Here is a 52,622-nt window from a genome sequence, read left to right on the forward strand (position 1 = left end):
TAAGTTCCGTTTTTACGTTCCAGCAGGTCCGCTCCGGAACGGTAGCGCACCGCCACCAGATCCGGGGAGAGCAGGGAGTAGCCGATGATTTTTCCGGAGGGCATGGCGGCGGCTATCTTGTGCGGCTGAAGTCTGAGCGGTTTTACGGAGATTCCGTCTATGGCGGCGGAAAAAATACCCTTGCCCTTGCCGGGAATGGTCCGGAACGTAATCCCGGCGATGGCTTCCTCCTTCATCGGGATGATGCGCTGCATGCCCGCTTCCCATTGCTTCATGTCCGGGGAGGTGAAGCAGGTGAATTCATTGCCGCGCCGCATGATGCGCACCCAGGTATGATCCTTGTTCAGGGTGAAGGTGGACTGGCGGCCCGTTCCGTAGTCGCTGAAGTCCGCGCTGCATCTGAGGCCACGGCCCACGGTCCGGAAGACGGCGATTTCATCATCGTAGTTGGTGGCTCCCGTATCCTTGCGCACCATGATGCCGGCCCAGCAGTCGTCCCCGGTATCCAGCTCCTTGTCGCTGATGGAACTGATGTGGGCCGTCAGCATGAAATCCCCCTTGATTTTTTTGCTGACCAGGTATTCTCCTTCTCCTGCAAAGCGGAAGGAATTTCCCGTGCCGCTGATGGAGTGGGGCAGCCCCGGTTCTCCGCGCAGCATGGCTTCCCAGCCTGGGGAGAGGCGGCTTTGGGAATGGACGGGGACGACGGGGGTATCCACCGTATGGGAGCCGTTGTAAAAAACGCGGGCCCACAGTTTGTTTTCTCCGTCAAAGAGCATCAGGGGAGCCGTGAAGGGAGAGGCGGCCGAGGCGGCGACCAGCTTGGCGCCGTTGTAGTATTCCACCTTGTTCACGCGGCCTGAGGAGATGGCTGTTTTCAGCACGCGTTCCGGGCCCTTGCCGCCCACTTCCAGCCGGGCTTCCGGGATGTCCGCCCGTTTGGGACGCATGAGGCTGGCGAGCGGTATTTCCTCCATGGGACGGTTGCCGTACTGCCAGCCCACCCAGGCCACGGTGAATTCATGTTCCGGCTTTTTCTTGAAGTAGGTCAGCTTGATGGGCGTGACGCCTTTTTCCAGGAAGACGGAGGCGCGCTTTTCCGACGTGCTGTGCAGTCCGTCGTTGTCAATGATGGTCTTTCCTCCGAGGTCCAGACGGCTTCCATCGCAGGTTTGGAGGGCGAAGGTATAGGCCCCCGTCTGGGGGACGAGCAGAAAGCCTTCGTATTCAAAAGCGAAGCGTCCCTCCCTGCCTCCGCGCAGGGCCGTGTCAAATCCGTGGGAGACGCCGGTCCTCAAGGGCTTGGAAAAATCCAGTTCCGCCAGTTTGGACCATCCGTCCTTGTTTTCCATGTATTTGTATTCCAGGCCGCTGGACAGCTCCTTTTTGCCGGGCAGCCCTTTCAGGGGGGCTTCCGTTCCGGTCTTGTCCAGGTTCAGGGTCTTTTGCTGGTCAAAGATGTCCGTGATGGTGAGTTTGACGAAGCATTGGGAGATCTCCCGGGGGAGCGAGACGGATTTGGTGCGCACATGCGGGATTTGTTCCTCTACCGTGTAAACGGGGGTTCCGGAGTATTGCGGATTGTCAAAGACTTCTATTTTGTAACCGAACTGCGGGGATGACGTTTCCGCCAGCGTCCAGTCCACGATTACCTGGCTGCCGTCGTGCCGCGCCTTGCCTTCCGCCGCGATGGCATCCATGACGGGCTTGTCCGGCTGGTTCAATTTAAACGTATGCTTGCGTCCGGGTTCCAGGTTTCTGGGGAATTGCCTGTTCTCCATGTAGGACATGGTCAGAATGGAGTCATTTTCCGTCTGGTGAACCGTCCAGCCGCTGTATTTCATGCCTCCTTCCTTGGGGATGTTGATGGAAACGGTATCACATTTTTCCCAGGCGCCGTTGTGCCGGTAAAAGCCCTTGCCCCTCCACAGTTCACGCTGCTTGCGGCCTCCGTGCCCGAAGTCTTCCAGAAAGCCGCCGTTCCCCTTGAATCCGGTGGCCGCATAGGGAATGCGGAACGTGGCGATATGGTGCCACTGGTTATTGGCCTGGTCCTTCATCCACCAGCCGGCGTAGCATTCTTTTTTGGCTTCATCCGCGCCCCACGTACGCATGAACATGGTGTACCATTGTTTGGTTTTGATCCATGGAACGTCGCGTCCCCCCGCCTTTCCGGAAGCGCCTTCCCCCACGTACTGCTGGGCGTAGACATGAGGGTCCACGTACACGTTGCGCACCTGGCGGCCTTCGTAAACCGGAGCGGGCCAGAAGGACCACACCGTGGACGGACGGTAGGTTTCCAGGTTGGTGTTGTCATTGACGTTGGCCGCCACGCCTGCATAGAAGTAGCCGCCCTTGGGAAACATGTCCAGGTTCCAGCAGGAGAAGTAGGTGGATTCCGGCCAGTAAGGGTAAAGCAGGTCCACCATGATGATGTCGGATCCGGCTTTCACTTCGTCTCCATACCAGCTGGCGGAGACGGGAAGCGTTAAAAGGAGCCACAGGGAGAGAAGGAATCTGGTCATGACGGGAAAGAGAAGGGGCGTTTTAAATTTACAAGAACGTGGAACCGTTCCATCTATCATAAAATGAGAGGGCTGTGCTAGCCTCAAATGCAGAAAGGGCGTTCCGGTTTTGTCAGCGCGGAGAAGGATGGCGCGTCCATGGCGCATTCAACTCTTGCTCTTGTTTGTTTATGCGGAGTAAGTTTTGAAGCATGATCCCACAGGCGTGCATGAGTGCTTTTTTCCGGCAGGCTGCTGTGCTGGCATGCTGGGCGTGCCTGCTGTTTGTTATAGAAGCAAGCTGTGTCCGGGGAATGGAGGCGGAGGGGGCACCTACCATAAAGCCGCTTTCCTGCGTGCATGCTGCAGACGGCAGAGTGACAGTGCGGGGCGCCGCCATGGGAACGGTGTTTACGGTGCGCACCTATCCCGGGCAAGGCATGGGTGCGGCGGAGACGGAAAGGGCCTGCATGGAGGCGCTGGCCTGTGCTGTTCACTGGGAGAAGGTGATGTCCGCCATGGATGCGGAAAGTCGGCTGTCCCGGCTTAATGCTGCGGAAAGCGGAGTCTTTGTGCCTGTTTCTCCTGAATTGGAAAAGGTGCTGTCCCTGGCTTTGGAATATGCCCGGCTGACGAACGGCGCTTTTGACCCCACGCTGGGGCCCTGCATCCGCTTGTGGAAGAAGAGCCGCCGCAGTGGCGTGCTCCCGTCCCGCGAAGAACTGGAACATGCGTGCCGGGCGTCCGGATGGAAAAAGCTGACCGTCGGAAAGGGAGGAGTGGTGAAGACGGTCCCCGGGATGAGGGTGGACCTGGGAGGCATGGGCAAGGGATTTGCCGTGGACCGGATGGCGGAGCTTTTGAGGGGAAAAGGAATAGTTTCCTTCTTTATTGACAGTACCAGTGACGTTCTGGCCGGTGCTCCCCCGCCCGGGGAACAGGGATGGCGGCTGCGGGTGGATGAGGGGCATGGGAAGGGCGCAGCATTGCTGTTGAGCCATGCCGCTGTTTCCACTTCCGGGAATGCCCGCCAGATGGTGAAGATCAGCGGCGTGGAGTATTCCCACGTGCTTGATCCGACGATGGGGCTGGGAGTTACGGAAGGCAGGCAGGTGAGCGTTCAGGCCCCTTCCGCTGCGCTGGCCGATGCCCTGGCGACGGCGGGGTGCGTGATGCGTGAAGAGGATTTCCGCACCCTGGCGGCCAGATTGCCGGGAGTGTCCATTCCGGCTTTTTTCCGGGATTCCCCGTGTTCTGCGAAGGAGAAGAGGGATCAGAATGGTGGCCCGGAGCCGATTCCATGAAAGTTACGGTGAATTGGCTGCGTCTTTAAGTTATACCTCCATGGTCCGTTTATGAAATTGCACCGTTTTTTCCTGCCTGCCGTTCTTGCCGCCGCCGTGTCCGCCTCGTTTGGAGCGGAGTTCCCGAATCCTTATCCCGCTCCCGTGTCCGGGGTCCGTCTGACCCCGGAACCCTCTCCCGCTCCCTCCATCAACGGAGCCCGCGTCTTTGGGGCCACTCCGGGTTCCCGCATGCTTTTCCAGGTTCCCGTTTCCGGGGAGCGTCCCATGAAGATTCAGGCGGCAGGCCTGCCTGCAGGGCTGGAAATGAATGAGAACGGGTTGATTACCGGGAAGGCTCCGGCGGGGAAGGGAGAATACAAGGTAACGTTTCATGCATCCAACAGGCATGGAAAGGACTCCAAGGAATGGATTCTGAGAGTAGGGAAAGACTTGTGCCTGACTCCCCCCATGGGTTGGAGCAGCTGGTATTCCTACAGTGAAGCCGTGAGCCAGGAGAATGTGTTGAAGACGGCCCGGCTTTTTGTGGAACGGGGACTGGTCAATCATGGGTGGAGCTATATCAACATTGACGATTGCTGGCAGGGCGAGCGCGGCGGACGGAATTTTTCCATCCAGCCCAACGAGCGTTTCCCCGACATGAAAGCCATGTGCGATTCCCTTCATGCCATGGGCTTGAAAGCGGGGATTTATTCCTCTCCCTGGATGGGGACGTATGCCGGATTCATCGGGGGGAGCATCCCTAACGCCAGGGGGGATTATACGGGACTATCCATTCCGGAGAAGGAGCGGAGGCAGAAGTATCAAATTTTCGGGAGCTATCCTGGCGTGCACCGGCAGAAGGCGGACCGCATGGGGCCCGTCTGGATGTTTGACCGTGACGCCAGGCAATGGGCGGAATGGGGATTCGATTACGTAAAGGTGGACTGGAAACCCAATGACGTGCCGACGACGGAACGCATCCGCAAGGCTCTGGACGGTTCCGGACGGGATATCGTGCTCAGCCTGTCCAATGCCGCCCCGTATGAACATGCGGAAGAGCTGGGGAAGCTGGCCAATTTGTGGAGGACGACGGGGGATATCCAGGATCACTGGGGAAGCGTCAGCGGCATCGGTTTTTCCCAGGAACGCTGGCAGAAGCATATGCGCCCGGGCCACTGGAATGACCCGGACATGCTTCAGATCGGGAAGCTGGGCAAGCCCAACCAGGCCAATACCACTTTTGTGCAGACGCGGTTGTCCCCGGATGAACAGTATACCCAGGTAACCCTGTGGAGCCTGTTGTCCGCTCCCCTGATCGTTTCCTGCGACCTGGAGCATATGGATTCTTTCACGATGGGGCTGTTGACCAATGACGAGGTGATTGCCGTAGATCAGGACCCCGCCGCCTGTCCCGCCCGCAAGGCGTGGCACCAGGGGAATTTCCAGGTTTGGACGAAAAAGTTGTCAGACGGTTCCATTGCGGCGGGATTTTTCAATACCGGAGGAGAGAAGGGCATCCTCCGGGTGAACCTTGAAGATCTGGGGCTGCTGCCGGGCGCGTGTGAGGTAAGGGACCTTTGGAAGCGCGCCGACCAGGGGACGGTGAAAGGAGAGATTGCGGTGGAGCTCAACAGTCATGGAGCGGCCATGTTCCGGTTCTCCAAAAAGGAGAACGTGGAGGGGAAATAGATATGTTCCGCAATGGCATCACTTTTGCCGGCTGAAAGGGCTGTGAGTGCCGCCTTTTCTTTGCAAAGGAGAACCTGGATATCCGGATGACCAAACTGCTGGTACACTGTGATGTTAAATTGTGGCGTCATGTAGGAAATCAGACATGGACAGGGTTTGATGGCAGGATGAAAGCGCATTTTCTCCATGAGCAGGATCTACCAGGGCATGGGGATGGAGAATTTCCGTGCCAAAGGGGGGTGTTAGAAATGTTATAAGCCCGTTTTCAGGGAACTGGGTAAAGAAAGTTACGTCTCCTTATTCAGTATCCGTGAAGCATCTTCCGGAGGGAGAGAAGGCTCGGACGGTTCTGGATAGCTTTTTCCAATTTGCATCTGCCATGTTTGTGCAGTGGCTTTTCAGTTGTCGGTGGAGTGTAGAATGGCGAGGTTTTCAGTGGTTTGAATAAGGCCTTGCCGTGTTTTGATGTTAGGGTAGCTACGTAGTGTGTGGTTTAACCAAGCCATGCTGTTACAGAATATGCCGATGCCGTGCAGTAGCTGGACTTGAGGAAGTGACCATTTTACGCAGGTTGATAGAGTTTTACCTTGCGGCATCCTTTTGTTCCGATCCCGTTGGAGCTGTTATCTTTTCCATAAAAAAAACCGTTCCGGATGGACCGGAACGGTTTTTAAAAAGAGATTGACGTGACTTGCCTTAATCTCTCCTGACAGCTTCCTTAGGCGGCGATGCCGAAGTGTTGCTGGATGGAGGCGAAAATCTTGTCGCGGCGGGCGCGGGCTTTTTCGATGTCACGGGTCTTAAGGGAGAATCTCAGGCGTTCCGCCGTGGAGTCCGGCTTGTGAACCGTAACGTGGCACCACCAAACCCCCCTGTTGTTCCACAGGTGGTGGTTGGGGTTGTCATCATTAATTCTAAGAGCGATTTTGGTTTGGGCTTTCATCTGTGTGATCTTTTCCAGAAGTGGACGTTTTATTTACGTCCGGTGGTATATTAATATTTCAATAAAACCTTCAACTTGGAGGCGCCTCACTTAAGCAGATGATCCCTTGTCTTTTTGGACATCTCTTTCTGCCAGTTGCTCACCTCGTTGAAGCCTTAGAGTTCAAGTGGTGAAACAACGTTCAAAAAAAGAATCTTTTTTACAGGAGACCTACCTTTTTAAGAGTGTTGTAAGCACCGTTCTTGTTGATCGTACGCAAGGCCTTGGCGGAAATCTTCATTTTCACGAATTGACCGAGTTCGGGAACCCAGATGCGCTTTTCCTGAAGGTTGGGGAAAACGGTACGATTGACAGTCTTAGTGACGTGACGACCAATACCGCCCTTTTTCTTGGCAAGACCGGAGCGATGGATACGACGACCTTTGTGAGGCATGGTACCTCTGATGATGCAAATTCGGGACATGGCAATCGAAGTTATTTGTTAATGCGAGAGAGATAGTCTAGCGTATTTTCACCTAAGGTCAAGAACAACCGGATAAAAGACGTTAAATTCGGCTCTGGGCCGTATTCCGGTTTGGATCCCAAAGGGGAGAGATGGATGCTCCTGGCCGGACGGAGGAATTTCCGGAACAGTGAAGCGGAAATTGCTGGAATGCCTTTTCCGGACTGGTTGCTTGAGGAAACAGGATTCTCTTCTTTCAGATGAAGGAGGCGGCAAAAACAAGCGGAGCCGGAAAGGTGCGGAGCCAAGGCAGGAGGGACAAAATCATGGAAGGGCAAACGGAAATGCAGGCTTTCAATGGGTCGGGGGCGTGTTTTCGGCTTTGTCTTCCTTCTTCTTTTCCTCGTCGTTCTTCTGTTTTCCATCCCTGAGCACCAGGTCCAGAGGGTGCATGTAGCGGTCGTTGACATGGCTCACCGTTCCGGTGCGCAGCTTGCGTTCGTAACGCTTGCCGCGGTCCCCTTTGAAGAGGCATTCCGACTCGGGGACCCGTCCCACGGTCCGGTAGATCAGTTCGTCGATCTCCTCCTCTTCCCGGTAACCGGCCATTCGGATGTAGCGCTCCACCTCCCGTGGATTGCCGGGGAAGTAATGCAGGAGCTTTTTCATAACCAGATCCTCCATCCATTTGATCTGGTGGGGCAGGGTGGAGTTCCTGCTGCTTTTCATGATTTTCTTTTCGCTGAAGAATTGGAATTTGAGCCTGTCCGTCTCATTGTCGTCTTCCTTCCGAAATTGGTAGCGCATCTTCTTGATTTTTTCCTTCATACCGGGATCGTAGCTGTTCCGGACCGCTTTCAGCGCCCCGGCGCAATAAGAGGCGAACAGGTGCAGCAACTCCTTGCGGTGTTCCCGTTCGTAGCGGAGGTAGTCTTTGTCGGAACTTCCTTCAAAGCCGATGTTAAACAAGGCAAAGTGCTTCAGGTCATAATCTTTCGTGAGGAAGGGGAGGCTGGGGATAAGCGGATTGTCGTCAATCGTGCAGGGGGGGGCGGCGGCGATGTAGTAGAGCATCCAGAGCCTGTCCTGGTAGCGTTTCTCGGAAAAGGCGGGGTTCTCGTCCAGTGTCCGGCGGAAGGCGTCCATGTCTTCCCTGGCCTGCAGGTAGAATTCCGCCAGACGTCCTTCCTTCAGCAGCCTGGTCAGGCGGAAGGAGGCGGAAGAAGGATCTTTCAGGATGGAATTGTTCCAGGGAAGCGGCATGGCCTTGTCCAGCCGGACGGGGGAGCCTTTCGTGACGGCGAAATAGAACTGGGTGAATTTCCCTTCCCTGATGGACCGCTTCAGATGTTGGGAGTAGGCCTGGGGATCGGTCAGGATTTCCGGTCCCCAGGAAGGAGCGTCCGTGGTAGGCTCCGACTGGGCCGGAGCCGCCCAGGAGAAGGCGAGTGTGACAGCCAGCGCGGCGGCGGTGCAAATCATGTGGTTCATGTTCTTATTCCTTGGTGAATTTGTGTTTTCCTCCCGTCAGGCGGCTGACCTTGCAGCCAAGCTTGCTGACCGTGGTTTCCACGGAGTTGATGTCTTTCTTCTTGTGGTCGTCAAAAAGGAATTTCTGTTCATAGATGCCGATACGCGCCAGTCGTTCTTCAGCGCCTTTTCTTTCCAAGGCTGTGTAAAAGCCGCACACCCAGGTGAAGCCCACAGGGAGGCAGGGAAGGGCAGACTGAACCGTAGCCTTGTTTTTGCGAATGCCGATGAGGTCCGGGTGGCTGTTTTCTTCCGACAAAAATTTGGCGGTGACGGTAGGCATGTGCACCTCCACAAAGCCCGGCGGCAGCGGAGTGCTGTTGCTCTCAAAGGGGATGGTTCCGTGGTCCACCTCAATGGTGGCCAGCTTGTGGAAACTGACGTCGGTGGGGTGGTAGGTCAGCTTGAGGACGGCGGAGGCGCCTACAGGCTCCCAGTCTCCGTCTTTGGCGAATAGTGCGCCATCCTTTCCGTCCTGGATGGAGATGGGGCGGTTCTCATGTTCCGCCGTGATTTGTTTGGGGAGCACGGCGGTGAATTCCCGTTCGGCGATGACTTCCCCTCCTTGCAGGACCTGGACGTTGACGGTACCTTCCGTCTTGAGAGGGGTGTCGCCGAGTTCCTTCGCAGGGTCTTTCGGTTCCGAGGGTTCAAAGACCAAATCCGGCTTGATGGTCATGACCACGTCTGCGAGGAGGGTAGGATCGTCTTTTCGGGTTGAAATGGTTGCCCACTGGTCGCCCTTTCCCTCTTCGATTTTCCATTCGAGCGTGTCCGGATCACCGATCAGGGCCTTTTTCCCGGTCAGGGTGAGTTTAACTGTTTCCCCTGCGCCAAAGCGCGTCCTTTTCCGTTCTTCTGCGATGTCTTTGTCGGAGGGGGTGTTTCCCTGGGCATGGGCGATCAGGAGGGCTGCCGCAAATTCCGTAGGTTCCGATTCGATTTCCAGTTTGACTGTTTCTTCTTCCGCCATGCAGGGGTGATGGAAGCCGGCCAGCAAGCAGACAGCCAGGAAGCAGTTTTTCAGGGGAATGGCTTGATATTTCAGGTTCATGTGGCTGGAGAGAGCATTTGAATGAACAGAGATAAACAATCTCCAATAAAACAACATGAAATTCAATGTAAAAATGAATGGAGATGGAAAATAGGCAGAGAGCATTCGTGAGTAATTGTTAGATTGTTATGGTGACTTCAAACGCCATTTGTACCTCTCCCATTCCTTCCCCGTTTTTTCTGTGTTATGGTAAAAACATGGGACGGTATGGCTGCATAAAACGTATCCGGCGCTTGCACGGAGGGAGGCTCCGTGAGAGATTGAAAGCATGAGTGAAAATCATTATGCAGAGTTTTCCGAATGCAGCATGAAGCCCCAGGATGTGCTGGAGTACGTTTCCGGCCCCATGCCGGTTCCGGCGGAAGGAGAAGTACTGATCCGGATGAAGGCGGCTCCGATCAATCCGGCGGACATCAATTTTGTGCAGGGCGTGTACGGCGTGAAACCCGTGCTGCCGCATTCGCGTGCCGGCCTGGAAGGCTGCGGGGTGGTGGAAGAGTCCCGTGCGGAAGGGTTCCGTACGGGGGATGAGGTGATTCTGCTGCGTGGCGTGGGCTCCTGGAGCGAATACGTCACGGTTCCCGCCGTGAATGTGATGAAGCTTCCCGTGAAGGTGGATCCTGTGCAGGCCGCCATGCTGAAGGTAAATCCCCTGACCGCGCTGCGCATGCTGGAAGGGTTCGTTTCCCTGACACCCGGTGACTGGGTCGTGCAGAACGCCGCCAATTCCGGCGTGGGGAGGTGCATCATCCAACTGGCCCGGGAGATGGGCGTAAAGACGGTGAATTTTGTGAGAAGGCCGGAAGAACTAAGGGATGAACTGACGGCCCTGGGCGCCGACCTGGTGGTGGGAGAAAATGACGAGGATGTGGTGAAGAGCACGCTGGCCCGCCTGGACGGCAAGAGGCCCGTGCTGGCTTCCAATGCCGTGGGCGGGGAAAGCGCACTGCGCCTGATGGATATGCTGGCTCCCGGCGGAAGCATGGTGACGTACGGGGCCATGAGCAAAAAGAGCATCAAGGTGCCAAATGGGTTCCTGATTTTCAAGGGGATCAAGCTGGAAGGGCTATGGGTGACGCAGTGGCTCAAGAATGCCCCCGCTCCGGAGATTGAGGCGGCGTACGACAAGCTGGCCCGCCTGATGGCGGACGGCAAGCTGGTGCAGGCCGTGGATACCGTTTATCCGCTGGGCGACGTGCGCCAGGCTGTGGAGAAAGCCCAGGAAGAGTTCCGCAGCGGCAAGGTGGTGCTGAGCATGGACCGCATCTGATGCCGGGGAAAGAAGAGTGTTTATTTTCCCGGACTACGGAGCGCTGGAGGGATTTTTTCAGCGTTCCGTGGTTCGGATGGTATTGGCTTCTGGCCTGGATGATGGCGGCTTTAAGCCTTTATTCCGTATGGCAGGCTTGTGAGTTTTTCGTGGAAAAGGGCCGGTTTGCCCGGGAAGGCCTGTGCACGGAAGGAGTGGTGCGAAAAATGACGAAGAATACGGTGAGGTTCTGGCACCGTCCGCGGGCCTTGGGGTCGTCCGGATTTTCTCTGGACATATGGGCGCCGGAGGTGCGTTTTCTGACGCAGACCGGGGAGGGAGAAGTGGTATTCCAGTCACCTTCCTTCCTTTTCTGGCCAGCCTATTCCAAAGGAGATGGAGTGAAGGTTTACTACCAGCCCGGGCATCCGGAAGACGCCCGCGTGGCGGATGCGTTCATCTGGTGGCCTGAAACACGCAGGGCGTTGTGGTTGATAACGTTTCTACTGGCCGGAGGAACAGTCCTGTTGTTGAAGAGGGAAGTGCGGAGTTCCTTGGCCTAGAAGAGGCGGGAATGGGGCGGCGCTATGGTGCGCGTGCCGTTTTCCGTTTCAGCCCAGCGTGGAATCAAGCCACGCGTTGAGGATTTCCACGGCGGCCACCTGGTCAATGATGGGACGGAAGTTTTTCTCCTTTTTACCGGCGGCGTGCAGTTTTTCCTGAGCGATGACTGTTGTGAGGCATTCATCCATGAATACCAGGGGAAGGCCGGGAAGGGCGGCGGCCAGTTCCCTGCCGAAGGCGCGCACCTTGGCGGCGGCGGTTCCTTCCGTGCCGTCCATGCGGACGGGAATGCCCAGCACCAGGGTCCGGATTCCGCGCTCCTGGACGATCTGAACGATGCGGGTGACGCCATCCGTCTTGTGCCTGTGGATGGTCTCCACCGGGTGCGCCATGATGCCCACGGGATCCGTGGCGGCAATGCCGATGCGGGCCTCTCCGTAGTCAATGCCCAGGGCGGGATGCTGGCTGGTCATCTGAGTTCGTCCGGAAGCTGGTTGACGATTTTTTTGATTTCGTCCGCCTTGTTTTTATCTGCAATGAGGATGGCGTCCGCCGTTTCAACCACGATCAGGTTGTCCACGCCCAGCAGGGCCACGTGCTTGTCCCCCCGCTGGGAGAAGACGATGTTCCCGGAGGCGTCCTGGACGGTGATGTCCGTGTTGGTGGTGTTTTTGCTGTGGTTTTCCAGGTAGTTGGAGACGGAGATCCAGGAGCCTACGTCATCCCAGTCAAAGGTTGCTTCAAAGTTCAGCACCCTGTCCGCATGTTCCATTAGCGCGAAGTCGATGGAGATGGGCGTCAGTTCCGGGAATTCCTCCCGGATGGTTTCCTGCGGGTCCGGGGATTCCACGATGTGTTCCACAAAGGAGGCCAGTTCCGGGCAGTGCTTGTCAAGCTGTTCGCACACGGTGGAAATGCTCCAGACGAACATGCCGGCATTCCAGCAGAAGTTCCCCTGGTCCAGGTAGGCGGCGGCAGTGGCCGGATCCGGCTTTTCCCGGAATTGGATGACTTCACGGCAGGGGCTGCCCGGCGCGGAGTCAATTTTCTTTCCGTGTTCAATGTAGCCGTAGGAGGGGCAGGGCCACGTGGGTTTGATGCCTACGGTGACGAGCGCCTTTTCCTGCGCCGCCGTGTCCATGGCGGCTTTCATCAGGGTACGGAAGGCTACCTGGTCCTGAATAAGCTGGTCGGAAGGAATGACGAGCATGACCCCGTGCGGGTCCATCGCCTTGATGAGGCCGATGCCGAGGGCGATGGCGGGCGCCGTGTCCCGGCGCACGGGCTCGGAGATGATGTTGTCTGCAAGGAGGTCATGGGCCTGGCGGAGCACTTCCGCTTCCTGCAGCTGGTTGGTCAAGATGAAGATGTTCTGCCGGGGCACCAGGCCGTCCAGCCTGTCAATGGCCTGGCGGAGAAGGGTTCCTTCTCCGAACATGTTCAGGAGCTGCTTGGGGCGGTGGTCCCGGGAAAGGGGCCAGAAGCGGGTGCCGCTGCCGCCGGCCAGAATGAGAGCGTATTTGTTCATGGCAATTCCGTAAGAATGGAGTTTAACAGAAGGTCAAAGTGCGCCGAAGCGGCGTTTTCTGCGGGAATAGTCCAGCAGGGCAGCTTCCATGTCGCTGTCGCTGAAGTCCGGCCACAGCGTATCCGTTACGTAGAGTTCCGCATAACTGATCTGCCAGAGCAGGAAGTTGGAAATGCGCATTTCCCCGGAAGTGCGGATAAGCAGGTCCGGTTCCGGCATGCCGGCGGTATCCAGATGCTGGTTAAAGAGTTCCTCCGTGACGGCGTCCGGCTGAAGCTCCCCGCGGCAGGCCTTTTCCGCGATTTTCCTGGCGGCGGCGGTGATTTCCGCCCTGCTGCCGTAGGAAAGGGCCAGGACCAGGTTGAGCCTGGTATTTCCCTCTGTGGCCTTCATGCTGGATTGAAGCAGTTTCTGGGTGCGTTTGGGCAGGCGGGAAAGATCTCCTATGGCATGAAGGCGCACGCCCTTTTCCAGCATCTGGTTAAGGCGTTTTTTCAGGAATTCATGCAAAAGCAGCATGAGGGCATGGACTTCCGTCTTCGGGCGGTTCCAGTTTTCCGAGGAGAAGGCGTAAAGGGTCAGCCAGGGAATATCATGGTCAATGCAGAAATCCACACAGCGTTCCACGGTGTCCGCTCCCGCCCTGTGGCCAGCCTGGCGCGGCAGATGGCGGCCGTGCGCCCAGCGGCCGTTGCCGTCCATGATGCAGGCAATGTGAACCGGAAGTTTTTCCTTGGGAATAGTAAGCATAGGCAGGTACGGCTCCGCTACTCTAGTCCATGACCGGATCCAGTTCAACACGCAAGTTTTCCAGGATGTACTCCTGTCTTTCCCGGGTATTTTTACCCATGTAGAAGGACAGCAGGTCTTTCACCTTGTGGGAGTCTTCCAGGCGCACGCGGTCCAGGCGCATTCCTTCCCCGATGAAGGCCTTGAATTCCTGCGGAGAGATTTCCCCCAGGCCCTTGAACCGGGTTATTTCCGGATTTTTGCCCAGCAGGGAGATGGCCGCTTCCCGCTCTGCGTCCGAGTAGCAGTAGATAGTCTGCTGCTTGTTGCGCACGCGGAAGAGGGGCGTCTGGAGGATGAAGAGGTGGCCTTCCCGGATCAGTTCCGGGAAAAACTGGATGAAGAAGGTCATCAGCAGGATGCGGATGTGCATGCCGTCGTCATCGGCGTCCGTCGCAATGACTACTTTGTCGTATCGCAGGTCTTCCAGTCCGTTTTCAATGTTCAGGGCGTGCTGGAGGAAGTTGAATTCCTCATTTTCATAGACGACCTTGCGGCTCATGCCGAAGGAGTTCAGCGGCTTGCCGCGCAGGGAGAAGACCGCCTGGATTTCCGCGTCGCGCGCGGTGGTGATGGATCCTGAGGCGGAGATGCCTTCCGTGATGAACAGGGTGGTTTCTCCGGCGCGGGCGTGCTTGGAGTTGTAATGCACCCGGCAGTCCCGCAGGTTCTTGTTGTGGATTTTTGCCTTGCGGGCGTTTTCCTTCGCCAGTTTCTGGATGCCGGAGAGTTCCTTGCGGTCCCTCTCGGAGTCCTTGATCTTGGCTTCCAGCGCCTTGGCCGTTTCCGGATTCTTGTGCAGGTAGTTGTCCAGCTCCCTGGCGATGAAGTTGCCCACGAAGGTGCGGATGGTTTCCCCTTCCGGGCTGATGGTATTGGACCCCAGCTTGGTCTTGGTCTGGGATTCGAAGACGGGTTCCTTCACCTTGATGGAGATGGCGGCCACAAGAGAAGAGCGGATGTCCCCGGCCTCATAGTTCTTCTTGAAAAAGTCCCTCAGGGTTTTGACGATGGCTTCCCGGAAGGCCGCCTGGTGGGTGCCCCCCTGCGTGGTGTGCTGCCCGTTGACGAAGGAGTAGTGCTCCTCCCCGTACTGGCCGCCATGGGTGAAGGCCACCTCAATATCATGCCCTTCCAGATGGATGATGGGATAGAGAGGTTCTTCGCTCATCGCCTCCGTGAGCAGGTCCAGCAGGCCGTTTTTGGAGACGTAGCGGCGTCCGTTAAAGTGCAGGGCAAGCCCTTTGTTGAGGTAGGAGTAGTACCGGCACATCTTTTCGATGTATTCCGGCCGGAACTGCGTAGATACCGGGAAAATGTCCGGGTCCGCATGGAACGCCGTGCGCGTGCCGTTGGGCTCCTCCGTGCCTCCGTCTTTCCGGCCCTTGCGGATTTCCTCCCCGCGGCAGAATTGGTAGGAACGCGTCCCACCGTCGCGGTAGGCCTGGATTTCAAAAAAGTCGGAAAGGGCGTTGACCGCCTTGATGCCCACGCCGTTAAGGCCCACGGATTTCTTGAAGGCGTCGCTGTCGTACTTGGCTCCGGTGTTGATTTTTGCGGCGCAGTCCAGCAGTTTTCCCAGGGGAATGCCACGGCCGAAGTCGCGCACCTCGCACAGGCCGTCCGGAGTCACGTCAATGGTAATCTTTTTGCCGAAGCCCATGACGAATTCGTCAATGGAGTTGTCAATGACCTCCTTCAGCAGAACGTAAATGCCGTCATCCGGAGAAGTGCCGTCCCCCAATTTGCCGATGTACATCCCCGGACGCATGCGGATGTGTTCCCTCCAGTCCAGGGTTTTGATGCTGTTTTCGTCGTAGGCCATGTGCAACGGGGTCGCGCCTATTATAACGCCGCCCCGGGAATTTGCGAAGAAAAAATGCGTGTCCGGCTATTTGCGCCCAATGGGGGCTTGACCCGGAGGCCGTCCCTTGGTGGAATCCATGCCGTATGATCAGTTGCAAGGCTCCGTGCAAGGTGAACGCCTCCCTCCGCATTCTGGGGAAAAGGGAGGACGGCTTTCATGAAGTGGATACCGTGATGGTTCCCCTGGAATTGTGCGACTTGCTGGAGTTTTCCCCGGCGGATGGCCTGGAGATGAGCTGCGCCGCCCCGGGGGTGCCTCTGGATGAGAGCAACCTGGTCATGAAGGCGGGTCGGCTGATGGAGCGGGAGTTGGGGCGGCCCATGCGGTGGCATGTGCGCCTGGTCAAGAACGTGCCCCATGGCGCGGGGCTGGGTGGCGGCAGCAGTGACGCCGCGTGCATGCTTTCCACCTTGAATGATCTGGAACACGGTGGCTTGTCCCGGGAACGCCTGGCGGAGCTGGCCGGGGAGATCGGTTCCGACGTAGGCTTTTTCATTTACGGTGCGGCGTGCCGCTGCACCGGACGCGGGGAGAAGGTGGCCCCCCTGCCGGAATGGAGGGAATGGCGGCCCCGGATCGTTCTGCTGAAACCGTCGTTCGGCGTTTCCACGCCGGACGCCTACCGCCGCTGGGCCGGTTCAAGGGAGCTGCCGGGCATTCCGTACGGAGAGCAGCGTGTGGATGGGCATGTACTGGTCAATGATTTGGAAAGGCCCGTGTTTGAGAAGCATTTGTTCCTGGCGGAAATGAAGCGCTGGCTGCTGGAAAGGCCCGGCGTGCGCGGCGCCATGATGTCCGGTTCCGGTTCCACCATGTTTGCCGTGGTGGAAGACGAGGAAGCGGCCCGTGCGCTGATGGAGTCTGCCGCGCGGGAGCTGGACCCCACCCTGTGGATGTGGACCGGCCATGTAGTGTAGGAGGGAGCGCTGTAAAAACATGGTTGCGCAGAAGGCCTTGCCTTGACGGCGGGGGATGCATGCCGTTACACTCCATCCATGTTTAAGAGTTTGTTTGCAGGCGTGGCCCTGGCGGCTGCATGCACCGTCCAGGCCGGCGAATATGGAGCCAGTGCCGTCCAGGCCGCCCGGGAGCTTTCCGGAGCGGTGAAAACGGGCGACATGATGTGGATGATTGAAAAGATGTATGCGCCCATGAAGAAGCAGCTTATTTCTTCCTTCCCGGGCGGAGAGGCCGCCTTCATGAAGACCATGAAGGAAAAAATGCATGCCGCCGCCGCCGTGATGAAAGAGCGCGGCATGGTGGTGGAAACGTATGAAATCGGCAACCCCACGGCGGAACACCTGGTGAAAGCCGGGGATGAAGTGCTGGTGGTGCTTCCCACGCGGATGGTCATTTCCATGAAACGCCCGGACGGCGTGCCCGTGAAAATGGAAAATACCGGCATTCTGGTGCTGGTGAAGGATTTGAAGGAAAAGGGGCCCTGGACGTTTATCGACGCTTCCAAGATGAATGCGAACGGCCTGCGGTCCATGTTCTACGATCTGCCGGAAAAGGTGAACCTTCCGCCGGTTTCCTCCCGCCAGCTTCCCGTGGGCCAGTAGGGGATCCGTTCCCGTATGAGTGGCTCCGGGCCAGATGAAGGGGAAGGCCTTAGCGCCTTTGAGGCTTATGTCCAGCGGGCATTTGCCCCGGATGGCCTGTTTTCCCGCGCCAGGGATTTTGAATATCGGGCAGAACAACAGAGCATGGCCCTGGCCGTGGCGAGGGCGCTCCAGGTGGACGCCCCGCTGCTGGTGGAAGCCGGCACGGGCGTTGGGAAGTCCCTGGGCTATCTGCTGCCGGCCGTGAAGTTTGCGCTGGATTTTGACCGGAAGGCGGTTGTTTCCACGCATACGATCAACTTGCAGGAGCAGTTGTTCAATAAGGATATTCCGCTGCTGCGCGCCGCGCTGGGGATTGATTTTTCCGCCGCCCTGCTGAAAGGCAGGCAGAATTACCTGTGCCATACCCGGCTGCGCCGCGCGCTGGCCCAGATGGATTCTCTGTTTACGCAGGGAGAAGCCGCGGAGCTGAAGCGGATTCAGGACTGGGCGCTGAGAACGCAGGACGGCACCCTGAGCGACATGACGTTCCGGCCGTCCCCCAAGGTGTGGGCCATGGTGTGCAGTGAACCCCATGCGTGCAGCATGCGCCATTGCGGTCCCTCCTGCCCGTATCAGGTGGCCCGCAAGAGGGTGCTGGAAGCCAAGGTGGTGGTGTTGAACCATACCCTGTTTTTCGGCCTGATGGCCCAGGCGGAGGATTCCGAGGAGGCGGGGTTTGTTTTTCCCGGAGACTTCGTGGTGCTGGACGAGGCCCACATGATTGAGAACATCGCCGCACGGCAGCTGGGCGTGCAGCTTTCGGAATCCCATTTGAATTATGAACTGCTGCGGATGTTCAATCCGCGCACGCACAAGGGGCTGCTGAAACCGCTGAATAATCCCGCCCTGTTCCAGTGCGTGCAGGATGTGATTGACGCTTCCGGCCTGTTTTTCCAGAATGCCCGGGATGACCTGGGGTTTGCGGGTTCCGGAAAAATCGTCCGCATTCTTCAGCCGGAATGGTCTCAGGATATTCTTTCCCTGCCTCTGGCGGAGCTGATTGGGGAATTGAAAAGGGAAGGCGCGAAGCAGGAAGAGAACGTGGCCGTGAAGGATGAACTGGCGGACATGGCCGCCCGGATGGAAGAGGCGCAGACCTCCCTGAAGGTGCTGATGGACATGACGGAGGAGGATCATGTGTACTGGGCGGAACGGTCCGGACCGGAGGGAAGGAACATGAGCGTATGCTCCGCCCCGGTAGAGGTGGGCGATATCCTGCGGGAGCGCCTGTTTTCCGCCGGGCGTTCCGCCATTCTAACCTCCGCTACGCTGGGAACGGGGGATGCGGACATGGGTTACTTTGCGGGGCGCGTGGGTGCGGAAAGCGTCCGGAAGCTCCAGATAGGGAGTCCGTTCAATTACCGGGAGCAGATGCGGCTGATCGTGGCGCGCTCCATGCCGGAGCCGGACCAGCCGGAGTATGCGGAAGTCCTGCCGGAGTGGATCAAGAGATATCTGGCGGAATCCCGCGGAAGGGCCTTCGTGCTGTTCACCAGCTACCGGCTGATGGTGCAGGTGGCGGAGAAGGTGCGCCCGTTCTGCGAGGAACAGGGCTGGACGCTGTACGTGCAGGGGCAGGAAATGCAGCGGCACGCCATGCTGGAGGCGTTCAGGAAGGATGTGAACAGCGTACTCTTCGGGACGGATAGTTTCTGGACCGGAGTGGACGTGCCCGGCGAGGCCCTTTCCAACGTGATTGTGACGCGCCTGCCGTTTGAGGTGCCGGACCATCCTCTGGTGGAATCCCGTTTTGAGAGCATCAAGGCGCGCGGCGGAAATCCGTTTTACGAGTATTCCGTGCCCGTAGCCATTCTGAAGCTGCGGCAGGGGGTGGGCAGGCTGATCCGCACGAAGAGCGATTCAGGCATGGTGGTGATTCTGGACCCACGCGTAGCTACCAAAAGGTACGGGGCTCGGTTTATCAAGTCCCTGCCGGACGCGAGGCTGGAATTCGTGTAAGACGGGCGGATTAATTCAACTCCCAGTCTTGCCGCCCGAAAAAAATGCGGTAGATTTTCCTGTAGATCCTTTTCTTCCGGCACCTGTGCCAGAGAGCGGAGTGTTTGAAATTGAGGATGAAATCCAGGTCCTCCACCCAAGGCCCCGTGACGTTGTGGTCGCGGCAGAATTGAAGGAGGGAGGAATATTCGTTTCTCAGGCTTTGCGTAGAGAGTTTGATGGAGCGGATTTCCTGGGAGGACAGATCTATGGAGGGCATGCAGTCCTTGAGCAGGTGGTCGGCACGGCATGCCTTGAAGTTCAGGATGGTCCTCTTGCATTTCTCGCAATGTCCGCAATTTTTCCCTTCCAGTTGGATATTTTCCCAGCATACTCGCAGATGGGATGCCCCGAAGTGCCAGTTTTTGACAAAATCGGCTTTTTCCGTGCGGGAAAAGCCGTGACCTTCCGTATAAATCCTGAATTGTCTTTGGGAAAGAAGCGGATCCGTAACGGGCTGGCTTCCCCAGGGAATGGCCAGGGCGTTATAAGGTTCTGCACTGCCCACAACCAGATTGCGGTAGCCGGACGGTTCCAGAAATGAGGCCAGTCCTGCAATGACGGCAAGATGGTTCATTGAGCCCCAGGAGATGCCGTGTGAAATGAAGGTGTCTCTGTAATTGGTGCGAATGACGTGCAGTTTGTTTATGCCGAGGTCATTCAGCATGTGGAGGGAATTTTTCCGGGCTCCCTGAAAGGCTTGCTCGTCCGAAAGAGGGATGTCCACTCCTGCCGCCAACAGGGCGGCTCTGATGTTTTTGGTGTTGTGTCCCGCCGCCCCGGAAAGATGTCTGTAAGCAGCAAAAGCCGCATCCAGGCCTCCGGAAAAGCAGACGACTGCGGAATCATCTGTCGGAGCATTTCTGTCATCGATGATTTGTTCGGAAACAAGGGTGACGGGATGAAGGTCATCTGGGAACCATTTGATGAAAGCCTCCATGAAGTTTTCCAGATTCTGGAGCAAGGTGAGGCTTACCGGAGCATTGATTTGGAATTCTCCTCCGATATGCATCATTTCAAAAATCAGAAGACGTGTCCAGGCGTCCGCCTTGTTGGGAGCTTCTTCCCAGGCCCGGCAGTTTTCCTCTTCCAGCTCCACCCATACTTCACGGAAGTCGTGATTTGCCTGAAAGGAACAGGTCAGGCGAAACATCCCATTGGATTGAAGCTGTGCAACTTTGGAAATATCGAGATTTGAAGCCATTGGCTGTTATCGTATGAATTCAGAATTCGGGTTCAATATTAATTTTGAATTTATTTCAAATACTGTATTCAATCACATTTATCATGAAGAAGTTGGTGTTGTTGAACGGTGACTGCAACTCATGAATTTGAGAGGTGAATTTTCTGACGGGGTAACGATAGGCTGAAGGCTTACCGGGACAGATGTTCAGGGCGTGTTTTCCGTTCCCGCCCGGACTGCATCAGTCGGTAGCTGAGGGGTTGTTCCAGGCGCGCTTCCTCCAGCAGGGCGCAGTCGGCAAAAATGTCCGGCACAGGGGCGTCCGCCAGGATGGAACCGTCTTTCATGACGATGCAGCGGGTGCACAGGTCCATGACCATGTCCAGGTCATGGGTGGCGATGATTTTGGTGTGGGAGAATCGGCGAAGCAGGTTGATGAGCGTGCGCCGGGAGGCCGGGTCCAGATTGGCGCTGGGTTCGTCCAGAACCAGGATGTCCGGGCTCATGGAAAGAACGGTGGCGATGGAGACGGCGCGTTTTTCCCCTCCGGAAAGATGATGGGTCATTTTGTCCGCCAGCGCTTCCGCGTGAACGTCCCGCAGGGCCTGTTCCACGCGGCGGCTGATTTCCTTCGGAGGAAGGCCCATGTTGAGGGGGCCGAACGCCACGTCCTCCCGGACCGTGGGCATGAAAAGCTGGTCGTCCGCCTGCTGGAAGACCATGCCCACGCTTTCCCGGACGCGCGCGACGGTTTTGGGCGTCACGGGAATGTCCCCCACCCTGACCTGTCCGGAGGATGGTGTCAGCAGCCCGTTGAGGTGGAGCAGCAGGGTGGATTTCCCCGCCCCGTTGCCGCCGACGACGGCGACGGATTCCCCGTGGGTGATGCGCAGGGAGACGTGGTCCAGAGCCGGAGGGGAGTCCGGATAGCTGAAGCACAGGTCAATGGTTTCTACGAGATGGTGGCTCATGAGATGAGATTGCGGGCGCACTGGCCCGCCAGCATGGTGATGTTAAAGCAGCGGAACAGGATGACGAGGGTGCAGAAGAGGAGGCCGCCCGCCACGCCGCGTATGGTGATGACGCCGGGGGAGCTTACGAATTCGGGGTCTTCCCCGCCTCTGCACAGAACGGCCTGGTAAATGCGTTCCGCCCGCCCGAAGGTGCGTAGCAGAAGCTGTCCGGTCATGGCCCCCCAGGTGGAAAGGGGGACGGAACCGGAGCCTCCCCGCCGGGAGCGGAAGGCCATCAGCATGTTCTGGAATTCATCCAGCAGGATGAAGGCGTACCGGTAAAGGAAGGCCAGCAGCGTGATCAGGATGCGCGGCACGCCGAGCTGCCTCAAACCGCGGCAGAGCGGCGCGAAGCCCGTGGAGGCCAGTAGGGTGAAGGCTCCCAGGATGGTTAGCATGCACCGCAGGATGATGGAGATGAAGGAGATCATGCCCCGCGTAACGGGAATGCCGAACCATTCCCCCGCCGGAGTTCTGTCCACCAGAGGGTTGAAGATGCCGATCATGACGGCGACGGGGAGCAGCCACAAGGTGCGCTTCAGCAGGTACCCGAGGGGCAGCCCCGCCATGCGGATGACGCATACGGGGAACAGGAAGAAAGGCAGCAGCCCTGTGATTTCCTGGGGGGGCCAGGAGAGCACGCAGATTTGAAAGACGAGGAAGGCCCCTATTTTAATGCGGGCGTCCAGACGGTGGAAGCCGGTGTTTCCGCAGGAAAACCGGTCCATCTGGCGGAATTGCCGCGCGGCGTCCGTGAACAGGGGCATGGGAGAAGTCAGCGGGGACAGTGGCCGTGCGGTTTTCTGCCGAACAGGAAGCCGGCCCCGAAGATCAGGGCGGCGATGATGACGCTCCCCAGAACTCCGGCCAGGCTCGTTTCAGGGTTCACGATGGAGGAGGAATCTCCCGTCTCTGCGGCGGAGGCTGTCTCTTCCGCGGCGGGAAGAGCGTAATCCGGCATGATGGCGGTGGACGCCTGCACGGATTCCAGACTGCGGTGGATGGAGGAGGGTTCCGCCAGGCTGGTTTCTTCCGAGCCGGTGACGCCGGCTACGGACCATTCCAGGCCGTCAGGGTAGGCGGAGGCGAACCAGGAGAGGGCGGCCCCACAAAGGATGGCCGCCACGGCGAAGATGCCCAGAACGGTGAAGGAAGCTTTTTTGACAGGGCCTGTTTCCAGATCTGCCGGGCGCAGCAGGGAAGGCTGGGCCTTGCTGATGAAGATGACGATGGCGGCTGTGGCGAGTCCTTCCACAACGCCGATGGCCAGGTGAATGGGCAGCATCAGTTCCACGAATTGGGCAAAGGGCAGGGCGGAAATGCCGGAGGCCGTCGTTTCCATGACAACGGAGAAGGCCCCGAGCTGGAGCCCGATGACGGCGGCGACGATGCTGGCGAGCGTCATGCGTCCCGTGCCGGGGTTCTTCCCGGCCAGAGGCTTGTAAATGAAGGGGTAAGCTACCAGGCAGGAGAAGAAGCCCATGTTGAAGATGTTGCAGCCCAGGGCCAGGAGTCCGCCATCCGCAAAAAAGAGGGCCTGGACCGCCAGAATGGCTGCCATGACCAGAAAGCCCGCATAGGGACCCAGCAGGATCGCCAGGATGAGGCCTCCCCCCAGATGGCCGCTGGAGCCAGTGCCCGGAATGGTAAAGTTCAGCATCTGGCAGGCGAAGATGAAGGCTCCCAGCACGCCCATGAGCGGGACGAGCCGCACTTCCTTTTCCTGCTTGACCTTGTGCGCGCAGAGCGCGGTGATCGCAGCGGAGGCCGCCCACATGGTGCAGCCTACCGCCGGTGAAATGAATCCGTCTGCCATATGCATGATGTTGGTGTCTTTCTATTGGATGAAGTGGAATATTGTTCAAGGACCCGGACCGGGCAGATTGGTGCCACTTTAGCATAAATGCCGTCAAGCCGAAGAAGGAAATGCGGCAACAGGGGGGAAGTATTCTTGTGCCGCCGTGTGAACTTTTCATGCGCGGGGGCGGAGGGCTTTATTCCCGGGAATGCAGGGCTTCCGGGGAGAGGAAGAAGCCGGTTTTTTCCGGATGCGGGATGGGGAATTCTGCCGTTGGACCGCGCCTGTCCTGCATGCCGTGCCGGGGGCTTGGACGGATTGGGCGTGGTGCGGGCAGGGCCATGGTTTGCTAGACGGAAGCCATGATGAATTTTTCCATAGCCAAATGCTTGTTTTCCATAGGAGGATGTACGACGATCCTGGGCAATATTTCCGCAGATGCGGCTGTTTCTTCCGCCGGAGCCATCGGCGGCCTGGGCGTTCTGACGATCGCCGTGAACTATACGCTGAATCTGCTCAAGAAGAAGGATGAGCAGCTGATGGCGAAAGACGCCCGCATTGAAGCTCTGATGGACCGCCTGATTGACAAATGCCCTAATTGCGAGCTGGCGAAGGCGGCCAACAAGTCCCTGCTGGAAGAGGAATAAAGGAAGAGGCGGGATGTTACCGGCTGGCTGTATCCGGCGGAACTGGCGTGCGCGTGTAGGTCTCCCGGTTTCCGTCCGTATTCAGGATCAGCGTGGTTTTACTGAGGCTGTCAATGGTGGAGGTGGTAGTGAAGAGGGAAGAGTTTCCGTTGCCTGTGCTTTTTCCCGTCAAGGTCAGGCGATTGCCGTCCAGCTGCCAGCCCATATAAAGGAGGGTGTGCATGTTGATGGACCTGGCCCTGCCGTCCGGTAGAAGCTGCATCCCCTGTACCTGCCCCGGTTGTCCGGGAATGGGCTGGGTCCAGCACCCGGCAACGCCGGAGGAAGAGGGCCGGGTGGAGCAGGAGGCCGCCAGCAGGGAAAGGGCCGGAAGAAGGAGGGAAAGGCGCATGGCGATAAGAATGGGTAGTTAGCGCTGTTCTCTGATGACCTCCGTGCCGATGCCGTCCGGAGTAAAGATTTCCAGCAGCAGGGTGTGGGGGAGGCGGCCGTCAATGAAATGCACCTTGCGCACGCCTGCGTTCAGGGCGTCAATGGCGGAGTTGATTTTGGGAATCATGCCGCCGGAAACGGTGCCGTCTTCAATGAGTTCCAGCGCTTCCGTACGCGTAACGGATTTGATCAGGGTGGAGGGATCGGAGGGATCTTTCATGATGCCGGGAACATCGGAAATGTAAATGAGCTTGACCGGCTTGAGTTCCTTCGCGAGGGCCGCCGCCGCCAGGTCCGCGTTCACGTTGAGCGGCTTGTGGGTACCCAGTTCTTTTGCCAGGGGGGAGACGATGGGAGTGATCTGGAGTTCCAGAGCTTCCGTGATGCGATCCGTCAGGCAGCCGATGACATTGCCTACTTCCCCGATGTCCACCGGGTTGCCCTGTTCGTCCTTTTCCTGAATGCGTTCCCCCACGAAGATTTCCGTGCCGGGGATGCCTACGCCCTTGCCTCCGTAGTCGCGGAACATCTGGACCAGCCCGGGATTAATGGTTCCGGAAAGGGTGCGTTCCACGATGGAAATGGCTTCCGGAGTTGTGACGCGCAGTCCGTTGATAAAGCGGGCTTCCAGCCCGGCTTCCGCCATGGCCTTGGAGATGGCTTTGCCGCCGCCGTGGACGATCACGGGATTGAAGCCCAGAGCCTCCAGCAGAACGATGTCCCGCATGAGTTTTTTGACCAGGCGGGAGTCGTCCATGGCGCTTCCGCCGAATTTGATGAGGAATGTCTTGTCACGATAGGCCTGGAGGTAGGGGAGGGCGCCGACAATGACGGAGGCCTGTTCAATCAGGCGGGTAATTTTGGAATCCATGTCAATGATGAAACGGTAGGAGTTTTAAGAGAGAAGGAGGGAGGGAATCCGCGGCAGGCGCCATTCAAAGCAGGCGCTTGCTCCTGAAATAAACCAGGGGAAGAATGATGGATACAAGCATGACCACCAGGGAGATATAGTAGCCGTATTCATTTTCCAGGCCGGGCATGTGGGTGAAGTTCATGCCGTAAATGCTGGCGATAAGAGTGGGGGGCATGAAGACCACGGCCGCCACGGTGAAGATTTTGACGATTTCGTTCTGCTCAATGTTAATGAGGCCCAGAACGGCGTCCAGCATGAAGTTGACATTGCTGGAAAGAAAGGTGGCGTATTCCGAAAGGGAGGTGACATCCCGGCTCAGGGGGCGCAGCTTGATGTACAGGGTGGAATTGGTATCGTCCAGAGCTTCTTCATTGCTGGCGTACGTGAGCAGGCGCAGCAGGTTGACCAGGCAGTCCCGCTGGCGGGTAAGGAGGTCGCCCACGCGGCCCAGGTCCTGGAGCGTGAGGCGCAGGGCGCTGGAGACGGGCACGCGCTTGCTGGTTTTAATTTCCGGTTCATCCCTGCGGAAAATATTCTTGGAAAGACGGTCCAGTTCCGCCCCGAAGCGTTCCAGCACGTCCGCCTGGCGGTCCACGATGGTTTCCAGCAGGCCGGTGAAGACCTGGTCCCGGCTGATCTGTTTCTGCCGCAGGAGCTGGTGGGAAAAGACGCGGAAGGAGTAGGAGTCCGAGTGGCGGATGGTGATGATCTTGAACCCCATGAGGACGAAAGTGATTTCCGACAGGGAAGGGGATTCCGTATCCACGCGGCTGAGTACCGTGGTGGTCATGAAGCGCGCCCCGTCTTCCGTGTACAGGCGGCTGGTGGCCTCAATCTCCCGCATCTCGTCGTAGGTGGGCATTTCCAGCCCGCAGAGGCGTTCCACGAATTTGATCTCGGCAGGTTCCGGGGTAAGAAGGTCAATCCAGAAGACGGTGTCCAAGTTCTGTTCAGCCGCATCCACCTGAGTGGTGCGCTCAATGCCTTCCGGGGTTTGACGATAGAGTCGAATCATGCCGTTGATTTCGGTGGGGGGATGGAACGATGCCGCGCATGATGTCGAGTGACACCCAATGCAGGCATGATGCCTTGTTTATTCAGGGAAGGGAAGTAAAAAGGGTGACAAAAAGAGGCCCGGTTCCCAAGGTGGGAACCGGGCCTGCCGGAAAAAGGAAAGGGGATGTGCGCCGCTTAGGCGTTTTCCTTGACGACCACCTTGAGCGTGGCTTCCACCTGGGGATGCACCTTGATGGAAACTTCGTGTTCACCTTCGCTCTTGATCGGCTTTTCAAGTTCGATCGCGCGGCGGTCCACTTCCACTCCCTGAGCGGTCAGGGCGTCGTGAATGTTCTGGTTGGTGATGGCGCCGAACGCCTTGCCGCCCTGGCCCACTTCAAGGACGAGGTCCACGGTCAATCCGTTGATCTTAGCGGCCACTTCCTGGGCGGCGCTGAGTTCTTCCGCTTCACGCTTGGCGCGGGCGGCCTGAAGATTGGCGATGAAACGGCGGTTGGAGGCCGTTGCTTCGTGGGCCAGACCCTGAGGAATGAGGTAGTTGCGGCCATAGCCAGCCTTAACGGTCACCAGGTCGGCTTCCGCGCCGAGCCCTTCAATTTTTGTTGCGAGAATTACTTCCATCGTTGCCATGGCTAAAAAGAAATGGTTATTTGTGAGCGGTTGAAGTAGTAAGTATTCGCCCGAATGTCAAGACAAGAGCGATAAAAAGGGTGTTTTTTTACGTTTTGGAAGGAAAAATTCCCGCCGGTTGTCATGATAGGTGACATTGCGCTTGCTTCACGCGGCGGTAGTATGTAGGGAAAGGAACCGCAATTATCGCGTCCGCTTTCCGGGGGCGCCGCGGGTACATTACAGATATTTGATCTTATGGCTATTCAGCGCGCATTGATATCCGTTTCCGACAAGACCGGCCTGGAGGAGTTTGCCAAGGGCCTGCACGAGTTTGGAGTAGAGCTTATTTCCACCGGCGGCACCGCCGCTTTCCTGAAAGGCCTGGGCCTTCCGGTGATTGAAATTTCCGATTACACCGGGGAGCCGGAATTGTTTGAAGGCCGCCTGAAGACGCTTCATCCCATGGTGCACGGCGGCCTTCTGCACCGCCGCGACAACGAGGAACATGTGCGGCAGGCCAAGGAAAACGGCATCAAGCCCATTGACCTGGTATGCGTGAACCTGTACCCCTTTGAGGAAACCGTCGCCAGGCCGGACGTCACGCTGGAGGAAGCCATTGAAAAGATTGACATCGGCGGTCCTTCCATGCTCCGTTCCGCCGCCAAGAATTATGCCTCCGTCACGGTTGTGTCCGATCCTGCGGATTATGCCCGCATTCTGGATGAAATGCAGACCCACAAGGGGGACACTACCCTGAAAACCCGCGAGAACCTGGCGGTGAAGGTGTTCATGCGCACCTCCAATTACGACAACGCCATCACCAACTACCTGGGCCATCAGAGCGCGGAAAGCACCAAGGCCAGCTTCTGCATCTGCGCGCCTCTGTACCAGGAACTGCGCTACGGCGACAATCCCCACCAGGAAGCCAGCCTGTACGGCAATTTCGGGGATATTTTCCACCAGCTTCAGGGCAAGGAACTTTCCTACACGAACGTGCTGGACATTGAAGGAGCCGCCGAGCTGATTACCCAGTTCCGCCGCCCGACGGTGGGCATCCTGAAGCATACGAACCCCTGCGGCGTGGGCCAGGACGATGAAGACCTGCGCAGCGCCTGGCAGAAGGCTTTTGAAACGGATACCCAGGCTCCCTTTGGCGGCGTGATCGTGGTCAACCGTCCGATGACGGAAGGCCTGGCCCGCGTACTGAGCGCTATTTTCACGGACGTCATCATTGCTCCGGAATACGATGCGGAAGCCCGTGCCCTTCTCCAGAAGAAGAAGAATTGCCGCATCATCCGCATGAATACGGAAGCCTGGATGAAGGCCCGGCAGGAACCCATCATCCGTTCCGCTCCCGGCGGCTTCATGACCATGAAGCGGGATACGGACGTGATGGGGCTGGACAACCTGGAAGCCAAGGTCGTGACCAAGCGTCCCCCGACGGAAGAGGAACTGACCGCCATGCGCTTCAACTGGCGCGTCGTGAAGCAGGTGCACTCCAACGCCATCGTCTTCGGCGGAACGGACCGCACGCTGGGCATCGGCGCCGGACAGATGAGCCGCGTGGACTCCGCCCGGATTGCCGTCTGGAAGGCCGGGCAGGCCGGCCTGGACCTGAAGGGCAGCGTAGTGGCGTCCGACGCCATGTTCCCGTTTGCCGACGGCCTCCAGGTAGCCATTGACGCCGGAGCCACCGCGTGCATCCAGCCCGGCGGTTCCATCCGGGATGAGGAAGTGATCGCCGCCGCGGACGCCGCGGGCATTGCCATGGTGTTCACGGGACACCGCCATTTCCTTCATTAATTTGAATGATCCGCCCCGTCCCCTTGTCTTAAAACGCATATGTTGCTAGGTGTAAATATAGACCACATCGCCACGCTGAGGCAGGCCCGCTATGCGACCATGCTTGATTCCTTCAACGTGGAGCCGAGCGTTTTGGACGCCGCTTACGCGGCTCAAAGGGGCGGGGCGGATTCCATCACCCTCCATGTACGGGGGGACCGCCGCCACATGCAGGATACGGACGCCCTGAGTGTCCGGGAGAGCGTGGCTCTTCCCCTGAATCTGGAGATGGGGAATACCCCGGAGATGGTGGACTTTGCCCTTCAGTTGAAACCGGACTACGTGTGCATGGTTCCGGAGAAGCGGGAGGAAATTACGACGGAAGGCGGCCTGGACGCCGTCTTTCATGAAAAGGAACTGGCCCCCACGCTGGCAAGAATGGCGGACAACGGCATTCAGGTGAGCCTGTTCATTGATCCGGAACTGGCCCAGGTGGAGGCCGCCGCCCGTCTGGGCGCCCCCATGATTGAGCTGCATACCGGATGCTTTGCCAACCACGCCGGGAAGGAACGCACGGCGGAACTGGCCCGTCTGAAACGCGCCGCAGAGATGGCCCACTCCCTGGGCATCCAGGTGAATGCGGGACATGGCATCAATTACCAGAATCTGGAACAGCTGATAGATGGCGTGCCTTACCTGCATGAGCTGAACATCGGCCATACGATCGTCGCCCGCGCCCTGTTTGCAGGGATGGAGCAGGCCGTGAGGGAAATGCGCCAGGCGATCGACCGCCTGAGCTGATGTTCCCGTTTCAACTTTAATCCCGGTTGCAGGAACATGAACCGCACGGCAGGATTGGGAATGGATTTGATTGATCTGGACCGCGTGCGCCAGGCCCTCCGGAAAAACGGAGAGGCGTTTGCCCTGCGCATCTGCACTCCGGATGAATGGGCGTATTGCCGGAAGCATGCGGATCCCGTGCCGCGTCTGGCGGCGCGTTTTGCGGCCAAGGAGGCCGTGGCGAAAGCCTTGGGAACGGGAATAGGGGAGAAGTGCGCTTTTACGGATGTGGAAGTGGTGCGCAATGATGCGGGCGCTCCATCCATCCTCCTGCACGGCTCCGCCGGAGTGACGGCGCGGGAGCAGGGCATCACAGGCTGGCTGCTGACCATGACCCATTCCCGCCTGAGCGCCGCCGCCACCGTCATCGCCCTTGCCGAAGCCCCGGAATTTTCCTGACGCGGACAGGAGCGCCGCAAGCTTTGATCTTCTTTGGACGGGGCAACACCTTGTTCTTACAGGTTTTCAAGATACTTTTTGGTGATTTGCGTATTCAGTTCGCGGAGGGCGGCCAGAATTTCAAAACTCGGCGCTTTGGAGAAATCGGTTTCCAACTCTTTCATTTTCTTTTCGTAGTCCGCCACATGGCCGCCGTTCCTTTTCAGGATGGAGATATTTTTCCGGATTTCATCCGCAAGCTTTGAAAACGTCTTCCGGTCGGGGACCGGGTTCCAATCGATGGACTTCAGAAAGTTTTTCACTTCCGGAACCGTCACGTTAAAAAATTCCGGACGGACCTCCTCCGGATTCCGGTCTTTAAAATAGCTGACGGCGAAGCTGAAACTGTCCGACTTCGGGTTCAGTTCAAATTTGATATCATCGCCGTGAATCCGGATCTGCCGGAGGGATTCTTTCTCAAATACAATGAACGTGCCGAACTCCTTGTAAGCATAGCGGTTGAAGTTCATCACCCCGTTTCCTCCGGTTGTTTTCGTTAGAATCCAGTCCGGCTTTCCGCATGGTTTTTTTCCGTCCCCTTCTTTCAGGGCGAATTGTGACTCCAGTTCCGGCTTCCCGTAGCCGTGTACCGGAGATGCCCAAACTTCATACAATTGTCCGGGATAAATCACCTTGACGAACAGCCAGTCCGGGCGATCCTTGAATTGCGCTATCCTGACATTCAACACACTGTTTTCCGGGCGGAACGTGAAAACGGCCATTTCCATATTGCCGTTTTCCATGGTATCAATTTTTTCCGCGACTTTCCGGTCCAGCAGTGTTTTTCCGTCCCGGCCGATCACGGTAAGGAACCCGACGGGACTCCAACTTCCGGGGGTATTGGGATTCCGCCAGTATTCGATGCCGAATCTGAAATCCCCCCATTCCTGTTGAACCGGTTTGTTGTCATGGAGATGGGTAACGGTGCGGTAATTGATTTTTCCGTTGCCAAGGTTGACGGTATAGTGGGTCAGGAGGACGGCAGTTCCTTTGCGGTCAAGCTGTTCTTCTTTCTTTTCAATGGAAGGAGTGGCGTGCAAGAGTGTAGCGCACCATCCGGCCAGTATGGTCAGGATGAGTTTCTGCATGATTATTTGACCTCTATTTCGTGTTGAGCATGCAAGCCTGTAGCTGCGTCTTCAATGGAGATACGGTATGTGCCGGGTAGATCGTTGAAGGCGAAATCCAACGGATATTCCGTTTTGCCGTAGATGGTTTTGCTGCGGTGCAGAATTTCTTTCCCGTCCGGGGCCGTTACCGTAATCCGGTACGCGCGTTCCCGGGGATTGGACGGTCCGGAAATCTTAATCAGGGCCCGGGCGCCTTTTGCCACCTGGTCCGGAGCAGTTATGACGGGCGGCTGCTGTTCCCGGTCAAACAGGGCAAAGCAGCGGAACGGTGCTTTGGAGAATTGAAAGACAAGCCGGTCTGACTTCCCTACCAGCCCTTTGCGGCATTCATAGATGTATTTTTCTTTCGGCAGTTCGGCGGTAAATGATTTGCCGAGGTCCTTTTCCTGGACGAGGGCGCCCAGCAGTTCGAATTCTCCGGCCTGCCGCGGACGGACCATCAGGGCGTTGCTGAAATCGGGAATGACGGCCGGAGGACGGATGCCGGCGCTTTTCACCACTTGGTCAAGGAAGCTGTTCAGGGAGGATTCCGGCAGGGAATTATTTTCCAGAATGGAGAGCGAGGCATTCAGCAGAATGGTTTTCCCTTGCCCGGCTTGGTGGAGCCGCAGGCCCGGGTTGCCATGGACGACATGCGCCTTTTCTCCCGCCAGAGCCAGGGTGCCGCTTGTGCTTTGATAGGGTTGGATTTCGAGCTCTTTCGCCTGGGCGAACGTCAGATCCCCGAAAAGTTCGCTCAGGGGGTTCCGGGTGCGTTTTTTCAGGTTTTCGTTCAGGATCGCGATGTTGGCGTCAGCCAGGACGGTGCCGCCGGATTTGACGAAATCCAGAATGGCCGCGCACTCTTTGTCACTCAAGGAGGAAGCTCCGCAAAGGAAGAGAAGCCGGGCGTTTTTCAGGCGTTCCAGGGTATTCGGCGACACGAAGTTGAAGCCCAGTCCACGCTGGTAGCAATACCGGAGCAAGGGATTCATGCTGGCATCCGGCGCGACACAGCGGTTGTCCGCCTGGGCGGCGGAGTTCGAGGTGTGGCTGTAGTAAAAGAGGATGCCGGACTCCGGAAACGGCGTTTTGATCAGCAGCTGCGCGAGGCCGCGGCTCAGGTCATCGAGGTGGGGCATGTATTGGCGCAGGTATTCCGCCTCGGAAAGATCGCCGGAATGGCTGGTTTCCCCAAGGGCTGGGTTGATCAGGAACCAGGCGTGGCCGTTGATCGCCCCTTGCAGCAGGTGTTCCCAGAGTTTGTACGGATAGGATGAACGTTCCGCGCAATAGCCGCCCCACCAGATGGTACGGACCCGGTCCGCACCGAAGGCGCGCAATGCCTCGTTTTCCTGCATGCCGCTGTAAGGGCCCCAGAAGTCCAGCCCTTTGATCATTTCTTCAAGATTGCCGGGAGGGGAGCCTTCCGCGCCGACCCGGGCTCCGGGATGAACTTTTTTGATTTCCGAAGCCAGGAAGTGATGCATGTCCACATACATTTTTTCAATATATTCCCGGTGGTCGTTATAGGCGACCAGATTGCCTTCTTTTTTGGCCGCGTCCAGCCGGAGATGGGGCACTTCCCCGAATCCGGCATAGGAGGCGCCGTATTCAAGATTCAGGTTTTCAATGGTCTGGTACTTCCTCCGCAGGAAATCGGCGAACGGCTGTTTATCCGACTCTCCGAATCCGGCGTCGTAGGTGTAATGATTTTCATCGCCCAGGTTGTACAGTACAGGACTCAGGTCTTTCAGGTACTCTGCCTGGCGGCGGAGCGCTTCGCCCCAAAGTTTCCGGATCAATGGATGGTAGAACGATTCGTCTCCGTTCAACGCAGCCAGCTGTTCCATATTTTCCTTCTGTTCGGACCATAGCTTGCGCAACATCCTGGTTTCATTGTTTGGCCCGGCTTCCAACCCGATCCGGCAGACATACGGACACAGTTTTTCATTCCGCAGGGTGTTTTCAATATCTCCTTCTTTGAAAAATTGCAGCGATACGTTCCAGCCGAGGCGGTCGATGATCCGTTCCCCGAATGCCGGGTTGAAGGTGCAGCCCACCTGGCCCCAGGTAAGCTGGAGATAATCTTCCAGCGAATAATCCGGGAAAACCACCGGTTTTTCGGCATGTGCCGCGTGTCCCCGGGCATCGTAAACGGTACAGCGCAGATAACCGCCGATGGTCGGCATCCGGTAATTTTCAAGGTCAAACGAAAGCTCTTTCTGTCCGGCTGCCAAAGGAAGCGTTTTGCTGAACCATACATTGCGGTAGGGAGCGTCCATCAGCTCCACTTTGGCGGAATAACCGTCCTGCGCGGGAGAAGCCAGTTTCAACGTGGCGGAGAAAGGGCCGCGGTCCTGAACCAGCCTGGGCGTTTCCAGAGATACGGCACCGAAGGCGGATTCCACCGTAAAAGGAAAGGCGCCGAAGTTGACCAGCCTGCCATCCCGGCGGACCAATACGTCCGCGGTATATCTTCCCGCCGGAAGACCCGTGAAATCAAGGCTGTCCCGGATGATGGAATTATCCGGCTGCCGGATGCGGCCCTCCACGGTAGTTTTCTCCGGAGAGGTCACGACAAACTTGCCTTGGTCCTGCCGTACTGAAAATGCCGGCAGTTCCACTCCGCTGGAGTAATAGAGCACCTGGGCTAGGAAAACCTGCGACGTTTCATAGAGAAAGAACCAGTCCGTGGTGTAGTCGAAGTATGGCGTCAGCCCCACCCCAGGCCGGTAACCCGCTCCATAATCGACTTCAATGATCCGGCCACGGCCGAACTGCCAGGCGTTGAAAATGCGCGATTCAAAATTTTCCGGCCTGGTTCCGGGAAGTCCATTGCTTCCGGCAACCCATTCCGGACGGGGCAAGGGCGTGGCATACGGTTTTTTATAAGGTAATTTCCTAAATTCACGCCAATGTTCGAGGGATTGGATCCGGACCAGGCCGGTTCCGTTCTCCACCATGGAGAGCACGCGGAATTTCTGCTCGTCCGGAAGGATGGAAAAATCGACGTTTGCCATGACCACCAGATCATAATCCTTTGCCAGTTTGGCGTTCAGTTCCTGAAGTTTGTCGACGGTGGACAGCCCCGCAATCGGGTTGCTGTAAATGTCATCCGCTCCGATGCTCTTTTCTGTGGCTGTGAGAACCACTTCATATTCAAAGCCCGGGAAACGCTGGACCAGCTCAATGATCTCGCGCGAGGCCGTCTGCTGCATGATAAAAAGTATTTTCTTGTGGGGAAGCTCCCCTTTTTCATCCCATGCGGCATGGGGCGTTTTCAAGGTCATTCCGGCCTCATTCATGTAAGCGCCGTCCAGTTTGGCGAATACGGGAGTAAAAAGGCCCGTCAGCAGGACGCAGAGCGACAGGGAGAATCGTTTCATCAATGGATGGTCTTTCTTTGCTGAGTTAATTCAGGCTTTCTTCCGAAACAATTTCTCATTTGAGTGCCCGGCAGCGCTCTTTCAGAACGGAAAGACCGTCTTAATCCGCTGATCCGGTTCAGTACAGTGGAGCTTGATTTCATCTCTTTAAAAGCCTTGAAATGTCGTTTCTTTTCGACTCCGCAACCCATGCCGCGGCCATAAAACTCCATGCAAACACATGGTTGGACATATTCCTATTGTACCCGTTTTCCGGTTTTTTTCTTTCAGAAAACCCGGAATAAAAAATAGCGGCTCAAGTCAATATAAAGCTGAAAATTCAAAAAAAATCTGATTATCAATATTATACGAAAGACTATGTTTATTTTTCCATTCCTACTTTTTTAATCGGTAGCCGATGGCTTGTTGGAGCTTTTTGATCATGCCGGATAAGTGAGTTGGATGCATAGGTGGATTTCTGATTATATTGATTCTATTTAATATAGAGAATGAAAAGATTATGAGTTTTTTTCTTGTGCGGCGGATTTGGAATCCGAAGTCAAAGGAAAAATCTGTGGAAAAGTTGGTTAGGGGTAATAGGGAACATAAGGATGATAGGAATAATAGGGGGCGGCAAAATTGCCCTATTGCCCCTATTATCCTTATGTTCCCTATTGATAGGCATCTTTGACGGAGGCTCTGGCTAATCACGGATTCCAAATCCGTTAGCTTGGAAACATATTAAGGTGAGGGTCCTTCTTTCGCCGCATTGAACCAATCCATCCTCAAACATGATGAAAATACATCTGCCTCTCATTCTCCTGGGATGTCTGACGGCCGCTTTGCCCGCCAAATCCGCCACCGAGACCACTTTAACTGAAGATACAGTTTTAACGGGAACGCAAGTTCAGGATACAAGCATCACGGGAGAATATGCCGTTTACTACGATGGACAGGGATTGTATGCCCTCGATTTCGCCCAGAAAGAAAATGAAGAGGGCAACGGCTCTTTCTTCCAATTGAAATCGACAAGTTCTTCGCCTTTGAGCCTTTCGTTTTCGAATCTGTCGCGTCTGGGTTTTTCGGGAGCAGGAGCGGAGATGCCCGCTTCGTGGCTGGGCCCCGTCAATTTGCAAAACTCGGGAGATGCTCGCTTTACTATTGAGAACGTTTCCGGTGACGTCTCTTTCAGCGATTTCTCTGGAGGCAAAATAAAGGAATCGCCTGTCTACGTCTGGAGTCAACGATCAGACGGAGATACGGAGGCCACCATCCGGATTGCCGGTGTTTCCGGCAAATTGTCAATCAGCCGTAATTCTGCAACAGACCGAAGCGATATGTTCGTCTCAGTGGGGTTTGTTGCCCGAGTCTCTCCCCGTGAAGAAGGTATCAGCAATGCGCTAATCAACCTGAGCAACATTGGTGGCGGTATTGAAATCTCGGACAATACAAAGGGGGGATCCGCTGGTTATGCCGGTCTTCTTGCGACGGTAAATACCGGCCTAGGGTTGTCATCCATCACGATAGACAGTATTAACGGCGGCATCAAGGTAACCAATAACAAGACATCCGACATGGGTATTTTTTTCTCCATGGCGGGAAGCCAACAATGGAACCCGCCTAATCATGAATTGATTAGCGGAGTAGCAGTCATGAAGATAACGAATGTGCAGGGCGGTATTCTTTTTGAAAATAATTCCGCCTATGGAAGCGGCGGGTTGGCGCTCATGGCCAGACAATGCCTTTTGGAGATTTCCGGCATTAATGGCGACGTCCTCTTCCTTGGGAATTCTTCATCGGATGGAGCGGGGGCCATTTATTGCGCTCCCGACTCCAGGGACAATGATCCCGCGAGAAGCGAGGTCAGGCTGTCGGCGGACGGCGGCAACATTATCTTTGCGGGAAACAAAAATACAGGACAAAACATCGCCAATGCCATGCTCATCGGGAAAAATACCGACGTACGCCTGAATGCGGCGGAGGGGCGAATGATTGCCTTTTACGATCCCATTGAGATCGACGATGATGGCAACACTTCCACAGTTCATTTAAACGAAGGATCGGGAAGTGAGGGGGAAATCCTCTTCTCCGGCAGGGATTATGCAGACTCGGACAACGCGGCCAATTACACCTCCACCCTGACCGGGGACGCCATCCAGTACAACGGCATCGTCCGTCTGGACCAAAGGGCCGCCCTGCAACTGGTCAACTACGTCCAGGAAGGCGGCGCGCTGGCCATGGGGCGCCGCACCTCCCTGACCGCCTCCGGAAACGTTTCCCTGAAAACCCTGACGCTTGACCTCCGGGAGGCCGGGGACGCCGCTTCCATCACGGCTGCAGGCTCTGTTTCCGCCGACCGGCTCACTGTGTACGGCTCCTCTTCCAGCGTTGCCGCAGGAGAAACCGTACTGACCATCAAGGCGGCCTCTTTTGGAGGGATTCTTGAGCAGCCGGCGGATGATTACAAGGCGGCCATGACGGATGACCGGGGCATGACGTTCCTTTTGGGAATGAATTGGGAGCTCAACGAAGAAGGCGCCCTTGTCTTTACCACCGGCCATATCATTGAAGAAGGAGTCATTGCGGAACTCCAGGGGAGCAATATTGCCAATTCCATGCTTTCCTGCGCCTCCACCCTGCGTTCATTCTCCGGCACGGGGCTGGCACACCTGGATACCGCCCGCTTCCTCTCCCCGCTCAAGAGCAATGTCTGGACCAGCGGTCTGGGAGATTTCCAGATGCAGAGGACCAAGGGCGGCATTGAAGGGTTCGACTACCAGGGCGGCGGCTTTGCCGCAGGGGGAGACTACAGGCTGGGGGAACAATGGCTGGGAGGGGTGGCCTACGGCTATACTTCCGGCAAAAACATCAGCCGGGAATACCGGGCCACTAACAGGCAGAACACCAACATGGGACTTATCTACACGGGCTGGAGGCTCCCCATGAACAAGGGGCAGGCTCTCACGATCACTGCCGCCGCCGGCTTCAGCAGCAGCAACAACAGCCTTTCCTCCGTGACCTCCGGCGGCCAGAACTCGTCGGGTTCATGGACCAACCGGGCATGGGACGGCACCGTGAAGGCCGCCTGGGAGCTTCCCGTTGGCAGGGGGCTGGTTCTTACGCCGCAGATCGGGGTGGAATACACGGACGTGGTGCAGGAAGCGTTTACGGAACGCGGAGAAATGGCGCGACGGTTTGAGCGTGGACATTACCGCAACCTGGCCCTTCCGGTGGGCCTTTCGCTGACCCGGAGCCTGACGGTGGGCGGCATGCCGTGGAGCCATACCGTGAGCGTGGAATATCTTCCGGACGTGTACCGGAGCAACGCCGGAACGCATGCGCGCCTGATTGGCAGCGGGTATGCGTGGGGAGTGGAGGGAAGCAAGCCCGCCCGGCAGGGGGTAAGGGCAGGAATCTCCGGACGGCTTCAGGTAACGGATAACTGGAGTGCGTACGGGAGCTACGAGGTGGAGGCCCGCGACAACTTCGTGAACCAGAGCGTGATGCTTGGAGCAGGCTATTCCTTCTAGGAGAAAACGGACAAACCCGCTTGCAGCCGGGTTCCCTTTCCCAGGGAGCCCGGCTTTTATCTACCACACCGCTTCCTACGGACGACACAGGAAAAACCGGGATGAAGCAGCCCCCTTTTCCACTTATGGCAAGGGACAGGCCAAAAGAGGAGATTTTCTGCTTTTTCTTCTCTCAAAATTTCCATCAAGCTATTTATCAAGCATTTCTATCTCCCTGCATACAATCCTTCCATGAGCAATCATTTCATGGTGAGTGGCATGCTCTCCTGAGCTCATGAAGGTGATAATTTCATCTTCCTTTCAGCCCTTTTCCATGCCATTTATGATATGGTGGACGAATGCCGCCAAGAGCATTTCCATGTGCTCTTGCAGGCTGACTGGCAGCAGAAAGGGATGTCAACCATAGCCCTGTTTGATCATTCCTACTGCTTTCTCTACCAGAATGGAGCGGTTGATGATTGGTTACTGGCCTTCGACGATCGTGATCTATTGCCTCCGGCCTTTCTTTGCTTCAGGAACTTTGGTGATATGAATACCTTTACGGGCGGAATTTTTCACATTTTTGCCGGAGTAAATCCTGTTCAGTCAGGCATGAAGGCAAATTTAAAAAAGACGAATCGCTCAACGTCCGTCTTCTTTTTTTTACCCGGCTTTAAAAAAGGGGCTGCCCCACTTTTCGCGAGACAGCCCCTCTGCTGTTGAGTTTGACGCTCAGTCAGGAGTTTCGCTTAGGAGAAGCTCTTGATGAGGATCTGGCGCTGTTCTTCCAGTTCGGCCGGAAGCTTCTTGCCCACCTTGTCGAACAGTTCGGTCTGGCTTTCCAGTTCAGCCTGCCATTCGCTCGGGTTGAGAGCCATGTTGGCGTTGAACTGTTCTTCGCTGTAGTCGAGACCGGTCTTGTCCAGTTCGGCATAGGTCGGGGAGACGCCCAGCACGGTCTTCTGGCCTTCAGCCTTGCCCTTGGCGCGGCGGAGGATCCAGTCGAGGACGCGCATGTTGTCGCCAAAGCCCGGCCAGATGAAGTTGCCGTCCTTGTCCTTGCGGAACCAGTTCACGTTGAAGATCAGCGGAGGATTGGCAACGGTCTTGCCCATGTCCAGCCAGTGCTGCCAGTAGTCGCCCACATGGTAGCCGATGAAGGGAAGCATGGCCATCGGGTCGCGGCGGACCTGACCGATGTTGCCGAAGGCGGCTGCGGTCATTTCGGAACCCATCGTAGCGCCGACGTAGACGCCGTGCGTCCAGTCGCGGGACTGGAAGACGAGGGGCATGGTGGTGGCGCGGCGGCCGCCGAACAGGATCGCGGAGAGGGAAACACCTTCCGGGTTCTGCCATTCGGGGTCGATCGTCGGGCACTGGGCGGCGGGGGCGGTGAAGCGGGCGTTCGGGTGAGCGCACTTGCGGCCGCAGTCCGGAGTCCAGTCATTGCCCTGCCAGTCGATGGCGTGGGCGGGAGCGGGGCCGTCCATGCCTTCCCACCAGACGTCGCCGTCGTCGGTCAGGCCGACGTTGGTGAAGATGACGTTTTCCTTGATGGTGTCCATGGCGATCGGGTTCGTCTTGTAGGACGTGCCGGGAGCCACGCCGAAGTAGCCGTTTTCCGGGTTGATGGCATGGAAGGTGCCGTCTTCATGGGGCCAGATCCAGGCGATGTCGTCACCGATGATGGAGGTCTTCCAGCCGGCTTCACGGTAGGAAGCGGGGGGAACGAGCATGGCGAGGTTGGTCTTGCCGCAGGCGGACGGGAATGCGCCGCCGACGTAGGCCTTCGTGCCGTCCGGGGATTCAATGCCCAGAAGGAGCATGTGTTCAGCCATCCACTTGTTCTTGCGGGCGATGGCGGAGGCGATACGCAGGGCCAGGCACTTCTTGCCGAGCAGGGCGTTGCCGCCGTAACCGGAACCGAAGGACCAGATTTCTTCCGTTTCCGGGAAGTGGCAGATGTATTTTTCTTCATTACAGGGCCACGGCACGTCGACCTGGCCGTCTGCAAGCGGAGCGCCCACGGTGTGGAGGCAGGGAACGAAGGTTCCGTAGCCGTCGCGCTTCGGGTTGCCGCCGCCCTTGACTTCGTCTTCCAGGCGCTTGAGAACTTGTTCGCCCATCTTGGTCATGATGCGCATGTTGACCACGACGTAGGGGGAGTCCGTGATTTCAATGCCGATCTTGGCCAGGGGGGAATCCAGGGGACCCATGCAGAAAGGAATCACGTACATGGTACGGCCCTTCATGCAGCCCTTGAAAAAGCCCTTCAGTTTGGCCTTCATTTCCACGGGGTCAGCCCAGTGGTTGGTCGGACCGGCGTCTTCTTCCTTCTCGCTGCAGATGAACGTGCGGTCTTCCACACGGGCCACATCGGAGGGGGTGGAACGGGCGAGGAAGCATCCGGGGCGCTTCTCGGGGTTCAATTTGATAAAGGTGCCCTTTTCTACCATCATGTTGCAGAGCTCATCATTTTCTTTCTGAGAGCCGTTGCACCAATAGATGGAGTCGGGTTGGCAAAGCTGGGCGATTTCTTCGACCCACTTCTTAGCTGCTTCGTGAGTGGTACTCATGGTGAAAATAGTGTATGCGCGGAAATGGCCGTTGGCAAGTCTCCCGTGCGGCTTTTTATGGGTCGGTTTTGTTTCTCCGGGAGGGAAAACCCGGTGCAGGGGAAGGCGTTGCCCTGATTCCGGAACTCTCCCCGCCGGAGTGTTCCGCGGGCATCCTTTCTTTTCTGTTACTATGTTTCGGAAAGGGAGGGAAAGAGCGATTTGACTGGAAATCTGCTTGCCAGCTCGTGCGGGATAGTCTAGGGAAGAATCATGAATGTTAGAAAGTTGATGGCGAATGCGGTGTTTCTGGTGCTGCCGGCCCTGTTGGCGGCGTGTTCGGACGCCTCGCGCCCGCCTGCAGTCAGCTTCAAGATTCAGAACGTGCCCCCCGTGCCGCGCACGATGTCCCAGATGTCCCGGGAGGTGAACGTCAGCCGTGATTTCATGTCTCCGCGTTCCCGCGCGCGCCGTGCGTCTCATTCCATGCGTCCGCGCTTTATTACCATCCACAGCACGGCCAATCCCACGGGGGACGCCGCAGCGCATGCCCGGGCGCTGAAGAGAGGGGCCATGGGTTCCCTGAACTGGCATTTTACGGTGGACCAGTACCGGGCTATCCAGCATATTCCGCTGAATGAGACGGGCCGCCATGCAGACCGCGGCGGCCCTGGAGACAGGTATTCCATCGGGATTGAAATGGGAGAAGTCAGAAGCCACAACCCCATCGTCACCTGGAACCGCGCCGCCAAGCTGACGGCCGTGCTGATGAAACAGTACGGTATTCCCCTCCGCAATGTGGTGCCCCATTATTACTGGACGGGCAAAAACTGTCCCGCCCCGCTGCTGACCAATGGACGTCCGGGGTATAAGTGGAGCTGGTTCGTTTCCCGCGTGGATTATTACAGGCGCTGTCTGGAAACCCGTCCCGCCGCGGCGCTTTGACGGAGGCACGGACATGATGCGATCGGTGAGGAATAGCCTGGACCCATGGCCGGAGAGCTGCTTTTAACATCCCCTCTGGAGGAGTGCCCCTTCATCCGCCCCAGGGAACTGGCGGCCATGCAGGCTGCGGGAATGGCCTCCGTGCGGGATTTGCTGTTCATGCTGCCGCGCAGGTATGAGGACCGCCGCATGTTTGACCGTTATGATTCCCTGTCTTCCGGTGCTCCCGTCTGTCTTCGTGGGCGTGTGGTGGACGTAGGCTGGAAAGGCTGGGGGGGGAAGGGTGGCAAGGGCCGCGGGCGGTATGTGGAAGCCGTCCTGGTGGATGAGCAATCCCTGGGCCAGGCCCGTTTTTCCTGCCTGTGGTTCAGCATGCCGGGCGTAGCCAGGATGTTGTGCGCCGGGCAGGAGATGATCGTGTACGGGCGCATGAAGATGTACGGCAGGAAGCTCAGCATGGTGCATCCGGATTTTGAGCTTATCCGGGAGGGGGACGACCATTCCATCCATTTGAACCGTATTGTTCCCGTGTACAGCGGCCGCATGGGGATTGCCGTGCGCAGGCTGAGGGAAATCGTATGGGAAGCCCTGGCCCTTCTTTCCCCGTCTCCGGAACCGGAGATTTACGAATTTGTGCCGGACATCCCGTGTAAGACGGCGCTGAAAGATCTTCATTTTCCGGAATCTGCGGAGGCGAGGGACCGGACCAGGCGCCGGTTTGCGCTGGAGGAATGCCTGGCGCAGCAGTTGAACGTGTCCTACAGGAGGCGCCGCGCGGAGGCAGTCCCCGGCATGCAGACCGCGGGCTCCAGCCACTTGGTAAAGGATTTGGCTGATTCCCTGCCGTTTGAACTGACGGAAGCCCAGAAACGCTGCGTGAGGGAGATTTACCGGGACATGAAAGCCCCGCGTTCCATGAACCGCCTGCTGCAGGGGGATGTGGGATCCGGAAAGACGCTGGTGGCCCTGTGCGCGATGCTTCTGGCCGTGGAGCATGGGTATTCCGCCGTGATGATGGCGCCCACCCAGATTCTGGCGGAGCAGCATTATTTGAAATTCAGGCAGATGCTGGACAAGCTGGACGTTCCCGTATCCCTGGTGACGGCGGATAGGAAGGAGGAATCCCATGTGGCGTTCGGGAACCAGGGAGGCATTGTGGTCGGGACGCATGCTCTGCTGTATGGGAAGAACGTGCCGGAACATGTAGGGCTGGTTGTGATTGACGAACAGCATAAATTCGGCGTGAACCAGCGGGAAAAGCTGATTAACCGGGAAGAGCGCCCCGACGTGCTGGTGATGACCGCCACTCCTATCCCGCGCACGCTGACGCTGACTTTTTACGGTGATTTGGACGTTTCCATCCTGGACGGCGTTCCCGGAGGCCGCGGGGCGGTGGTGACGGCCATCCGCACGGAGAAGGACAAGGAAAAGGTGGTAAAGTTTGCCCGGAGCCAGCTGGAGGAAGGCAGGCAGATTTACGTGGTTTCCCCCCTCATTGACGGAGAAGATTCCAGGAAGGGGAAGGCCGTGACGAAGGAGATGGACGAATGGAAGGCGCTGCTGCCCCATGCGGATGTGGGGCTGCTGCACGGCAGGATGTCTTCCGAGGAGAAGGAAGCAGTGATGAAGGATTTCCGCGCCAACCGGATCAGCGTGCTGGTAGCCACCACGGTGGTGGAGGTGGGGGTGGATGTTCCGAACGCTACGGTGATGATCATCAATAATGCGGAAAGCTTCGGACTGTCCCAGCTGCATCAGCTCCGCGGGCGCATCGGGCGCGGAGCGCACAAATCCTACTGCATCCTGATGACGGAGGCCCAACCGGAGGATGAACAGTGGGAAAAGCTGCACATTGTGGAAACTACGGCCAACGGATTTGACCTGGCGGAGCAGGATTTGAAGCTTCGAGGGCCAGGAGATGTGCTGGGGACTTCCCAGAGCGGCCTGAAGGGCGTGCGTTTTGAGGAATGGCTGCTGGATGCACGCCTGATTCACCGCGGGCGTGAGCTGGCGGAGGCCATTCTGGCGGAGGACCCCAATCTGGAATCCGCCAAATATCGCCCGCTCCGTTTTTTATTGGAAAACGGGGAGGAAAGGCGCGTGACCGGTTAATATTGTCTGATCGCCGTTTACTGACGGTCAGTGTGTAAAGGGTGTATGACAGATACGGCGTGCAACGGTTTCTCTCTTGGAATGAATCTAAAGGAGCAAAGAGGATGACTCTTCTTTAACCCGAACACCAATAAAACAATGATTCAAACGTACCAAATACTCCCCGTGGTGGCGATCGTATGCTCCGCCTCCGCCATTGCCCAGAACGCGGCCGATCCCGTGCAGATGGCTAAGCAGAATGTTGACCTGATTTCGTCCGCCAACAAGGTCCTGGACGACGTAAAGGACAATAAGGCGGTCGATATCGCCATCAAGCAGCTCGATGCTCTGACTCAGCAGGCCAAGCAGTTGGACAAGTCCATGGAAAAAGTGAAGCTCACTTCCCAGCAGGCTATCCGGATTACCAAACTCAATGGAGATGCCCAGGATACCATCGTGGACATGCTGGAAAATTGCCAGCGTATTCAGAAGGATAAGCTCATGACGCCCGCCCTCCTTAAGGCGGTGAACAATTTTGCCGCTGCCGCCAACATTGAAGTGGTGGAAACGATTACGACCGTGGAACAGATTGTGGAAGACTAAGTAATCAGATTTTAAAGACCTTCGACTGGTAAGGCCGCTTCCTGAAACGGAGCGGTCTTATTTTTTATGAAAAAGCGTCTTTAGTGAATCCTCTGCCGGAGTTTTTATTGCTCCATGGCAGGGTTGGGGTTTCTTGCCGGAGCCAGGTACCCCGTTCCGGGTTCCGTGCCCATGGCGGGAAGAAGGTTCCGGTGGCGCGGCAGGGATTTGGTACGGGAAATGGCGGAGGATGGATCAAGCACGTTGCCGAAGGTGATGGCGCCCATCGGACATGCGAGCTGGCAGGCGGTTTGCGCTGCGCCATCCGGCAGGAGCAGATCCTTGTCCGTCACGTGGAGGGAGGTGGAGGGCTGCCCCGGATGTTCTTTCATCAAGCGGGATTTGTGCCGGATTTTGGCGCGTTCCACCAGTTGGACGCAATAGGTGCATTTTTCCATGACGCCGCGGGAGCGGATGGTCACGTTTGGATTGCGCTGGAGGCGCGTGGCTTTTTCAGAGGCCTTGGCGTAGTCAAAGAAGTTGAAGCGGCGCGCCTTGTACGGGCAGTTGGTGGCGCAGTACCGGGTGCCCCAGCACCGGGCGTATACCATCACGTTCAGGCCTTCCGTGGTATGGACGGTGGCATTCACGGGGCATACGGATTCACATGGGGCTTTGCCGCACTGCTGGCATGCCACGGGAACAGCGGTGAGCGCCCCTTCCTCCGTGAAATACCTGTCAATGCGTATCCAGTCCAGCGCGCGTCCCTTCGCCATCTGGTCGCGGCCTACCACGGGAATGTTGTTTTCCGCCCGGCATGCAATCATGCAGGCGTTGCAGCCGATGCAGCGCGCCGTGTCAATCGCCATTTTCCACTGATAGACGGTGTCTGCTCCGGGTGGCGTGAAGGAGGCGGGGGCCGTACTCTCCGGGGCAGAGAGGGGGGAGGACTGCACGACGGGGCTTTGAATAGCCTCCGTGCGTTCCGGCAGGGCACGCAGGGTGACCTGCTCCGGTGAAATTCCGTAGCCTGTTGTCTTATCCTCTCTTCTAAGGAGTTCGTAACCGTTGGAATTCCATTGATTTTCCGCGACGTGATTCATGCCTCCGTATCCCAGGGGGAGGACCATCAGATTTTCCGCTACTCCGGGAACAGGGCACAGGATGACTTCCATCCGTCCGCCGGAGGCGGTGATAGTGCAGAGCATCGGGCCGGAGCCTGTACCGCTCAGCCGTAGGAATGTGGCGGGGGAAATTTGTGCGGACGCCGCCCAGCTGACGCCCGTTACGGGGTCCGGGCATTCCTGCATCCAGGCGTTGCGCTTCCAGCGTCCGTCCCCGATGGAATAATCCGGGCAGAATTGCAGTTCCAGCAGCTCCTTTTCCAATGCCTCCCCGCTGGGGGAAGACACCGTGAGAGGCGTATCCGCCATCATGGTTCCGAGGGACTGTTCTTCCTGCGGGGAAAGAGGGGCATAAGCCGTTTCTTCCGAATAGCCGCGCTGGAGCGCCTGCGTCCATGCGGCGGTTTTGTTTTCCGGATTTATGGCGCGTTCAAAACATTTGCGCGCCCGGTGGTAAACAGGGGAAAGGTGGGTTGGGGAATTGTCCGCCGTGATCAGCTGCCCCTTGGTGGAAAGCAGGCCGGAAAGAACTTCCTCAGAAGATATCCCTCCGTACAGGGGAAGAATGACGGGCTGGCGGTAGCAGAATCTCCCGCGGCAATCCCGTTCCACTCCCCATGATTCCAGGGAATGGGCCGCCGGCAGGTGCCATCGGCAGGCACGGGAGGTTTCATCCTCATACATGCCCAGATGGATGCTTTCCGTTCCTTTCAGGACTTCCGCCAGTTCGCCCCCATGCCCGGAATCCAGCACGGGATTGCCCGGATCCATCAGGAAAACGATGTCCACCTTTTTCTGCCGGATGTCCCGGATGAGATCATCCAGCGTTCCATGGGGCAGGGAAGCCGGAGCCTTCAATAACTGAATGCATGTTCCGATGGCGCCGAGAAGACGGTTGAGCTTCCAGACGCATCCGGACAATTCCGGGTGGTTTTCCCCCAGCAATATCAGGCTCTCTCCGGGATGTTCCAGCAGATCATCCCCACAATGGCGTACCCAGGCGAGCTCCCGTTCCGTCAAGGGAGGGTGGACCCGGCGTGGAGGCTGCGGAGCCTGAGAGGGGAATTTTTTGCCGGCGATATGGAGGGACAATTCTTCCAGAAAAACCGCCAGGCGCGCGGGAGAAACAGGTAGCCTGTGGTCGGCATGGGCTCCCGTCAGGGAAACGCGGCCTTCCACGGCATAAAGACGCGTCCGGTTCCGGTTCTCTTCCTGGTAATGGAGCCCCTCCGGGGAACGCGCGGCGATGAAATCACGGGTGTTGCCGTAAGGGTTTTCATGCATGAAGTCGCAGTCCAGGGCCAGGATGCGCTTGGCACGGGAGAAGCGGACGCGGAACCGGACCTCCGGCGGCAGTCCTGCCTGCATGCCGGAGCCTGGCACGGGAACAGGGGCATAGTGGTATATCCGCACGCGGGGATTTTTCCTGGTGATTTCCTCCAGCATGGATTGCATGAGCGGAGAATCCATTGGGGGAAGAAGGATGCCGATGGCGCCCCCGTCCCGCAGGTTGCGGGACCATGAGGAAAAAGCTCCGCGGAATTCGTCCTCGGAAGCTGGATTGCCGTTGAACAGGATGTGCTTGCTGCGGCCGGGATCGTAAAGGTCCAGAATGGATGCCTGGGCTGTAGCTGACAAGCCCGTGCCTTCCGGATATTGCAGGGATGGAAGCAATTTGACGGGTCGCCCTTCATAACAGGCAGCCAGTACGGGCTGTGCGCTCCCGCCTATGGTCAGGCAGGTAGCGTAAGCCGTTTCCACGCCGGGAACGGACCACTCCGGCCCCTCATTATAGGGAACCAGGTATTTTTCCACGCGTCGGCAGGCCGGAAGCCCCACGCCTACCAGGGCGGCGCCTGCACCCATCCATTTTATGAAGGAGCGCCGCGTCATTTCCCGCTCTTTTTCCGGAAGAAAAGCGGGATGGTTGGGCGGAACGTCATTCCGGGGAGAAGGCGGTGGAGGAGTCAAGATGGAATGGGGTGCGGAATTAATGAATGGGAACGGCTTTTTTTAGGAAATCCGGGGGATGAAATCAAGCGGTGAATACCGTCCGTTTTCGTCTTCCGGACTTACAAACGGGCGGTTCAGGGGCTGCCATTCCCTTTTTGGCGGTATTCGATGAAATTGATTACGGCCTCCAACTGCCGGTCATTCAGCAGGGCGGCCCGGGATTCGTAAAAGCCGCAGTTTTCCGGAATCAGGGGCAGATAGTCCAGGGCATCAAAATCTCCAAGCTGGCCGCGGAGATCCAGCGTCAGCCATGCGGGCAGGAGAAAGCGGTATCCCTTGGGATCGGTAAAAATCAGGGCGTCCCAGCATATTCTGACCATGGCGGGCGTGATGCGGCGCCAGTCGCTGCGTTCTTCGAAGGGGGCGACGGCGGCGCATACTTCTTTAGGTGCGTTCATGTCCAGGAGCTGCGTGGTCATCAGTCCGATGCCGTCTTCCAGCGTGACGTCGCCAAAGGCTGCATCAATTTGTTCCAGGAGGGCTTTTTCCTCATGTGAAAGGGATTTGGGAGGGGGAGAGGGCTTGGAGAATTCCTGCCGGAAATACGCCAGAACATGCGTTGCCGCCTGTTCCGGTTCGCTGTCGTAAATAATGTCGAGAGATAGTTCCATGGGAGCATCATATGGGCATGATGCCGTGTTCCGCCATAACGGAGATGGAAGGGGACGTGACTGGAAAGTCATGTTTCCGGGAAGCCTCCCGGATATGGCGGTTAATGGTGGCATGTGGAGCAGTCCGTTTTTGGCTGGATTTTCCATTGCCGTTTCAGGTATTCGCCAAGCTGGTGCTGCGTGCTGATGCGGCGGCCTTCCCCGTCATGGACGGAGTGGGTACGGAGATAATCAGCGGCGGAATAATGGGCGCTGCCCGTTTCCTCCAGCGGACGCAGATGGGGCGACGGATCGCGGTGGCAGTCCAGGCACCAGCGCATGCGGGCGTCACGGGGGGCGCTGATGCGTTCCATTCCCGCCACGTCGCCATGGCAGGAAGTGCACCCGATACCGCGGTTCAGATGGGCCATGTGGTTGAAATAGGCATGCCCTGACAAACGGTTGACCATGACCCAGCGGACCGGTTCCCCGGTGTAGCCGGGATACTGGGGATCTGCCGCCTGGCGCAGCGGGGCGATGAGCGGGCTGTTGGGCAGAATATGCTGGTGGCAGCCCAGGCAGGATTTCGTATCCGGGATGCCTGCCCTTGGCGAGCGCTGGGAGGCGCTGTGGCAGGCCGTGCAGCTCATGTTCAGGTCCCCGGCGTGGAGTTTGTGGGAAAAGCGGACAGGCTGCACGGGTTCATATTCGGGAATCCGGAAGTTGACGTAATACAAGCCTCCGGCCGCCAGCGTAATGACGAGCGCTGCCAGGGCGATGCCTCCGTAAAAGCGCTTGTTGGTATTGGGTGGAAAAATATTGGCCATGGTCCGGTAGAGAGAAAAGGCAAGACTGCCGTCAGGCCGTTCTGCCCGGCCGCGGAATGCGGGCGGGAGGCAGAGGCGTCTCCATCGTCAGATCTTCAGGCACCAGCCGCGTGGTATTCTTTTTAATCTGTTCCCAGGTGATGCGCTGCCCGGTATGGGCCGCTTCACGTCCCATAATGGCTACCAGGGTTTTATTGGCTGCGCTTTCCAGCGTCTGCGTCCAGGTGCCGGAGCGCAGGAAACGGTAAAAGGCCACGTGCGTGTCTGCATACATATTGCCCCGTTCTCCGCGGAAACGCCAGCGTTTATCCGCCTGGATGTGGGGACGGTACGGAGTGACCAGCATGCCCTTTTCGCAAACCGTCCGGTCCACGATGTCCCCGTGGCAGCCTACCCACTGCCTGCATGAAATGTGGGCAGTCACGTTGTGGTCATATTCAAAATAAACGTCGTAATGATCCCATACGTCTCCGTCGTCCCGCCGCTGCGCGCGCCCTCCGGAACCGAAGGCCGCCAGCGGAAGCTGTTCATTCATGGACCACACCATGCCGTCTATGGTGTGGACAATCTGTTCCACAAACTGGCCTCCGCTCAGCCAGTTCCAGGCGGTCCAGTTGCGGAGGGCCCATGCCACGTCCGTATCTGAGGCGGGGCGTGAATCCAGCGCCAAAGGGGATTTGGGAGGGGTGGTATAGTAAAGGCCGTCAAAGGAAAGCACCCGGCCAAGCTGACCGGAAGACAGCTTGCGGTGGGCTTCTTCGTTTGCCTTGTCGTAACGCCAGCAGAACCCGTCCAGAATGACCAGATTCTTGAGCTTGGCCAGACGCGCGGATTCCAGAACGGAAAGCACGCCGGGGACATCCACCGCCACGGGTTTTTCCGCATAAATGTGCTTGTTGGCGTCGATAGCCGCCGCCAGATGTTCCGGGCGGAAAGCGGGGGGCGTGCAGAGCAGCACCACGTCAATATCCGTTTGCAGCAACTTCCTGTAACCGTCCAGGCCGTCGAACATGCGGCTGCCGTCCACCTGGACGCGGTTGCCGTACTGCTCCGTCAACAATTTGGAACCGAAATCAATCCGTTCCCGGAACACATCCGCCAGGGCCCAGACTACTGTTCCGGAGTCGGCGTCCAATGCGTTCTTCATGGCTCCCAGGCCGCGGCCTCCGCAGCCTACCAGGCCCACTTTGAGGGGTTTGGCGTCTGCCAGGGTTTCAGCGGCATTCAAATAAGGCATGGCTGCCAGGAACCCGGCCGTTCCCGCGGCGGTTCTTAAAAAGTTGCGTCTGTTCCAAATAGGAGAACCCATCTCAGGGGAATTATACGGTGCCAGCCTGCGGAATCAAACGCTGTATTGAAAGGGTGACACAAAAAGTAGACGCAACGTCCGTTTCCGGAAATTGCGTCTACTACAGGGAACCAATGAATGCACTATATTCTGGCTATTATGGTGAACAGGGATACTCCCCCCGTTCAGAAAGCAAAGCGCACGCAACGGAATATTTTGTCTGAAAAACATTTCCCAGGAATAAAAAAACTGGTTTGACTCCGGATTTCCCTTTGTTCATGATAGATTCAATGAGGCCTCCGGCTTACCAACAGATCATTATTTATGAAACGAATTCTCATTCCCTCTACAGCGGTTTTGGCGGCATTAGCCCTTGTTTCCTGTGACGGCGGCAAGGAAGCGGACCAGTCCCGGGATGTCTCCCCTGCCAGTGAACAGCCCGTTCCCAAAACGCCTGGAGAAAAAGTCCTGGCCGTTCTGCTGCTTATTCAGGACCAGGCTTCCGCAAACGCCCATGCGGCGGAGGTGAAGGAATTGGCTGCCGACCTTCCCAAGGACCTTCCTCATGAAGAAAGCGTCAACATCATGAATGAGATGCTCCGTCTGGCCAGCCGGGAATGCTATGGTTCCCTGTCCCTGGAGGATGCATTGAAGGGAATTCAATTTGATTCCGGAGAATACACGGGCAGCGTGCCTCTGGATGTGGACGGGTTTGAACCTACCCCGGAGGAACCGCAGAAGTAAATTTCCTGTATCCGGAAATTATTGACTATTCCGGCGTCTTTCCCGTTCCGGTTTTCCGTGAGGTAGGAGGCGCCGCCTTCTTTTTCAAACAGGATTTCCGGAAGGCGGCACAGTCCGCTTCTCTGTCCGTTCCGCACGGGAACGGTTTTTCGGATTCGGGAGGAAACTCGGTCCATGCTCTTTTCCTGTTGTTGGAAAAGGCGTCCCGGAAAAAGGGGAGAGAAACCGGCTTCCCTCCGGACGGGGAAAAGTTCCAGGCAGGAAAGTTCAGGCTAGCGGACGGCGCAATTCTTCAATGGCTTCCGCCATATCTTCCCTCGTGATCTTCTTGGAAATGGCCGCTTCTCCCGCTTTGGAAAGGAGGACAAAGCGGATGGTGCCCGCTCGGAATTTTTTGTCGGAGGCCGTCTTCTTGAGAACCAGTTCCGTATCGATGCCGTCCGGGAGGACCAGAGGAAGCTCCAGAGCCTGAAGAGTGTAAAGAATCTTTTTGGCATCGGAGGCGCTCAATCCGGCTTTCCGTTCGCTCAGGAACAGGGCGGCGCGCATGCCCAGCGCCACGGCTTCTCCGTGCAGAATGGTGCCGTAGGGGACGGCAGCTTCAATGCCGTGCCCGATGGTATGGCCGAAATTGAGCAGGGCGCGGATATCCAGTGTTTCCAGCTCGTCATTTTCCACGATGCGGGCCTTGATCGCCACGTTCCGGGCAATCAGTTCGGGTAGCCTGGCGATGGTATTCAGAGAAAAACCGATGGAAAGCTCCGGACCCAGCTGCTTTAACTCATGAAGCATGGAAGCATCCCTGATGGCCGCGTGCTTCACGGCTTCCGCCAGGCCTTCCGCCAGCGTGCGGCGGTCCAGGGTCACCAGCGTGGTAGGGTCGATCACTACGACGGCAGGCTGATGGAAAGCTCCCACCAGGTTTTTCCCTTCCGGAATGTTGACGGCCGTTTTGCCTCCTACGGAACTGTCCACCTGGGCGACGATCGTTGTAGGAATCTGCATGAAGGGGATGCCCCGGTAATAAACGGAAGCTACAAAGCCGGCCAGGTCTCCCACCACGCCGCCGCCCAGGGCGGCAATGCATCCGGTGCGGTCGATTCCGGCCCGCACCAGTTCGGAACACAACTCCTGGACCTGAAGCATGTTTTTGGATGCCTCTCCGGCTTCCACCACATGCAGGCTGGGCAGGAAACCAGCGCTCTCCAGGGACTTCATCACCCGTTCCGCATAAAGGGGGGCGACGCGGGTATCCGTAATAATCGCGATCTTGCCGTCCAGCCCGGCGCGGTAGGCAAACTCTCCCACGCGGTCCAGCGCGCCGTTTTCCACGTGGATATCGTAGGAACGTTCCCCGAGAGCAAGAGAAATGGTAGGCATGGGGCCAGTATGAGGCAATCCGCATGGAAGCTCAAACGGAAAGTGCAGATGAGGCAAAGAAGACACGTTCGCTCTAATGCGTCCTAGTCTTGGGAGCCAGCGGGGAAAGTGTTTCCAGAATAACTTTCAAATGCTCTGCTCGTGACGGCGCGAAGGCTCCGTCGTCCTTCCAGATGATATTGCCGTTGCCGTCCAGAAGAACAATGGCGGTTTCCGCCTTCTTGTGAAGAGAAAGCCTGCTGCGTACGAAAGGCTGGTCGTAATAGGAGATCAGGGAATTGGTCTTCATGTAAAAATCCGGAAGATCTCCCAGAGCCTGCGTAAAAGCAGGAACGTCCCCTTCGATGGGGGGCGGCTGCAGAACCAGAAGAATGGTATACTCCACCGGAGTGGGAGTGTGCCTGTACTGTTTGCGGAGATCTTCGCAGAACGGCAGCCACCTCTTCATGCCGTACAGGGTTTCCGGATGAAAGACGGTCAGCATGATGTGGAAACTTTTCGGCACGATGGGAGGTAGGGAGACATTGTCCCCCAGCAGATTCATGCCGTTGATATCCGGAAAACGGTAACGCCCGTTCCCTCCTCCGTAAGGATGCTCGGGATCGGGCGTTGGCAAATGAATTTCCTGATTCCTCATGCGCGATTAGACAAAATTCATGCAAGGACTGTTCATGGGAAGGAGTGAAGGAAACAGGAAAGGGAAAGCAAAAATAATTGAAGCCCTCCCGTAAGAAAACCCGGCAACTCCGTTACTGTCGTCTAAAGAGGGAAAAGG

At 57.3% G+C, this 52,622-nt stretch carries 43 protein-coding genes (1 of these 43 only partly in view); 17 read left to right on the plus strand and 26 right to left on the minus strand.

Annotated features, from left to right (window positions below; translation table 11 throughout):
• Positions 1 to 2,525 carry the 5' portion of a PA14 domain-containing protein gene (locus LIO64_RS07505; RefSeq protein ID WP_290548823.1) on the minus strand. Its footprint begins 850 nt before the window's first position, so 2,525 of the gene's 3,375 nt are visible here — the first part of the coding sequence; it begins with the start codon at positions 2,523 to 2,525; the stop codon falls past the left edge of the window.
• A 209-nt stretch (positions 2,526 to 2,734) separates the two neighbouring features.
• On the opposite strand from LIO64_RS07505, the gene LIO64_RS07510 reads away from it, so the two are divergent.
• Positions 2,735 to 3,808: an FAD:protein FMN transferase gene (locus tag LIO64_RS07510; protein WP_290548824.1), complete on the plus strand. Its 1,074-nt coding sequence runs from the start codon at positions 2,735 to 2,737 to the stop codon at positions 3,806 to 3,808.
• 51 nt (positions 3,809 to 3,859) lie between these two features.
• Positions 3,860 to 5,479 (plus strand): glycoside hydrolase family 27 protein, encoded by a 1,620-nt coding sequence (locus tag LIO64_RS07515; protein WP_290548825.1) that lies wholly within the window; start codon positions 3,860 to 3,862, stop codon positions 5,477 to 5,479.
• Between the two features lie 718 nt (positions 5,480 to 6,197).
• Here LIO64_RS07515 and LIO64_RS07520 read toward each other — a convergent pair.
• From LIO64_RS07520 to LIO64_RS07535, 4 genes are all read right to left on the minus strand, one after another.
• The gene (locus LIO64_RS07520) at positions 6,198 to 6,422 is read right to left on the minus strand and encodes a hypothetical protein (RefSeq protein WP_012420228.1); all 225 of its coding nucleotides are present in this window, start codon (positions 6,420 to 6,422) and stop codon (positions 6,198 to 6,200) included.
• Between the two features lie 199 nt (positions 6,423 to 6,621).
• On the minus strand, positions 6,622 to 6,885 hold the full coding sequence (gene rpmB / locus LIO64_RS07525; RefSeq protein ID WP_012420229.1) for a 50S ribosomal protein L28: 264 nt from the start codon (positions 6,883 to 6,885) through the stop codon (positions 6,622 to 6,624).
• A gap of 333 nt (positions 6,886 to 7,218) precedes the next feature.
• Complete coding sequence (locus LIO64_RS07530) at positions 7,219 to 8,355, minus strand: hypothetical protein (RefSeq protein ID WP_290548826.1); 1,137 nt, start codon at positions 8,353 to 8,355, stop codon at positions 7,219 to 7,221.
• A 4-nt stretch (positions 8,356 to 8,359) separates the two neighbouring features.
• The gene (locus tag LIO64_RS07535) at positions 8,360 to 9,448 is read right to left on the minus strand and encodes a hypothetical protein (RefSeq protein WP_290548827.1); all 1,089 of its coding nucleotides are present in this window, start codon (positions 9,446 to 9,448) and stop codon (positions 8,360 to 8,362) included.
• A gap of 268 nt (positions 9,449 to 9,716) precedes the next feature.
• On the opposite strand from LIO64_RS07535, the gene LIO64_RS07540 reads away from it, so the two are divergent.
• Together LIO64_RS07540 and LIO64_RS07545 are read left to right on the plus strand one after the other, a co-directional pair.
• A complete protein-coding gene (locus LIO64_RS07540) occupies positions 9,717 to 10,718 on the plus strand; it encodes a 2-enoyl thioester reductase domain-containing protein (RefSeq protein WP_290548828.1) in 1,002 nt (333 codons plus the stop codon).
• Complete coding sequence (locus LIO64_RS07545; protein WP_290548829.1) at positions 10,718 to 11,260, plus strand: DUF3592 domain-containing protein; 543 nt, start codon at positions 10,718 to 10,720, stop codon at positions 11,258 to 11,260. Before LIO64_RS07540 ends, LIO64_RS07545 begins: the two co-directional genes overlap by 1 nt.
• Positions 11,261 to 11,308: 48 nt before the next feature.
• Here the strand turns inward: LIO64_RS07545 and ruvX are convergent, their stop codons facing one another.
• Genes ruvX through LIO64_RS07565 form a run of 4 tightly spaced genes read right to left on the minus strand, consistent with a single transcriptional unit; the run spans position 11,309 to position 15,403 of the window.
• Positions 11,309 to 11,734, minus strand: a complete 426-nt coding sequence (gene ruvX / locus LIO64_RS07550; protein ID WP_290548830.1) for a Holliday junction resolvase RuvX — start codon at positions 11,732 to 11,734, stop codon at positions 11,309 to 11,311.
• A complete protein-coding gene (locus LIO64_RS07555) occupies positions 11,731 to 12,789 on the minus strand; it encodes a sugar phosphate nucleotidyltransferase (protein WP_290548831.1) in 1,059 nt (352 codons plus the stop codon). The genes ruvX and LIO64_RS07555 overlap by 4 nt, the downstream gene beginning before the upstream one ends.
• Before the next feature lie 33 nt (positions 12,790 to 12,822).
• Positions 12,823 to 13,539, minus strand: coding sequence for an isoprenyl transferase (locus LIO64_RS07560; protein WP_290548832.1), 717 nt, complete (start codon positions 13,537 to 13,539; stop codon positions 12,823 to 12,825).
• A gap of 22 nt (positions 13,540 to 13,561) precedes the next feature.
• Positions 13,562 to 15,403 (minus strand): DNA topoisomerase IV subunit B, encoded by a 1,842-nt coding sequence (locus tag LIO64_RS07565; RefSeq protein WP_290548833.1) that lies wholly within the window; start codon positions 15,401 to 15,403, stop codon positions 13,562 to 13,564.
• A 125-nt stretch (positions 15,404 to 15,528) separates the two neighbouring features.
• Between LIO64_RS07565 and ispE the strand changes: the two genes are divergently transcribed.
• The 3 genes from ispE (at position 15,529) to LIO64_RS07580 (ending at position 19,008) form a co-directional block, all read left to right on the plus strand.
• Positions 15,529 to 16,362 (plus strand): 4-(cytidine 5'-diphospho)-2-C-methyl-D-erythritol kinase, encoded by an 834-nt coding sequence (gene ispE, locus LIO64_RS07570; protein WP_290548834.1) that lies wholly within the window; start codon positions 15,529 to 15,531, stop codon positions 16,360 to 16,362.
• 78 nt (positions 16,363 to 16,440) lie between these two features.
• Entirely contained in the window at positions 16,441 to 17,007 is a 567-nt protein-coding gene (locus LIO64_RS07575; RefSeq protein ID WP_290548835.1) for a hypothetical protein, read from the plus strand.
• 15 nt (positions 17,008 to 17,022) lie between these two features.
• On the plus strand, positions 17,023 to 19,008 hold the full coding sequence (locus LIO64_RS07580; protein ID WP_290548836.1) for a helicase C-terminal domain-containing protein: 1,986 nt from the start codon (positions 17,023 to 17,025) through the stop codon (positions 19,006 to 19,008).
• A 10-nt stretch (positions 19,009 to 19,018) separates the two neighbouring features.
• Here LIO64_RS07580 and LIO64_RS07585 read toward each other — a convergent pair whose 3' ends face one another.
• The 4 genes from LIO64_RS07585 to LIO64_RS07600 all read right to left on the minus strand — a co-directional run bounded on the left by LIO64_RS07585 (position 19,019) and on the right by LIO64_RS07600 (position 23,065).
• Positions 19,019 to 20,200, minus strand: coding sequence for a hypothetical protein (locus LIO64_RS07585; protein ID WP_290548837.1), 1,182 nt, complete (start codon positions 20,198 to 20,200; stop codon positions 19,019 to 19,021).
• A gap of 221 nt (positions 20,201 to 20,421) precedes the next feature.
• Positions 20,422 to 21,201, minus strand: coding sequence for an ABC transporter ATP-binding protein (locus LIO64_RS07590; RefSeq protein WP_290548838.1), 780 nt, complete (start codon positions 21,199 to 21,201; stop codon positions 20,422 to 20,424).
• The gene (gene cbiQ / locus LIO64_RS07595) at positions 21,198 to 22,010 is read right to left on the minus strand and encodes a cobalt ECF transporter T component CbiQ (RefSeq protein ID WP_290548839.1); all 813 of its coding nucleotides are present in this window, start codon (positions 22,008 to 22,010) and stop codon (positions 21,198 to 21,200) included. Before cbiQ ends, LIO64_RS07590 begins: the two co-directional genes overlap by 4 nt.
• Before the next feature lie 8 nt (positions 22,011 to 22,018).
• Positions 22,019 to 23,065, minus strand: coding sequence for an energy-coupling factor ABC transporter permease (locus LIO64_RS07600; RefSeq protein WP_290548840.1), 1,047 nt, complete (start codon positions 23,063 to 23,065; stop codon positions 22,019 to 22,021).
• A gap of 338 nt (positions 23,066 to 23,403) precedes the next feature.
• On the opposite strand from LIO64_RS07600, the gene LIO64_RS07605 reads away from it, so the two are divergent.
• Complete coding sequence (locus LIO64_RS07605; RefSeq protein WP_290548841.1) at positions 23,404 to 23,688, plus strand: hypothetical protein; 285 nt, start codon at positions 23,404 to 23,406, stop codon at positions 23,686 to 23,688.
• Positions 23,689 to 23,704: 16 nt separating this feature from the next.
• On the opposite strand, the gene LIO64_RS07610 is transcribed toward LIO64_RS07605, so the two are convergent.
• The 4 genes from LIO64_RS07610 to rplI form a co-directional block, all read right to left on the minus strand.
• Positions 23,705 to 24,079: a lipocalin family protein gene (locus LIO64_RS07610; protein ID WP_290548842.1), complete on the minus strand. Its 375-nt coding sequence runs from the start codon at positions 24,077 to 24,079 to the stop codon at positions 23,705 to 23,707.
• Between the two features lie 18 nt (positions 24,080 to 24,097).
• Positions 24,098 to 24,991, minus strand: coding sequence for an acetylglutamate kinase (gene argB / locus LIO64_RS07615; protein ID WP_290548843.1), 894 nt, complete (start codon positions 24,989 to 24,991; stop codon positions 24,098 to 24,100).
• A gap of 64 nt (positions 24,992 to 25,055) precedes the next feature.
• The gene (locus LIO64_RS07620) at positions 25,056 to 26,048 is read right to left on the minus strand and encodes a magnesium transporter CorA family protein (protein WP_290548844.1); all 993 of its coding nucleotides are present in this window, start codon (positions 26,046 to 26,048) and stop codon (positions 25,056 to 25,058) included.
• 176 nt (positions 26,049 to 26,224) lie between these two features.
• Positions 26,225 to 26,680, minus strand: coding sequence for a 50S ribosomal protein L9 (gene rplI, locus LIO64_RS07625; protein ID WP_290548845.1), 456 nt, complete (start codon positions 26,678 to 26,680; stop codon positions 26,225 to 26,227).
• Positions 26,681 to 26,917: 237 nt separating this feature from the next.
• On the opposite strand from rplI, the gene purH reads away from it, so the two are divergent.
• From purH to acpS, 3 genes are read left to right on the plus strand one after another with little or no spacing between them, the layout of a single operon-like run.
• Positions 26,918 to 28,465 (plus strand): bifunctional phosphoribosylaminoimidazolecarboxamide formyltransferase/IMP cyclohydrolase, encoded by a 1,548-nt coding sequence (gene purH / locus LIO64_RS07630; protein ID WP_290548846.1) that lies wholly within the window; start codon positions 26,918 to 26,920, stop codon positions 28,463 to 28,465.
• A gap of 39 nt (positions 28,466 to 28,504) precedes the next feature.
• The gene (locus LIO64_RS07635; RefSeq protein ID WP_290548847.1) at positions 28,505 to 29,245 is read left to right on the plus strand and encodes a pyridoxine 5'-phosphate synthase; all 741 of its coding nucleotides are present in this window, start codon (positions 28,505 to 28,507) and stop codon (positions 29,243 to 29,245) included.
• Between the two features lie 36 nt (positions 29,246 to 29,281).
• Positions 29,282 to 29,683 (plus strand): holo-ACP synthase, encoded by a 402-nt coding sequence (gene acpS / locus LIO64_RS07640; protein WP_290548848.1) that lies wholly within the window; start codon positions 29,282 to 29,284, stop codon positions 29,681 to 29,683.
• Positions 29,684 to 29,739: 56 nt separating this feature from the next.
• Here the strand turns inward: acpS and LIO64_RS07645 are convergent, their stop codons facing one another.
• Together LIO64_RS07645 and LIO64_RS07650 are read right to left on the minus strand one after the other, a co-directional pair.
• On the minus strand, positions 29,740 to 30,810 hold the full coding sequence (locus LIO64_RS07645) for a hypothetical protein (protein ID WP_290548849.1): 1,071 nt from the start codon (positions 30,808 to 30,810) through the stop codon (positions 29,740 to 29,742).
• 2 nt (positions 30,811 to 30,812) lie between these two features.
• The gene (locus LIO64_RS07650; protein ID WP_290548850.1) at positions 30,813 to 34,220 is read right to left on the minus strand and encodes an alpha-amylase family protein; all 3,408 of its coding nucleotides are present in this window, start codon (positions 34,218 to 34,220) and stop codon (positions 30,813 to 30,815) included.
• Between the two features lie 1,316 nt (positions 34,221 to 35,536).
• Between LIO64_RS07650 and LIO64_RS07655 the strand changes: the two genes are divergently transcribed.
• Positions 35,537 to 37,729, plus strand: a complete 2,193-nt coding sequence (locus LIO64_RS07655; protein ID WP_290548851.1) for an autotransporter outer membrane beta-barrel domain-containing protein — start codon at positions 35,537 to 35,539, stop codon at positions 37,727 to 37,729.
• A 327-nt stretch (positions 37,730 to 38,056) separates the two neighbouring features.
• Complete coding sequence (locus LIO64_RS07660; protein WP_290548852.1) at positions 38,057 to 38,431, plus strand: hypothetical protein; 375 nt, start codon at positions 38,057 to 38,059, stop codon at positions 38,429 to 38,431.
• Between the two features lie 26 nt (positions 38,432 to 38,457).
• On the opposite strand, the gene LIO64_RS07665 is transcribed toward LIO64_RS07660, so the two are convergent.
• Positions 38,458 to 40,284 carry a phosphoenolpyruvate carboxykinase (GTP) gene (locus LIO64_RS07665; RefSeq protein ID WP_290548853.1) on the minus strand — a complete coding sequence of 609 codons (1,827 nt, stop codon included), beginning with the start codon at positions 40,282 to 40,284 and terminating at the stop codon, positions 38,458 to 38,460.
• A gap of 252 nt (positions 40,285 to 40,536) precedes the next feature.
• On the opposite strand from LIO64_RS07665, the gene LIO64_RS07670 reads away from it, so the two are divergent.
• From LIO64_RS07670 to LIO64_RS07680, 3 genes are all read left to right on the plus strand, one after another.
• Positions 40,537 to 41,208 carry an N-acetylmuramoyl-L-alanine amidase gene (locus LIO64_RS07670; protein WP_290548854.1) on the plus strand — a complete coding sequence of 224 codons (672 nt, stop codon included), beginning with the start codon at positions 40,537 to 40,539 and terminating at the stop codon, positions 41,206 to 41,208.
• A gap of 45 nt (positions 41,209 to 41,253) precedes the next feature.
• Positions 41,254 to 43,320: an ATP-dependent DNA helicase RecG gene (recG, locus tag LIO64_RS07675; RefSeq protein ID WP_290548855.1), complete on the plus strand. Its 2,067-nt coding sequence runs from the start codon at positions 41,254 to 41,256 to the stop codon at positions 43,318 to 43,320.
• Between the two features lie 138 nt (positions 43,321 to 43,458).
• The gene (locus LIO64_RS07680; protein WP_290548856.1) at positions 43,459 to 43,902 is read left to right on the plus strand and encodes a hypothetical protein; all 444 of its coding nucleotides are present in this window, start codon (positions 43,459 to 43,461) and stop codon (positions 43,900 to 43,902) included.
• 104 nt (positions 43,903 to 44,006) lie between these two features.
• Here LIO64_RS07680 and LIO64_RS07685 read toward each other — a convergent pair whose 3' ends face one another.
• From LIO64_RS07685 to LIO64_RS07700, 4 genes are all read right to left on the minus strand, one after another.
• Complete coding sequence (locus LIO64_RS07685; RefSeq protein WP_290548857.1) at positions 44,007 to 46,976, minus strand: 4Fe-4S dicluster domain-containing protein; 2,970 nt, start codon at positions 46,974 to 46,976, stop codon at positions 44,007 to 44,009.
• Positions 46,977 to 47,092: 116 nt separating this feature from the next.
• Positions 47,093 to 47,629: a DUF6714 family protein gene (locus LIO64_RS07690; RefSeq protein ID WP_290548858.1), complete on the minus strand. Its 537-nt coding sequence runs from the start codon at positions 47,627 to 47,629 to the stop codon at positions 47,093 to 47,095.
• A gap of 101 nt (positions 47,630 to 47,730) precedes the next feature.
• A complete protein-coding gene (locus tag LIO64_RS07695; RefSeq protein WP_290548859.1) occupies positions 47,731 to 48,435 on the minus strand; it encodes a cytochrome c3 family protein in 705 nt (234 codons plus the stop codon).
• Positions 48,436 to 48,466: 31 nt separating this feature from the next.
• Complete coding sequence (locus LIO64_RS07700) at positions 48,467 to 49,744, minus strand: Gfo/Idh/MocA family oxidoreductase (protein ID WP_290548860.1); 1,278 nt, start codon at positions 49,742 to 49,744, stop codon at positions 48,467 to 48,469.
• A 303-nt stretch (positions 49,745 to 50,047) separates the two neighbouring features.
• Here LIO64_RS07700 and LIO64_RS07705 point away from each other — a divergent pair, with 303 nt between their 5' ends.
• Positions 50,048 to 50,467, plus strand: coding sequence for a hypothetical protein (locus tag LIO64_RS07705; RefSeq protein WP_290548861.1), 420 nt, complete (start codon positions 50,048 to 50,050; stop codon positions 50,465 to 50,467).
• 267 nt (positions 50,468 to 50,734) lie between these two features.
• Here LIO64_RS07705 and aroB read toward each other — a convergent pair whose 3' ends face one another.
• Together aroB and LIO64_RS07715 are read right to left on the minus strand one after the other, a co-directional pair.
• Positions 50,735 to 51,847 (minus strand): 3-dehydroquinate synthase, encoded by a 1,113-nt coding sequence (gene aroB, locus LIO64_RS07710; protein WP_290548862.1) that lies wholly within the window; start codon positions 51,845 to 51,847, stop codon positions 50,735 to 50,737.
• Between the two features lie 73 nt (positions 51,848 to 51,920).
• Positions 51,921 to 52,484: a hypothetical protein gene (locus LIO64_RS07715; protein ID WP_290548863.1), complete on the minus strand. Its 564-nt coding sequence runs from the start codon at positions 52,482 to 52,484 to the stop codon at positions 51,921 to 51,923.
• Positions 52,485 to 52,622 lie beyond the last annotated feature (138 nt).

The organism is Akkermansia sp., assembly GCF_020860705.1.
In the GTDB taxonomy this organism is placed as follows: Bacteria; Verrucomicrobiota; Verrucomicrobiia; order Verrucomicrobiales; family Akkermansiaceae; genus Akkermansia.

Bases quoted from the DNA above. Each gene is read 5' to 3' on its own strand.
- purH (WP_290548846.1), top strand. From the start codon at position 26,918: ATGGCTATTCAGCGCGCATTGATATCCGTTTCCGACAAGACCGGCCTG.
- rpmB (WP_012420229.1), bottom strand. From the start codon at position 6,885: ATGTCCCGAATTTGCATCATCAGAGGTACCATGCCTCACAAAGGTCGT.
- LIO64_RS07705 (WP_290548861.1), top strand. From the start codon at position 50,048: ATGAAACGAATTCTCATTCCCTCTACAGCGGTTTTGGCGGCATTAGCC.
- LIO64_RS07520 (WP_012420228.1), bottom strand. From the start codon at position 6,422: ATGAAAGCCCAAACCAAAATCGCTCTTAGAATTAATGATGACAACCCC.
- LIO64_RS07665 (WP_290548853.1), bottom strand. From the start codon at position 40,284: ATGAGTACCACTCACGAAGCAGCTAAGAAGTGGGTCGAAGAAATCGCC.
- LIO64_RS07555 (WP_290548831.1), bottom strand. From the start codon at position 12,789: ATGAACAAATACGCTCTCATTCTGGCCGGCGGCAGCGGCACCCGCTTC.
- LIO64_RS07655 (WP_290548851.1), top strand. From the start codon at position 35,537: ATGTTCGTCTCAGTGGGGTTTGTTGCCCGAGTCTCTCCCCGTGAAGAA.
- LIO64_RS07650 (WP_290548850.1), bottom strand. From the start codon at position 34,220: ATGAAACGATTCTCCCTGTCGCTCTGCGTCCTGCTGACGGGCCTTTTT.
- recG (WP_290548855.1), top strand. From the start codon at position 41,254: ATGGCCGGAGAGCTGCTTTTAACATCCCCTCTGGAGGAGTGCCCCTTC.
- LIO64_RS07545 (WP_290548829.1), top strand. From the start codon at position 10,718: ATGCCGGGGAAAGAAGAGTGTTTATTTTCCCGGACTACGGAGCGCTGG.
- LIO64_RS07530 (WP_290548826.1), bottom strand. From the start codon at position 8,355: ATGAACCACATGATTTGCACCGCCGCCGCGCTGGCTGTCACACTCGCC.
- LIO64_RS07585 (WP_290548837.1), bottom strand. From the start codon at position 20,200: ATGTTTCGCCTGACCTGTTCCTTTCAGGCAAATCACGACTTCCGTGAA.
- LIO64_RS07680 (WP_290548856.1), top strand. From the start codon at position 43,459: ATGATTCAAACGTACCAAATACTCCCCGTGGTGGCGATCGTATGCTCC.
- LIO64_RS07660 (WP_290548852.1), top strand. From the start codon at position 38,057: ATGGTGGACGAATGCCGCCAAGAGCATTTCCATGTGCTCTTGCAGGCT.
- ruvX (WP_290548830.1), bottom strand. From the start codon at position 11,734: ATGACCAGCCAGCATCCCGCCCTGGGCATTGACTACGGAGAGGCCCGC.
- LIO64_RS07670 (WP_290548854.1), top strand. From the start codon at position 40,537: ATGAATGTTAGAAAGTTGATGGCGAATGCGGTGTTTCTGGTGCTGCCG.
- LIO64_RS07515 (WP_290548825.1), top strand. From the start codon at position 3,860: ATGAAATTGCACCGTTTTTTCCTGCCTGCCGTTCTTGCCGCCGCCGTG.
- LIO64_RS07535 (WP_290548827.1), bottom strand. From the start codon at position 9,448: ATGAACCTGAAATATCAAGCCATTCCCCTGAAAAACTGCTTCCTGGCT.
- LIO64_RS07620 (WP_290548844.1), bottom strand. From the start codon at position 26,048: ATGATTCGACTCTATCGTCAAACCCCGGAAGGCATTGAGCGCACCACT.
- LIO64_RS07580 (WP_290548836.1), top strand. From the start codon at position 17,023: ATGAGTGGCTCCGGGCCAGATGAAGGGGAAGGCCTTAGCGCCTTTGAG.
- LIO64_RS07695 (WP_290548859.1), bottom strand. From the start codon at position 48,435: ATGGCCAATATTTTTCCACCCAATACCAACAAGCGCTTTTACGGAGGC.
- rplI (WP_290548845.1), bottom strand. From the start codon at position 26,680: ATGGCAACGATGGAAGTAATTCTCGCAACAAAAATTGAAGGGCTCGGC.
- argB (WP_290548843.1), bottom strand. From the start codon at position 24,991: ATGGATTCCAAAATTACCCGCCTGATTGAACAGGCCTCCGTCATTGTC.
- aroB (WP_290548862.1), bottom strand. From the start codon at position 51,847: ATGCCTACCATTTCTCTTGCTCTCGGGGAACGTTCCTACGATATCCAC.
- LIO64_RS07560 (WP_290548832.1), bottom strand. From the start codon at position 13,539: ATGCTTACTATTCCCAAGGAAAAACTTCCGGTTCACATTGCCTGCATC.
- ispE (WP_290548834.1), top strand. From the start codon at position 15,529: ATGATCAGTTGCAAGGCTCCGTGCAAGGTGAACGCCTCCCTCCGCATT.
- LIO64_RS07690 (WP_290548858.1), bottom strand. From the start codon at position 47,629: ATGGAACTATCTCTCGACATTATTTACGACAGCGAACCGGAACAGGCG.
- LIO64_RS07540 (WP_290548828.1), top strand. From the start codon at position 9,717: ATGAGTGAAAATCATTATGCAGAGTTTTCCGAATGCAGCATGAAGCCC.
- LIO64_RS07610 (WP_290548842.1), bottom strand. From the start codon at position 24,079: ATGCGCCTTTCCCTCCTTCTTCCGGCCCTTTCCCTGCTGGCGGCCTCC.
- LIO64_RS07605 (WP_290548841.1), top strand. From the start codon at position 23,404: ATGATGAATTTTTCCATAGCCAAATGCTTGTTTTCCATAGGAGGATGT.
- LIO64_RS07510 (WP_290548824.1), top strand. From the start codon at position 2,735: ATGAGTGCTTTTTTCCGGCAGGCTGCTGTGCTGGCATGCTGGGCGTGC.
- acpS (WP_290548848.1), top strand. From the start codon at position 29,282: ATGAACCGCACGGCAGGATTGGGAATGGATTTGATTGATCTGGACCGC.
- LIO64_RS07600 (WP_290548840.1), bottom strand. From the start codon at position 23,065: ATGCATATGGCAGACGGATTCATTTCACCGGCGGTAGGCTGCACCATG.
- LIO64_RS07575 (WP_290548835.1), top strand. From the start codon at position 16,441: ATGTTTAAGAGTTTGTTTGCAGGCGTGGCCCTGGCGGCTGCATGCACC.
- cbiQ (WP_290548839.1), bottom strand. From the start codon at position 22,010: ATGCCCCTGTTCACGGACGCCGCGCGGCAATTCCGCCAGATGGACCGG.
- LIO64_RS07715 (WP_290548863.1), bottom strand. From the start codon at position 52,484: ATGAGGAATCAGGAAATTCATTTGCCAACGCCCGATCCCGAGCATCCT.
- LIO64_RS07700 (WP_290548860.1), bottom strand. From the start codon at position 49,744: ATGGGTTCTCCTATTTGGAACAGACGCAACTTTTTAAGAACCGCCGCG.
- LIO64_RS07645 (WP_290548849.1), bottom strand. From the start codon at position 30,810: ATGCAGAAACTCATCCTGACCATACTGGCCGGATGGTGCGCTACACTC.
- LIO64_RS07565 (WP_290548833.1), bottom strand. From the start codon at position 15,403: ATGGCCTACGACGAAAACAGCATCAAAACCCTGGACTGGAGGGAACAC.
- LIO64_RS07590 (WP_290548838.1), bottom strand. From the start codon at position 21,201: ATGAGCCACCATCTCGTAGAAACCATTGACCTGTGCTTCAGCTATCCG.
- LIO64_RS07635 (WP_290548847.1), top strand. From the start codon at position 28,505: ATGTTGCTAGGTGTAAATATAGACCACATCGCCACGCTGAGGCAGGCC.